This window comes from Paenibacillus sp. JJ-223 (genome assembly GCF_927798175.1).
Taxonomy (GTDB): Bacteria; Bacillota; Bacilli; order Paenibacillales; family Paenibacillaceae; genus Paenibacillus; species Paenibacillus hubeiensis.
Genome location: NZ_CAKMMP010000003.1, coordinates 173,015 through 230,685, shown reverse-complemented (window position 1 = coordinate 230,685; position 57,671 = coordinate 173,015). Strand labels below are relative to the sequence as shown.

The window sequence follows — 57,671 nt, the reverse complement described above, 5'->3', positions numbered from 1 at the left end:
TCGCTTCGGCAATATATGCCTTCAAGATCAGCTGCATGTCTTCGATCTTCTCCGCCTCGGTAAATCGGATCTGGCGCGCGGACTGTACGTTTTCCGTTTGCTGTACCAAAATCCCGTGCGGGTCCTTCAGCAATGCTCCTTTGTGGAATAAAAGGGCGCAATAATTTTTGAAGCCATGAATCAACACGATGTTTTTGCCTTCAAACGTGTAGCACGGGTGCATCCATTTGAACTCCTCGGTCAAACCGCAGTCCAGAATGATTTCCCTCAGCAGATTGAACTCTTCCTTCCACTGTTTGAGTTTATTGAAGTATGGATCGATCTTTGTATTTCGTTCGCCTTGCATGATTGATAGCAACCCCTTTCAATTATAAATTGTTTCAATGACGATTCGGCTTTAATCGTTTGATTATAAACCGTTTTCAATTTTATCGGTACCATTTGGCGTGAAATTGATTATAGACCACCGGAGGGCACTCTTTCAATCCTGAATGTATCGTGCCTGGAGTCGGCAGCGTAATCCTTGCCGTGGAGGAACAAAAAAGCCGCTAAAATAGCGGCTGTTCAAATATGATGTTCACTTTTCCAACAACGGCGCAGGCCATTAATGGATGTCTTTCTTTTTGAAATTGCCGCCCTTCACTTCTGCTACATCGTATACGACAACAAAAGCACCGGGATCAATCTCGTGGATGATCTCTTTGATTTTGCTCTCTTCCATTCGGTTGATGACGCAAGTGATTTCTTTGAACTGTTCATTGGTGTAGCCGCCGTAAGCATCGGTGTATGTTGCTCCCCGTCCTAACCGGTCACGGATGGTCTCCACCATGATTTCGGGTTGGTTCGTAATGATTTTGAACGTTTTGGAGCCGCTCAAACCTTCTTCAACGATATGTATGACTTTGGAAGCAATGAAATAAGCAAGTCCGGAGAGAATGGCTCCCTGAAGACCGAATACGCTCGAAACGACAATAAAGACAAACATGTTCAAAAACAAAATCAGATCACTGGTTCCGAAAGGCAGTTTGCGCGAAAGCAATACGGCCAGCATGTCGATTCCGTCCAACGCCCCGCCATTACGCAGTGCAAGACCCATACCGAAACCGATGATAATCCCGCCGACCACGGTGATCAACAGCGTATCACCTTCAATAATGGTTGGAACATGGTGCATTAAACTGGTGCCGACGGCCAGAGAGGCAATGCCGATCACCGAATATATGGCAAAGCTTTTGCCGATTTGTTTGTATCCGAGCCAAACGAAAGGAATGTTAATGATGCCGATTAACAGCCCCAGCGGCAGCCCGAACAGCTTGGAACCAACGATGCTGAGACCCGTCACCCCTCCGTCGGATACATTGTTGGGTATCAATACGGCTTCCAGGCCGTATGCGGTAATAAAAGCCCCGATCATAATCAGCAATACTTTGGAAACGATTCTTACTTTGTTCGATTTCTGCACTCTGCCTTTGCTTTGAATCACTCAATTTCCCCCTTGGACAATGATGAATAAAATTAGTCTATAATAATTTTCACTATTTTGGCAAACCATTCGACTCTTTTCGATATTGCGCTGCAACCGTCCGGGGACGGGCCAGCGAATCATTTTTTTATTTCATTGATGGATCACGAGACGCTGCGTTTTTTTCTCCTTTTTAAGACCACAATGATATAAAGCAGTACCGGAAAGACGATTTGAAAGAGGGGAGAAATATAATTTACCGTAAACCCGCGCCCCACCTCGATGTGTTGAGTATACGTGGGCGACAAGAAAGACACGCCGTACAGAGCCAGTCCAACCGGCAGAACCCAGCGCCTGTAAGTCACGCGTGTTATTCGTTCAAGCCCGATGACCGCACCGTGGAAAAACGCCGCCAGCTTGATACCCAGCCCTAAAAAAAGAAGCAGCGTAAACAAGGCGTCCATGCGCTCAAACACCTCGCTTATGTCAATCAGCTGGACGGTCTGCAGAAGCGGAAGCGTGCTGAATGCTGCAATTTGCGGACCCATGACGAAAATGACAAGCTGATTGATAAACGTTAACGCAAGAGCGGTTATGGTATAGGCGATGATGACCACCTTGTTCAAGTTTCCGCCTTGACGCACATAGGGGTAAAAAACCAGGAACAACACAACTTGCCCAAAAGGAAAAGAAACGATTTCCGGAAATGCGGCGCTGAAGATGCTTCCCCATCCCTGGTCCAGAACCGGCAAGCTAAGCTCCAAGTGGAACAGACCCGTAGCAGGTATTAGAATGCTGATCAACACATAACCCAGCAGCATGGCGGGGAACAAGATCATGCACATAAGAAACAACACGCGATATCCGTATCGCACGGTGTTGGACACCACCACGATCGTGATTATGCTGATGAGCCACATGGGCGTTTTGTTTAGCAGCGTCAACTCGGTGACCTCGCTAAGATCGCGCCAATTCCGGGATGCTTCGTAAGCGAAATAGCCGATGAACAACACGTTTAAACACGTTCCCAACCCTTTCCCCATGTAGCGCCGAAACATCATAAACAAATCCAAATCAGGCGCTTCGCGGTGGATTCCCAGGTACAGAAGCAATAGCAGCAAGCCGGCAAAGGCCCCGGCCAGCATGGCCATCCATGCATCCTGCTTGGCTTCTCCGCCGATAAGAAACAAGGTGGTGCTCCCTACTTCAAACAGGGAAAGGCATACTGCCAGTTCGGATACCCGCAGCGTCTTGGCCAAAGCCATGTTGTACATCCCCTTTTGGTTTTAGTGCTCCTCTTGCTCTTTCGATTTGAGCAACTTGCTGAACGAATCCTGCAGAAGTCCGACCCGTTTGAGGCTGACGCCTACGTCCACCTCTACGTCCATTTGAGCCAACTCTTGGGGCCAGTTTTCCTGAATCGCTTTCCAGTCCTTCGGATGTCTTTGATGAATTTTGTTTGCGAGGCCCAGCAAATCGACGCGAAGCCGCTGATTCGCGGTCCACCCCTGTACAACCTGTGCTTTAATGACTTGTTCGGCTTGTCGCTGCAAGATGCGAATATCGCTGGCGCTTGTGATCTCCTTTTGGGAGGTGCTCTCGCTTAATTCGGCGTTGACCTTTACATCGACATGAACAATATAATGTAAACCGGACTTCAGGGGTTTCACGTTAACAACTGCTTTTCGGACAAGAAAAGAGTTGATCTCTCCGTTATCACCCGAAAACGTCAGGTTGGCGATTTTGATCCGATTCGTCAGCCAAGAGATGCCCAAGCTTTCGCTCTCGCTTAGTTCTCCGATTTTTTTGTCTTTGGAGAATACGCTTAATCCCGCTAATCTCAATTTGACTGGCGGAGAAGTTTGTTTGAAGATATCGGTGGATTCCAATTCGCTGCGCTCACCCTTAACCGTTATTGTAGGTATTCCGACTGCCCCACTGTCCGAGGTCATTTTCAGTGCGATTTCGTGAAGAGTCATCACGGGGTAAAAAGAGCCCATTTCCGTATTTCGATTCAGAATTCCCGATAACGCCCGACCAGGTTGTTTCTCTGGAGGAACTTGAAATTTTAAATACTCTTTGGCTTGCCCGTCCGCAACGAGCACTTTAACCGATTCCCGCGCATCTATACTGCGATAGTACTCATCCATGACTTCCGCAATGCCGTGACGTGCAGCTTCTTCACCGATCAGAAGGACATGGGTATGGGCAAAATATAATTTTTTGGAATTTTCCAAGCTGCTTTTGGAGACGGCTTCGTTTATGGTTTTGCCTTCCGATGTGAAGGTATTTACGGATGTTTGGGACCCCCCTGATGAAGATTTCCCTGCACTCGCGGGGGGAACGATCGTTTGATAGGTCACCAGCCATTTCCCATTCTGCCTGTCAATCCCTGTTGCCGTCGTAATGCCCAAATCGTTCATTTCCGTGAGATTGCCGCACCCGGCCACAACCATGGACAAAGCAAGCATCAGGACGCTGAACCAGCGTTTAATCATAGCTTTTTGCTCCTTTATTCGTCCGTTTCGGAATCAGGGATACTGTTTATGGCATTGTTTGATCCCGAAGGAAATTGATGAGCCGCTTGCCTTGTTTTGTTTGCGCCTGCCTTTTCATCCGGCCTTGTTTTCATGGCCCACCAAGGAACCCGCAGCAATTGGTCTTTCATATTGGACTTGTAGAACGGACTGTATGGCATTAAATAATCAATGCCGAATGACCTCAGCGAAACCAAATGAGCCAATAAAGGCACGGCCCCGGCCAATATTCCGAATATGCCCAGCGTGCCCGCCAGCAGCATGAACGGGAACCGCAGCAAACGAACGGCTGTCGCCATGCTGAAGTATGGAATGACAAAATTGGCGATCGCGGTAAAAGACACGACGATCACCATGGCTCCCGAAACTAATCCTGCTTCGACCGCAGCCTGTCCGATCACTAATGCGCCAACGATGGATATTGCCGGTCCGATGGCCCGAGGCATTCGAACTCCCGCTTCGCGAATGACTTCGAACGTAATTTCCATGAGCAGTGCTTCGAGCAAAGCTGGAAATGGAACACCTTCCCGTTGGGCTGCAAGGGTGACCAATAAGGTCGTAGGTATCATTTCTTGCTGAAAGGTCGTTAATGCGATGAACGTGGATGGCAGCAAAAGCGAAATGAAAAAACACAATATACGGATGACTCTGAGAAATGTAGAAATATCATACCGCTGGTAGTAATCCTCGGTCGTTTGAAAGAAATTAAAAAAGCTTACGGGAGCAACAAGCGCAAACGGGGTTCCATCCACGAGAATGGCGATTTGACCATCTAAAAGACTGCCTGCGACCGTATCCGGCCGCTCTGTGTTAAGCATCGTCGGGAAAGGCGTCAAGGGCGCATCCTGAATAAATTCTTCAATATATCCACTCTCAAGAATGCTGTCGGTGCAAATGGCATTAAGCCTCCTTGTCGCTTCTTCCACGACTTCAGGCTTCGCGATGTTTTGAATATAAACCAGCGCAACCGACGTTTGAGAAACCGAACCGATATGGTGCATTTGAAACTTCAGATCCGCTGTCCGGAGTTTTCTCCGGATCAGGGTCATATTGGTGCTCAATTCTTCCGTGAAACCTTCTTTCGGACCCCTGACCACCGTCTGCGAGGTAGGCTCTTCCACCGACCTCCTTGCTCCTCCGCTCACGGGAACGGACAACACATGCTGTACGCCGTCCATACAAATAATGACATGGCCAGTTAGCATCGCCTCATAAACCTTGGAATACGTATGCAAATTTTGAATTTTTCCAGAAGGTAGAAGTCTCCTAACCGATGCATCGATAGATTGTTCTTCGGCCGAGGAAATGGAGTCGACCATTCGAAGAACGGAATCCATCATTTCAATGATCAAGGCGGGGTCTGTCAATCCTTCAAGGTAACAGATCGCCAAAACGGAATCATCTGGAGATGATGCGGAAAATTCTCGAACAACCAAATCGGGACTTTGATCAAACGCCTTTTGAATCGCCTCCACTTTATCTCGAAACGATATTCCCATGCTCTCGGAAGGATGATTTTGTACTGCCTGTGGAGCATTCTCTTGTGGCTTTGCAAATGCCTTTTTCATCCAACGGGTCAGCACAATTCCACCTCCTTTATTTTCCGGTTAATATGTCTACCTATTTCTGAAAATATGCATAACGGCCTGGAATGACAGAGTGTTTTCCACCTTCAAGATCTGTGCCCCTGCCCCCCAACTTTTACTGAATATTTTCCAATTGCCTATTCCATACTACAATTGTTATTCAAATGACCATTGGAGGGATCCGACATGAACCAATTTTCACAGTCTCAGCAAATTACTCAGCTTGCACAACAGCTCACGCAGCAAACGCAGCAAGCATCAATGCAGTATCAACAGCTTTTGAGACAAGAGCAAAGCAACGCGCAGCAGCTTGAACAACTCGCTCAGCGCGAACAGCAGGCGGCACATATCATTCAAACCGCGCTGCAAGGCCATCAAACAGCGATCCAACAGCTGCAACAAATCGCTAACCTTGCACAACAACTGGCCAATACGACTTCTCAACATGTCAATTCATTTGAGCAGCCGTATAATACCAACCACGGCATCGGAATGCCTTCCCAGTCATTCGGGAGCTTCCCGAACCAGCAGCGACAATAAGTTTGCCAAAGAGCCTCGCCTACAAGGTTCGTTTTTGATGCCCATGAATACGAAACAGCAAAAAGGCTAACCGATGAGTCGGGAAACTCATTGGTTAGCCTTTTTTACGCAAAGCTTGATATAGCCATCACTTGAGAAGTGTTATTCTTTGCTTCGATAATGCAACGGGGCATTGCCCGTGACCGACCGGAACACCCTTCCGAAGTGTGTAACGCTCCCGAAGCCAACCTTCCTTGCAATCAGGTTCACTTTCATGGACGTAGTCTCAAGCAGCTTCTTTGCTTCTTTGATCCGCACGCTGTTCACGTATTCGACAAACGCAAACCCCGTCGCTTCTTTGAAGGATCGGCTTAAATAATAAGGACTGATATAGAACCTGTCTGCCAGCAAGTGAAGCGATAGTTCTTCCATGTAATGCTCGTTAATATGGCGGACAATCTCCGACACTCGTTCGTGCATGGGGCTCGGTGAGGCCATCGGCTCCGCATCGTGCTGCATGAAATGCCTGCAGCATGTAACGAGGAGCTGCTGCGCAAGTGTCTGGGCAAACAACTCAAAGCCCTCTTTGCGTTCCTGCATTTCCTGGATCATCGCACCGACAAGCGTTTCAATGGGTTGCCTGCTGCGCAAGGAATGTTTCAAGACCAGATAATCCCGTTCGAGTAAAGGCCGAAACACGTCCTGATGGGAACCGTCCGGCGAGAAAAGCCGTTCATGCATATTGATGATGAGCCGTTCATGCTTCGGCCGTTCCGCATTGGTGGTACGGTGCAAAATGTTGGGCGCGATCACAACGAGATCGCCTTCGTTAATCGTAATCGTCCGATCTTGAATAAAAAACGCCCGATGGCCGGACATCAAATAATAAATTTCGTAGGTGCTGTGAAAATGGCTTTCCGGCATATGGTGGCTTAACGCTTTGCGGTGAGATACCAGGAAAGTGCCAGCATTGTTCTCAAAATAAAGATTCCCCAACCTCGATCTCCCTCCCATCCCTGTAGTTCATTATACCGCAAGAAATAAGAAGAAATGGAGTTTTTCCGCAAAACATGTACATATCCCGATGCTAAAATGAGAGTACAAATAACCCAAGGAGGAAGGATACGCATGCAAACTGCTTCATCTCTAACCACCCCGATCCAATGGGCACTTAAAGCTTGTGAAGCCTTAATGAACAAATTCGAGCCGGAGAACCTTCCGCCGGACCGTTTCCATTACCATCAAGGCGTCTTCCTGTCCGGCATGGAAAAGTGCTGGCGGCAGACCGGAGAACAGAAATTATATGACTATATGAAGGGTTGGGTCGACAGTCAGGTCCTTGAGGACGGAAGCATCAAAAAATTCAAGCCTGATGAACTGGACGACATCCAGCCCGGCGTGCTTCTTTTCACCCTTTACGAACAAACCGGAGACGAGCGGTACAAAAAAGCGCTGCATACGCTCGTGCCTTTGCTGAAGTCTTGGCCAACGAACGAATCCGGCGGATTCTGGCACAAAGAGCATTACCCGAACCAAATGTGGCTCGACGGCTTGTACATGGCCGGACCGATTGCGGTGCAATTTGCCCACACGTTTGGTGAAAGCGAATACATCGACATGATGACCTTTCAAGCGCTGCTCATGGAGAAACATACGAAAGACCCGGTTACCGGTTTGCTGTATCATGGCTGGGACGAAACGAAGGAAGCCAAATGGGCCGATCCGGTCACTGGCCTTGCGCCGGAATTCTGGGGCCGCGCCATCGGCTGGTATCCGGTCGCGCTGCTCGAAATGTTCGAATACATGCCCGAGGATCATCCCGACAAGGAAAAGCTTGTAGCGATTGTACAGGATCTATTGATCGCGCTGACGAACTATCAGGACCCTGCCACCGGATTGTGGTATCAAGTGGTGGATAAAGGCGACCGCGCAGACAATTGGCACGAAAACTCCTGCACCGCACTGTATGTGCACGCCATCGCCAAAGCCGTTCGGTTCGGATATTTGGACCCGCAATACTTGAAGTATGCCTGGAAGGGCTACCAAGGCGTTATTGATACGTTGAAATTTGACGACGACGGCAACGTTGTCATCGGCAACATATGCATCGGTACAGGGATTGGCGACTATGACCATTACATTGCTCGTCCTACGAGCGAAAACGACCTTCATGGAGCAGGCGCATTCATCTTGATGTGTGCGGAAATGAACTTGGCTGCCAAAGCGGCCGACTAAGAAAAGAGCCCGAAGACGAACCGTTCTTACGTCTTCGGGCTTCTTTTTATGTTTATATTTTTCACCGTTTGGCTGGATCGTCGTTTTCGATGGTTTTCAATAAGGTGGTTCACTCAACGGATCTTGGACTTTTCTTGGTCGTGGAACTACTTTGTTTGCGTTTATCGATATGCGTTTAATAGTGTATCAACACAACCGAATTGCCAAACCATAGCAGCTTGATTGCTGAACAGAGTATTTTCATTGAATAGGTGGGAGGGAACCAAAATGGGACATTACGTACAGACTGAGGACAACGTCAACATTTATGTTGAAGATATCGGTGAAGGCGTTCCGGTCATCTTTCTGCACGGCTGGCCGGCCAATCATCTGATGTTCGAGTATCAATACACGCTGCTCGCAGAGCAAGGTTACCGCTGCATCGGCGTTGATCTCCGCGGTTTTGGCAAATCCGATGCGCCGTGGGAACATTATTCGTATGACCGCATGGCGGATGACCTCCGCAGCATCATTGATGAGCTTCGCCTCGAAAACGCGGCTTTGGTCGGTTTTTCCATGGGCGGAGCGATCGCGGTTCGATATATGGCTCGCCATCAGGGTTATGGCATTCATCGGTTGTTGCTGGCCGGTGCCGCGACGCCGGTGTTTACACGGCGTCCCGGGATCGATTATGGCATGGAGCCGGACGATGTCACTTCGCAGCTTATCGATGCTGCTTACGAGAACAGGCCGGCGATGCTCAATAAATTAGGTTTGAAATTCACCCGGACCAAAACGCAGCCTGGCATGATGGTATGGCTCGAGTCTCTCTGTTATCAAGCATCCCATCATGGAACGATCAAAGCCGCCGCTTCGCTAAGGGACGAGGATCTCCGAAACGATCTGACGGCCATCAACGTACCGACCGTTGTGTTCCACGGGCGGAAAGACAAAATCGTGCAGCCGGAATTGGGTGAACTGACAGCACAGAGCATACCGAATGCCCGCTTGGTGATGTTTGAACATAGCGGCCATGCCATGTTATTCGATGAACCGGAGAAATTCAATCGGGAATTGTTGACTTTCCTTGACGGTTCGGCAACAGACGGTCAACTGCTGCAAGCAGCAGAAGCACAGCGAAACTTGTAATTCGGCTTATTCGTCCGATGAATAGCAAAAGTCGCCTCTGGCGACTTTTTTGATTTCTATTTAAACACGACCAATTGCACGGGCCCAAGAAGGCCGCTCGGTTCCTGCTGCGCAAACGACGATAAATTGTCCCGCTGCTCTTTCACGAGCGTATTCGTCACTTCAACGATTAGACAATTGTTCCCCTTTATGAGGAATCTGCTAACGTCTAGTTGATACGGAGGGCAGATTCGGACCCCTACATGCTCCCCATTCACCCATACTTCGGCCGTTTCGTACACCTCGCCTAAGTTCAGCAGAACCCGATCTGAGGTTTCACCCCATTCAACATCCGTTTCATAGCGGAACGTTCCCGAAAATCGCGGCAAAACGTCCGGACCGCTCATGCTGCATAAGTCTTTTAACGATCCCCATGCTTCGAAATGCGGATACTTTTCCGCTCGGGACGTAGACACCGTCCATACCCTGTTAAGCTCAACAGCGATAGTAGATTCGGTTGCAGGGCAAGGCATCGCCTCAACGCTCCCTTCAACGATATCCCCGTTTAACCAAACGACGGATTCATAGGGGGAAAGCGCGATCTCAGCCATGCTGCCGCCGTCCATATCCTGACTGGCATCTACCCTTGTTAGCCGATTAAGAAACCCGTCATAAGCATATAACTTTCCCGACACCGGCAAATGAATCTTCGTTTGAACAGGTTGATGCGGGGATTCGTTAAAAAACATGAACACATGCAAATCGTCATGCACATAATGGTAATTCCGAAGGTATGGCAAGTCTCCCTCTGCCCGAATGTCGAAAAGTCCTTCTTTGATGAGCGAAGCTGCCAGCCCTTTCAGGCTTGAGACGTTTACGCTCGGATCGCTGGCGAGCTGTGACAGTTCAGCCAACACTTGAACTCCCTCGCTCGATCGTCGAGGCAGCCCGTCGATAAAATGGACCGGCAACCCTTGCTCGGCCATTTGCGCCAAACGCTGAATCATTGCAACCGGAAGCGCTTCTGCATATGGTATGATCAGGCACCCGTAATCCTCCTGATGGATGTGCAGTTTTCCGCTGGTAACGCTGGCTCCTTCCAATAGAACGTCAACGGGAACGACATCGCAATCGATTTGATGCTGCATCAGCTCCTTGACCGGCTTATGAAAATACATCGATTCCCCGGACCATTCCGCTTCGGCATGATACAGTACGGCCGCAGTGGCCACATGCCTGCCTCCCGAGATCAGATGGCTGATGCGGTTGATATATTGATTCAGCACTTTATAGTAGCGATATTGCGGATTTTTCCCGCTGGCATACATATGCGGCGGATGATCCGGGTCCGGGAATGCTTTCTGGGTAAACGCATGCGGAACAAAGTGGTTAACCCCCCTCACAAGCATATGGTCGGTAAGCCATTTCATCAATTTCAAACCTTCCGTCCAGCCGTATGCCCCATATAGTTCACACATCGTCCGGCCTTTTTTTTTCGGGTCCATATGACTGAGTGACACACCGAGCTTGCCGAGACCATAGTGGAAAAACTCGCTGTCCGTCTCTCCTGCCTTCCATCGGAATGGCAGTTCGTCGAAACCGGGAACGATCTGCCATAACACAACGTCAAGGCCTGACATATCCTGTCCCCACATCGAGCGAAAAAAGTGTCCGGCACCTGCTGCCAATCGCGCATGAATGTTGTTGTCCTCCAGCACGTGTCCGATGTATTCCACGCCCCGCTCACGGCACCAATCTCCGATCTGGCTGCAGAAATGGTCCGCGTACAGCTGACTGACCGCATTCATATAGGCATACCTTACCTTGCTGGACGCTTCTCCGGCATCATGCCACAACAAATGCAGCTGCTGCTGGTAATCGGGACCCAACGACCGCTTGAGCAAACCGGGCATGTCGCGGCTCCAGGGCAGCGGCACTCCCGGTTTCCCCGGCTTCGAGTCGAAATCGAACGTTTCCGGATCGTTATAAAATCCGGGCTCGTCGGAAAAAAAGCCCGCCAGCGTTTGTCCGAAATCTTCACGATATCGTTCGAAGAACGCCTCATACACCGTGTCGATCAAAATACGGGTCGAATCCCGGTCCAGCGGATTCAAGTAATGCTTTTGTTTTTTGCTGCCGCCATCCGGATTCACCGAAATGACAAACACGCGCCAGAATCCTGCAGGAATGTCCCAGTACAAAATTCCATCCTGAACGAATTCGGTAAGATCAACCGCAGCACCGCATAGCCCCCCGTTTATGGAGTCCCTTTGCACGGCCACGGCGGATATCAATTCATGCTTTCCGTTCGCCAATATCGGTTCCAGCAGCAGCGAAGCCCCTGTTGCCGGTCCCAACGTGTCGATGTGCCTCTCCGCCAGAAACTTGCGATGCAGTTCCGCGGGAGCCTGTTTGACCCTCCCTCCTGCGTGTCCCGTAGGAAAGTGATCGTCGTCAAGAATCCATACCTTCATGCCTCGATTTCGGGCTTCGTCCATAATGACATTCATATCCTCCCACCATTTCGGTCCTAGAAAATCCGGATGGGGTCGGGATTCGACGCATACCGCTCCGATCCCGGCTTCATGCACGCGAGCGATCTCTTGCCGTATCGTCTGTTCATCCTCTCCGTGCTGCCATAGAAAAGGAAGAATATAATTGCTTTCCCGACCATCAAGCACATCTTGTAATCGATGGTTCATCGCTTTTCCCCCTGTTCGAAGGTCACTTTTTCACTTTGGCATGCCATTCCCTGGCCCGTTTCGTCACTTCTTCCCCACCTGACTGATACCACTTTTCGACAAACTCATCGAACTTGCTGATCGGGTACTGTCCCAAAATGATTTTGGTAGCGTATTCCACATACAATGTGCGGTTGTTGATGTCAGGGAAACCGTCGTAAATGCTGGCCGGCATGCCGTCTCCCGCAATGACTTTGGCATACTTTTGCGCTTCCTTCATATTTCGTGTGACTTGATCAATGGCCCATTTGCTTTCCTCGGAGGCCGTGCTGTTGAGCAATTCCATCGTAAAATCAAGCGTTGCTAACGATGATGAAGTATTCAAAATCATATTTTCCTGGCTGCTCTTGTCGTCGGGGAGTCTGACGGCTTTGCCGTCCTTCATTTCGTAATGCATACCTTCCACGCCGAGGAACAAGTCCTTCCAAATTTCTTTGTTATACATGTTGTTGAGCAGCTTCAACGTCGCCATAAGTTTGTCCTCGTCCTTGTTGTTCTTCACGACCCACTGCGGCGGCGCAAACCTTTTCATCGTGTAGAACCCTTCATAACCCTCGACTTTCGGTACAGGCAGCACGGTAAAGTCGGCCTTCACGCCCGTATTCTTGTTCAGATTCTCCAAAACCAAATTTCCGCTCTCGACCCAATGAAAATAGTTCCCTGCCTTGTCCGATTGAATCTTGCCGTCCCACTTGTCTTTGGTGTTCAACAACGATTCTTTGTCGATCAGCCCTTCTTGATAGAGCTTGGCGATAAATTCCAAGGCGGCTTTCATATTCGGAGTCACTGCGGCATACGTTAATTCGCCGTCATAGATATCCCACTCCGGATAACCTTCGAACATCGCTACGCCATACATGGCAAACAAATGGTCCATCCAGCGCGCCTGTTCGCGGCCACCGGTCGGAAGTTCATCCTTTTGACCGTTGCCGTTCGGGTCCATATCCCGAAATGCTTTCAGCACATTGACGTATTCGTCTTGAGTCGTCGGCATGGACAGCCCGAGCTTGTCGAGCCAATCCTGGCGGATCAGGCCGGCATAACGTCCGTATTCCACGACACCAGGAATATAATAAATTTTGCCCTGGCCGGTCGGATCGTTTGCTTTCACCACATCCCACATTTCCTGGGGAATAGCTTCCCACACGTTAGGCGCATGCTTTGGCAAAAGTTCCGTCAAATCGGCAATCGCGCCGTTTTTGGCCAAGCTGTCCTCAATGCCTTGCTGCGGGATAAAAAGATCGGGCATTTCGTTCGCGGCGATCTTCAGGTTCAGCTGATTCAGGTAATTGGTGCCGCCGTTCCACTCTACGTACGGATTAATTACGCCAACGCCAAGTTTTTCTTTGTAAAACTCGTAGAGCTTGCTGCCTTTGGTCACCGCTTTGTACCCGATGTTCGTTCCCCATACCTCCAAGTCGATCACGCCATCCCCGCTGCCGGAAGCTGGAGCCTCGGAAGAAGTACTGCTCCCACTGCAAGCCGTAACCGTAGAGATCGCAAGCACGCTTGCCGCAAGCACCATACAGAACTTTTTAAGATTCATGCTGTATTCCCCCTATTCATAGATTTATAGTTTAGGTGTAGCCAACCGCAGACTTTGCTTCAGCCTTTCACGGAGCCGATCATGGCGCCTTTGACAAAGTATTTTTGCAGGAAAGGATAGACCACAATGATCGGGAGAATCGCAAAGATGACGGTAGTCGCTCTTAGGGTCCGTTCATTGTAGTTCAGGTCCACCGTGGAGGCGGCTCCGGCCATAATGACGCTGTCATCCGTAATGAATTGCCGAATCTTGATCTGAAGCGGAAACCAGTTGGCGTCTTGCAGAAAAAACAATGGATGCTGGAACTGATTCCATAACACCACGCCATAGAACAGGGCAAGCGTTGCAAGTACGGCTTTGGATAACGGGAGCACGAATTGGAACAGCATGCGGAAATATCCGCAGCCTTCCAAGAAGGCCGCTTCCTCCAACTCTTTGGAAAATTGCTTGAAGAACGTTCTCATGATGATTAGATTGAACGGGTTCAGGATGTGAGGCAAGATCAGCACCAATGGATTATCGTACAGGCCGATGCTGCGAACCGTCAGGAAATAAGGCACGATCGGCGCTTTGAAGATCATCGCAATGACCACGGCCACCATCAGGAATGAACCCCAGCGGAACTCCGACTTGGAGAGCGGGTATGCAAACAAAGCAGTCATGATCAATGCCAGCACGGTTCCGATTAACGTTGAGCCGAGCGTAATGAAGAAAGATTTCCACAGATCGGGACGGTCGAAAATGTACTTCCACGAATCCAGCGTAAACTGCTTGGGCCACAAGGTGACCAGATTCATGTCCACAACGCTTTTCGAGCTGAATGAGGTCGCGATCACGGATAGAAGCGGGATGATGGCCACAATGGAAAATAGAATGAGAAAGACGGTAATCGACGTGGTGAACACTTTTTCGCTTCTCGATTCGAGCATGTTACCAGAGCCCCCCGTCCGATACTTTTTTCGACAGCCTGTTGAAGACGTATACCATCATGAATCCAATGACTGACTGAAACAGGCCGACCGCCGTCGCAAAACTGTACTGAGCCTGCTGAATGCCCGTTCGGAATACGTACGTGTCCAGAATATCTCCCACGTTATAGGTCATCGGCGTGAGCAGGTTATACACCTGATCGAAGCCAAGGTCCAGGAAATTCCCGATTTCGAGCAAAAACAGCACCGTCACGGTTGGCAAAAGGAGCGGGAACGTAATGTGGCGAATCTGTTTGAACTTGGATGCCCCGTCGATCATCGCCGATTCATACAGCTGCGGATCGATCGCACTGATGGCCGCCATATACACCACGGTCCCCCACCCGGCATCCCTCCATATCGAAGACAGGGCATAAATCGGCCGAAAATAGGCGCTCTCCTGCATGGCCAAAACCGCTTCTCCCCCAAACCAGCCGATGACCGTATTGAATAATCCGCTTAACGAAAAGAAATCGAACAGAATGCCCCCCACGATAACCCATGATAAAAAGTGCGGGATGTACAGCGCGGTCTGGATTCCTTTCTTCAATGCTGATTTTCGGATTTCATTGATCATCAACGCGAGGATCACCGGGACCGGAAACACGATGACCAGCTTAAGCAGCCCCAGCATCAGTGTGTTGCCGAATACACGAGCGAAGTCAGGATGGTGAAGCAGCGTGTTAAAATGCTTGAGTCCTACCCAAGGGCTATCCACAAATCCTTGGAAAACCGAGTAGTCTTTGAAGGCAATGACCGCGCCGCCCAAGGGAATGAATTTGAAAACGATAAGAAAAACGATTCCCGGAATGGCCATCACATACAAGGGCCAATAGACTTTCATACGATGGAACGCAATAGACTTCAAGTCCTTCCTCCTCCCTGGCATCTCTTAGATGAATTCGCTTACATGCTAACTATACAATTCGAATGAACCTCTCTCAATTGGGCATTTTTAAGTTTAAACACGCTATTTTTAAGGTGAAAAAACCACCCCTTTCGAGGTGGCAAGTGAACATTCGCTTAATTCGTCGGCAAGTTTTTGCGATATTCCCGCGGTTTGCAGCCGGTCAGCTTTTCGAACATCCGGGCAAAGTGCTGCGCATCGGAATAACCTACCTTATGGCAAATTTCGTATATCTTCAAATCGGTATTCTCCAGCAGCTCCCTGGCTTTGTCGATCCGGATGCGGGTCAAAAAATTCAGGTAAGTCTCCCCTGTCTTTTGTTTAAAAAACTGGCTCAGGTAATACGGATTCATATAAAAACGTGCGGCCAATTCCGCAAGGCCAAGCGGTTGATTGTAGTGCTCCGCGATATATTCCTGCATCTCCGTAATCATGTCTTTCTTTTTGGGCACATGGTGTTCCAGCTTGAACCCGATGATGCCGCGAAAGGTTTGAATCATCCACGTTTCCAGCTCTGCCAGCGTTCGAAACCGCGAAATGCCCTCCAACGAAAGAATATGGCGTCCCAAAGACTCATTCTGCTGCAGCTGCTGGAAAGACATCTTGCGAGTGCTTGCCACAAGGATGTGCAGACACTTTAACTGTAAATCCTGCAGTCCCATGTTGGCCCCTGCCTCCATCCATCGAAAAATCTCGCGGATCACGCCTGTGCATTCCGCCTCCTCCATGTTATCGAGCGCACTTTCCAGTTTATTGATAAAATGCTCGGGTACCGGCTGGCTGCTTTCGCCCGAGTTAACGATCTCCGTGAACGGAATGACGGCGCTCCCGCCTTTGATGACTTTATAACTCAGTGCCATCCGGGCTTCCTCAAACGATTGACCGATGCCTTCTGCACGTTCCTGCACGGAACCGATGCCAATAGCGATGGATAAGTTCAAATTCCGATGCACATCCTCTCTCAGATTGCGCGTCGAACGCACCAGTTCACCATAGCCAATCACTCCGCCATGCGCAATCAACACAGCAATTTGGGGACCCGAATATCGGAACCGGTAGACGCCCTCGTACCTCTTTAAAGCCAGATCAATGCGCTGATACAACGGTTCCAAACCCGACTCTTTCAGAACATCGACAGGCCCGTGGAATTCGATCATCATCGACGTGAAAACCTTGTTGTCTCTAGGGATTTGGGCGATCTGAAGCAGTTCCTGTACAAGTTCCGCATGACCGCCGCCAAGTTCAAGGATGTTCCGCAAAGCTTCTTCCTGATTCCGGCCGAGAACCTCTTGTTTCAGCTGTTTCATTTCCTGCTGGGAGTCATTGTCCGCACGGATTTCTTCGATGGCCTGGCGAACGCAATCGCGCAGCTCCTCTTCCTCAACCGGTTTGTTCATATAGAACCTTACGCCGAGCCGCATGCCTGTCCTTGCATATTCAAAGTCGGCATATCCGCTGAGCAAAATAAACTTTGCCGTGCAGCTGCTTTGCTTCAGGGCTTGGATCATCTCCAGGCCGCCCGCCTGCGGCATGCGTATGTCTGTTATGACGATATCCGGCTTCCTTTTCTGAATGATATCCATGCCTTCCAACCCGTTATAGGCAGTCCCCACAATTTCGCATTCCGGAATGTATCGATGGATCATTTTTTTAAGACCTTCCACAATGCCTTTTTCGTCGTCCACCACGATAATTTTCATCCAAGCACACCACCTTCGGTCATTTCAAACCAACTTACGAATTATGTTTGGGGATCAGAATCTCGACGGTTGTTCCATGCATGCTTTCCGACATCATCGTTAATTCGTACGCATCGCCATAATTGAGCTTGATTCGCTCCGAAATGTTTTGCAATCCCAGCCCTTTTTCTGCAGATTCCTCCTCCTGCTCCAACTTGGATTTGTTCGTACCGGCTTCCTTCAACGACTGTTGAATCTCCATCCATTTGTCCGAAGTGATGCCGCTCCCGTTGTCCGAAATCCGGAACAGGAGGTCCCCATCTTTCGTCCAGCTTCCCGTAATGGTGATCGTCAATTTGCGGCTGTAGTCGATAAATCCGTGGTTGATGCTATTTTCAACGATGGGCTGAAAAATCAATGGAATGATGCTGCACTCCAACATTTCGTCCGGGATATCAATCACCCATTCGAACGTATGATCGAAACGCATGTTCTGAAGCTGCAAATAATTGATCGTATAATCCAGTTCATTTTTCACGGAATGGCGTTTTCCTTCTTTGCCCAAGGTCAAACGAAACATGCGAGCCAAAATTTTAATCATTCCGGCAGTTTCTTCGTCATCGTTCACCAGCGCTTTCATGCGGATGGATTCCAGGGTGTTGTACAGCATGTGGGGATTGATCTGATTTTGAAGTGCGGTGAGCTTCGCTTGACGCTGCTTGATTTCGGCCATGTACACGTCTTCGATCAATGCCTTGATCGTGCGGATCATTTTGTTGTAGCTGTGCACCAGGCCGCCGATTTCGTCGTTGGTATGCTCTTTTTCGATCGGATGATAATTTCCCATTTCCGCTTGTTTCATACTTCTGCGCAGACGAATGATCGGCCGGGTAATTCTATGGCTTAACCAAAATGAGATGAGGACAACAATCAGGCAGCTGACCAGAATCACGATGGTGCTCATGCCTTTGATCTGATTGATCTTTTGCAGCAGCTTTGACCGTGGAATATCGGTTTGGATGTTTAGTTCCCCCCCGGCAGTGCTGCCGGATAAGCGGATCTGGTCTTTGCTGCCGCTTTCGCCAATAAGCTCCGATTTCAATCCGATCCATTCTTCCCACGGAATTTGGCCGCTGGCCGCGTCGGAATGGTACACGATTTCTCCTTGCCGGTTGTAAATGACGACATTGATGCCATATTTGTCCCTGGTCGTGATAAATTCGTGATCGAGCTGCAGTAATGCAAAGGGATCGAGGTCGATCAGCAGCAAGCCTGCATACGCACCATTAGAGTTATATAACACTCTTCCCAACGTCACGACGGCTCCCGCTCCTTGATCTTCATAATAGGAACGGTCATGCAAACCGGTAATGAAGAAGGTTTCGTTTAAACTCTGGATTCCTTGGTACCACGCTTGGGAAAGCACCCTCTTTTCGTTCACCCTGCTTGTTGTCGTTGTGTACTGATACACGTGGTGATCCCGGCTGATCAGCATCACCGTGCCAATCTCAGATTTGAGCATCGCGACCCGCATCAGCAGTTGCTGTACGGCGACCCTTTGATTGACCACCTCGTCCATGGGCATGTTCCGCTCTTCTCCGAGGTTGTAAATCAGCTGGTTGTCGACCAGCACCGACTTCGTGACTTTATCATATTCCTTGATGAATTCGTTCAACGAAGACTTGATTTGTGACGTGTACAGCGAAGCGAACTCTTCCGAAGAATCTTCGAGCGTGGCAGCAGAATAACGGAAAATGAATACGCTTACAATTAATAACGGAACAATGCATGCCAGCAAATAACTGATCAGCAATTTGTTTTGAAACCGCAAGTTTCCAATCCATGACCCCGACCTTTTGATCCGGTGATTGCGCTCCATCCGCAGACCTTCCTTTGTTTAAATTGTGGAGTTTCTGAACCATCCTCTTCAATGTCGTTACTTTACCGTTTACTGCTATATCTTGTAAAGCTTTTTATCATGCCATAGGTTAGCGATGGGAGAATGGGGTGAGAAAAGCGTCTGTTAAAACACGTAAAAATAGGGCACGCCAATGCGTACCCCATTACACTATTACTCTACTACCCTATTGATCCGACGAGGAACTAAACGAGGTTTTTGGTCATAATCAAATCCGTTTGTTCTTCATCTCCCATGTAGAAAGCGTGCGCCCCCGTTTGAATAAACCCCATTTTTTCATAAAAAGCGATCGCGTTTTCGTTTTTCTCCCATACGCCCAGCCAAATTTTCTTTTTATCCTGTTTCCTGGCGATCTCGATCGCTTGGTTCAGCAGGTATTTGCCAAGCCCATGTTTTTGAAAATCGCGCTTAATATAGATTCTTTCGACCTCAAGCGAATCGTTACCCATATTTTCGGTTTGCGCGTCACTTGTATTCATCTTCATATATCCCGCAAGCTGCTCATTGAAATAGATGAAATAAAAGTCCGACGAGTCGTTGGCCATCTCCTTCTCCAACTGCTTCAGATTAAACGCTTTATCCAGATAAGCTTTCATGTTTTCAGGGGAATTCTGATCTTTAAATGTCTCGTTGAACGTTTGAATGCTCAGTTCCTGAAGCAATTGTACATCGTTGAGGTTGGCTTTTGTCCACTGTATCGCCATGGTATCGGTTCACTCCTAGATCATTCAAAGTCTTTGGTGTTTTTCCGTTCTATATTTTTGTTGCAAATGCAACGAGCAATGGAATATATTTAATGTATATTATTTTTGTTGAGTTTGCAACAAAATTTTAGAGTGATGGGGTCGAGTCAATATGAAGTTTGTATTTTACGTCATCGGTATTTTCGTGTTAACGCTGGGCATCGCTCTCACCATCCAATCGGATCTTGGAACGTCGCCTTTTGATGCCCTTTTGGTCGGACTTTCCGAAAATGTTGGACTTACGGTAGGCAGTTGGGAGATCATCGTTGCTTTGATGTTAATAGGCTGCAATGCACTGTTAAGCCAACGAAGACCGGAAATATTAGGATTGCTGACAGCCATGATCACAGGCTTCGGGATCGATCTGTGGCTTTTTCTGCTGCACGGCTGGCCGGGGTCTGAGTTGTGGCCGGGTCAATGGGTTTGTTTTGCATTCGGCCTCATCGTTATCGGGCTGGGCACGGCTACGTATTTATACACCAACTTTGCGCCGATTCCGGTAGACCGGTTAACGTTGATTATTCGGGATTTGATGAAAACCAACCTGTTTTTCGCGAGAACTTTGGTATACCTGGCCTTTTTGCTGGTTGCAATCCTTTTAAAAGGGCCGATCGGAATCGGAACGATATTAACGGTATGTTTCGGAGGATTGATTCTGAACTTTTTTATGCCCATCATTCGCAAAGGTTTGGGTGGCATATGTTCTCGATCGGTCACGCCGACCTTCCGGGAATCCGATGATAAATGCGAACGCTCCGCTTCTCCAGATTCTTTCTGACCTCTCCGTTATCGTGTAAATGTTTAGTTCAACCTATATAGCAAGTTTGCTTGTGGTAGTAAAAATTGGCCCAGTTATTTATCTCATTATTGGTACTGTGAATCAGTCCATTTTGTTTATACAATTTGTCAAGATTCAAGATATAAGGAGTGTGGCTCGATGTTCCATGGATTATCCGCTTTTCCGCTTACCCCGTTAAACGAGGCAGGCATTCATGACAACGAATTTGCGGGATTGGTTCAGCGATTGGTTGCCGCTGGCGTCGATTCGATCGGCGCGCTTGGTTCGACGGGAAACTATGCCTATTTGAACCGGGAAGAACGTTTGCGGGTCCTTAAACTTGCCGTCAAGACGGCTGAAGGCATTCCCGTAATGACAAGCATAAGCGCGCTTCGGACGCTTGACGTGCTTCGCTTGGCGGAGGACGCACAAGAAGCAGGAGCAAAGGGAGTGCTGCTGGCGCCCGTCTCTTATCAAGCGCTTACGGATGAAGAGGTTTATTTGTTGTATGAACAGGTCACGAATGCGTTATCCATTCCCTTGTGCGTTTACGATAATCCGTCAACGACGCATTTTCACTTTAGCGACGAACTCCACGGAAGAATTTCCAGGTTGCCGTTTGTTCGTTCGATCAAAATTCCCGGCGTCCCCTCTGAGCCTGAAAAGGCCAAGGCGCGCATTGATCAATTGAGGTCCATCATCCCTTCCCATGTTTCGATCGGCGTAAGTGGCGATCCGTTTGCTGCCACCGGCTTGAATGCAGGATGCGACGCATGGTACTCGGTTCTCGGAGGTTTGTTTCCAAAAACATGCCTCAGCATCACTCGATTGGCCCTGAGCAGCCGTGCGGACGAAGCCAAGCTCAGCTCAGCGCGGCTTGAACCGATTTGGGCGCTATTTCGTCAATACGGCAGTCTTCGCGTCGCTGCGGCATCGGCAGAAATTCTCGGCTTGATCTCAAGCCCTAGTCTCCCGCTTCCGCTGCAACCATTGAATTCTTCAGCACGGGAGAGATTAAAGTCGACTCTTAAAGACCTTCAATCCTATGAAGAAGCACATGAGTGAGTCGGATCGAAAAAGCGGTATTTGACCAATGAGAAGATTGGAATCACAGCGTTAAAGCGAAACATGCAGAAGACCCGAATTCGTTGGAATTCGGGTCTTCTTTCGCCTTCATTTGACTGCACGGATCGCCGTTGCGATTATATTTTCGCCATTATACCATGTCCTTCTTGCGAATGGGCATACATCAGTCTGGATACAACGATTCTTAACCACGAAAAATGGGTTATACCGTTCTGCCGGTTCGCTTCCACAGCGTCCTGCCTTTTCCTCTCCGGGCCATCAGATTGGCCGAAAGCAGCATGCCCACGATGACGATCACGCCGCCGACGATTTGTGAAATCAGCAGCTGCTGGCCAAGAATCACGGAAAGAATCGCGGTAAAGATGGGCATCAAATTCATCGTAATGCTGGCTTTGCCCGGTCCAAGTTCCTTAACGCCTTGGTTCCAGAACAGAAATGATCCAATGGAAGGGAACAAGCCCAAATAGATGACGCCTGTGATGCCCGAAGACGTGATGTGCTCCGTAGGCAATGGTTGTAGAAACAGAAGCGGCACCATGCATATGACGCCTATAAACGCCGTAAACGCCACAAATGTGATCGGCGGAAGATGCTGGGCCCGTTTGCCGATCAGCGAATACATGGCCCACAGAAATACGGCAGCAAACATGATGCCGTCTCCCTGGTTGTAATGCGTGTTGAATACACCCAGCAAATGTCCTTTGGTCAACACCGTCAGCACGCCCAAAAAAGACAATACCAACCCCACTCCCTGCCACCCGGTAATGTTCTCTTTGAGAAATAACAGCGAAAGGATAATCATGACGGCCGGAGTCAAACTGTTGATCAAACTTCCGTTCGTCGACGAAGTGTACCGGAGTGCTGTATAGGTGAGAAGGGTATAGAGCACAACGCCCACCACTGAAAGGAATAGCAGCACTCCCCAGTTGTTCTTCCATACTTTCACCCAATTCGGCTTCTCCGCCAGCTGCGCCAGCGGAATCAACACCAAAGCCGCGATGCCCCACCGCAAAAAGGACGCCCAGACCGGCGGGAAATCAGACGTTACCGCTTTGCCGAAAATCAGGTTTCCGGCCCAAAACAGATTCGCCAGTATTAAAAATAGCCAAGCTTTTGCTTTCATTTGATCCTGCTCCCATCCATGTAATATTACAGATCCCGGCACTACAGTGCCGGGTTTAGCCACTGGCAATGCTGTGTTTTGCTTCTTCCCTCTTGCTTGATAAACATGATACAATACGCTGTAGCATAAATAAAATGAATATAAATCATGAAGGGGATACCATTTTTGATATGAACAGATCATTGCTGCAGCTCATCGTCTCCATTTCGGAGACACGCAGTTTCACGATTGCCGGCGAGAAAATGAATATGACCCAACCTGCCGTCAGCCGTGCGGTCACTACGCTGGAACGCGAGCTTGGCGTCACGCTGTTGATTCGGGATCGGCGAAACGGCGTTGCGCTCACGCCGGTCGGCGAACGGATCGTCCGCATTTTTCGGGAAATTCTTCAAGGTTACGATAAAGTCGATCAGGAAATATCCAGCGAAAAAGGGGTGGAGACCGGCTCAGTGCGCATCGGCGCTTTCCCCGTAGCCTCGTCCTACTTTGTCCCGAAGCTGATCAGCCGGATCAAAAAGCTTTATCCAAAGCTGGAGTTCAGCATCGTGGAAGGTACCATTACCGAAGTTCAGTCCTGGTTGGACAATCGGCAAATCGATGTCGGTCTGTTGATTCCTTCGGATCAAACCTCCCATTCTTTTCCGCTTTACAGAGAAGGTATCTATGCCGTGATGAGAGACGACCATCCACTGGCGAAGAAGGACGTAATTACTCCCCAAGATTTACGGGGGGAACCCATGCTGCTATGGAAAGCAGGATATGAACCGCCTGTCCTTAATTGGTTTGAAAGCGCTGGAGAAACGCCCCGAGTGGAATACATCCTCTATAATTACAGAACCTCGCTGCAAATGATCCTGGCAGGCGAAGGTCTGGCGGTCATGTCGGAGCTTTCCCTTCTGGACCTGCCGCAGGGCATTGCGGTCAAACGGCTCTCTCCCTCGGCCTATCGGGACATTCATATGGCCACCGGTCCCGTTGAGGATTGTACCATTGCCGTAAAGACGTTTATCGACGTTGCGCGAAAATCATTCCCTTTTCAAGCGGAACACGCGCCCTTGATTGATGTATGAACGCTCTGAACATTCTGAGCGTGGAAAAAGGCAACAAAAAGAAGCATGCATCGAAAAGGATGCATGCTTTTTCTTATACCAACATTTTCAAGGTGAAGGCACTGCCCTTCCAAACGCTATGCGTTAACTTCTCCGCTCACGGACCCGCTTCCGTTCTTCACCGTTTGCACTTCATACATGTTCACCGTCGTACTGATCAGATACGCCGGTTTTTCCTGATTTCTTTTTTCCCGGTGTCCCTTGATGTGTGCATCGCTCTTCTCCCAATTTTTCCAGGCCTCCTCCGATTCCCAGCGGATGATGATCAGGACTTCTTCTTGTTCTTTGCTCTTCTTGTTGACCATCACGCTGAAATCAATCAGGCCTGGCATGTCCACAACAGGGGTTGGACCGCTGAACCGTTCTACGACTTGGTTACTGTACCCTTTCTCGACAAGGATGCTTCGGGTTTGGATTAACATTCGATATTCCTCCTGGATGCCATGGCTTGCCCGTGCTTTCGTTCGAGGTTTGCCGGCACAATGATATAGTCTCTGTTAACTATATTAACCCAATTGAAAATGATTATCAATGAGAGAGCGGATTGTTGTCCACAGCGTTGTCTCACACCCGTTCACTGCAAGCGCTGTACCACCTTTCGATCTTTGTTATCTTACGGCTTATATAAAAGGTTTTCGAAAACAAGAAAATGATCGAAACATATATTTAAATTATTGTCATTTATGTAATATAATTCTTTTTAGGTTTCTATTAACGCTGCAGCCGCTCCACTTATGCTAACGAACCTTTTACGAAAAGAGGAATTACACAACGATGCCGAAACCTAGCATGGAGAATCCGCTGGATGCCGATATGCCGCTTATGATTACAGGGCAAATCCAGTTGACCGTAAATGAATTCATGCACTGGAGCGACCGATCGCGGGATTACACCATAGTGAAATGCATCGAGGGAACCGGGCGAATCGCAGCCAGCGACGACGAATTTCTGATCCGCGAAGGAACCGCTCTTATTATGTTTCCGGAGGTTGCCTACCGTTACCGCAATCTTAGCGAATCGCTATTGTTCGATGGTTTGACGTTCAATGGCTATTTATTGCCCCGTTTCCTGCAATCCTTGAAAATCGGGAAACTGCGTGCCTTCAAGCCGGACGGTTTGCTTCAAATCCTGCTGCATGAAATAACGCTGGCGCAGGAGTCCAGGCACAAGAACCAGATCTGGCACGTTTCCGCACTGCTGTACATGCTGCTGGTCAGGTTGAACATCGAGGGCGACCATTTGGGCACGTTTGAACGTTCCGAAGCCCGATTAAAGCTGGCTGAACTCATTGCTTTTATCGAGCAGAACTATCACCAGGATCTCTCGTTGTCAACCTTGGCCCAGCAGATGAACATCACCGAGCAGCATTTGAACCGGATTTTCAAAAAAGAGTTTCATATGACGCCGCTAGATTACCTGCTTCGATACCGTTTGCTGAAAGCCAAGGAAATGCTTATCCATGATCATGCCGCCCCGGCCCACGAAATTGCCAAAGCGGTCGGTTTCAACAGCGCGAGTTACTTCGGGGCCGTATTCAAAAAACATGAAGGCATCTCCCCGATCGAATTGCGCAAGCAATACCTCGGTTAGAGTTTTTCCAATTGGAACTCGATCAGCGACGACAGCCTCAGGTCATGAAGTTGAAATTGCAAATTGCGCGTTACTTCATTCGGCACGATGACGCAGCGAATGCCTGCTGCTTTGGCGGCTTTCAGCCCGTTAGGCGAATCTTCGAACACAACCGCTTCGGACGCCTCGATGCCGAGGCTCTTCAGGGCCAGCAGGTACAGCTCCGGGTCCGGTTTGACCCGTTTAACGTCCTCGGCCGTGTGAATGACCGCAAATTGGTCGAAAATGCCGAGGGTTTGCAAATAACCATGCACCCAGTCCCGGGTGGAACTGGAGGCTACGGCTAGACGAATCCCTTGCTCTCTGGCCGATTTGAGCAATTCTAGAACGCCCGGGAGAATGGCTGCCTGCCCCAAATAGGCGGCGTATTTCTGCTCCGAGAGTCGCTTGATGTGATCGTGGTCGATCGATCTTTGCAGCGTTTCCTCCAGATAAAGATAAGGATGGAAGTCTTCAAAATCGGTGCCCACGTTACGGGACCACAATTCCAGGCCCAGCTCAAGCCCATGCTCTTGATAAATATCGCGAAAGGCATAGTACCAAGGGGTTTCGGTATCCACAATAAGTCCATCAAAATCCAATATGAACGCTTTGACCATGAAGCGATTCTCCCTCCTCTGATCGGCAGGGGGGCGGCTCAGAAACGTGCAGCCAAATCCGGACGAGTAACCTGCAAGCTTAGAAAATGGCAGGTACAGCCTGTTCCCGTAGGCGACTGAGCAACGACCCCGCCCCGGAGTTCCCCTTTCACCGGCATGCCGAAATATCGAATAAGTTTCCACTCTTCTCCATCAGGCGAATAAAAAAACGAGATGCAGTGCTCTACTTTGCGAATGCGCAAAAAGGGATGGGATACGGTCACTTCAACCGAGTTGCAGTCGTCGGACAAACCGTCTCTTGTAACGACCGACACGATGGTTGGCACGCTGCCGTCGAATTCGAAACAAAGCTTGCACCAGTTCCGTTCATCGGCCATGAGCATCAGGCAGCCGGAATCGTATTGGTGTTTCATGTCTACGGTCAATTGCGCGGTCATCTCGAAGTCGCCCGGCAGGGGCATGCCCAGGAAAGGCGCGGATGCCCGGACGTTTATGCCAGCGGGGTCTTGAAAGAAATCCGTATCCGGCTGGGCTTCCACGGTCAGGCTTCCTTGATCCGTATAAGACCAGGCCATCGGCTCATTGATCCAGCTCAATTGTTCCCGCGTATTGCTGTCGAATGCGTTTATCATGTTTTTGCCTCCCAAGTTCGTTTTCCGTATTATATAGGTTGAACAAATAATCTTTACACGGAGTCACTACGTGGTCAGAACATCTTCCGATCGCTGTTATCCCCAGATTTTTTGATCCCCTTATTAAGGGGAAAATCCGGTGATAAGCCTATGCTTACGATGCAGCTTTCTTTCAGAAAGCTTTTAGAACGCTCCGCTTCTCCAGATTCTTTCTGACCTCTCCGTTATCGTGTAAATGTCCAGTCCAGTTCAACCTATATAGTTATTCTTTTTATATACAGAAAACCCCTTCTTCTACATTTTCTTGTAAGTCTCAATCGCTTGAGCAGGTTGGTTCTTGGGATCAGGCAGGAACAGCATGATAACCATCAGTATGACATATAACGCAAGAATGACACCGAACAACAGAACGGGATTGTGGTGATAAAGCAAACCGGTCAAATACCCCGATGGAATGGCCGTCAAAGTCATGACCGTTTGCACGGCTGAATACATGTCGGCTTTTTCATGGGTGCCCAGACGGTTCATGAGCAGCGAATCCCGATAAGTTTGCAGAATGAAATTGCCTGCTGCGAGCACGATTAGCGTCATGAACAGCATCGACACATTTCCGACGGGAATGAGCAGAAAAAGCACCGAACCGACCGTACTCAACATAATGGAGAAGCTCACGTACTTTTCCTCCGACCGGCGTTTCAGGCGCGGGAAGATCACCAGATAGAGGAGCATGACCGTAAGGGCGGTCACCACCGGGATAAACGAGATGACGCGATCGTCAAACTTCAACTGCTCCTTGAAAAAAACGACCTGGAAAAAATTCAGCTGCAAAATCAGATTGGAGATGACCGTGATCAATATGATCGGCAGCAGACTGCGCTTGTAGAACGATTTGCCGAACAATCGCAAACTGGAAGCAAGCCCCCCAAGCACCCGGGTTTGGCTGTGCAATCCCATGAGTTCCTTCCCCACCTCGGTTTCATCCGTGTAGCGGTTGCGAATGAAAAACATCGCTGTCATAAGGATGCCTCCGATAAAATAAATGCTCGCCAGGGTCGGCACGATGCCAACATCCGCAATGACGATCCCCGCAATCGGGGTCAGTACGCCAGCCGCCGTAATGATCATGTTCAGGATGCCGAAAACCTTGGACCGTTTGTGCTCCTCCACATCCTCGATGATGAGGCAATTGAAGGAAACCGTCACGAATTTGGACGTTGCGTTGAGCAGGTAAGCGATCAGGAACAACCAGAAGTTTTGCGAAAACGCCCAAATGAACATCGGAACGCTCCAGGCAAGCAGGTCGAAAATCAATGTTGTCCGTTTGCGTCCCAGCTTGTTCGTTACGGAACCGGCAAACAATTGAAAAATGAAAGCAAAATAAAGATTTACCGAATTGATCAAGCCGATCTCGATATCCGAAAGGCCAACTTCCTTCATGTACAAAGGCGCGTAAAAAAGAACAATCGTTCCGGGTATGGCCCACACCGGTTCGAGCAATATGGAGTACCGTGGATTTCTCGGCAAATCTTGCAGCAGCTTCAACCTTTATCCCCCTCTTTCTGCGGTTGTTAGCCGCTGCGATCACCATTCGTCGCAGCGGCGCAACCGCGAACGCTTATGTCCTTGTGTGTCAGTTATCTATATGATCAGCGCGGTTTTAACCGAATTCATCGGCAGCGGTTCTCCTGTCCGCAGATGGTACCCCATTGTACCGTTAAAGGCTTGCTCGTAATCGCTCAGCAATTCCGTGGACGTAACCATTCGTTCCAGTTCCGGAATGCTCTGCGCAAACTTCAGGGCGGTGCTGATCATGGAGTGGGAAGCGACCGCACCGATGACGCTGAGACCTTCATTGATGACGTCGGTCGGTTTGAACGTCACCTGGTAGCTGTCGTCATACCCCATCGGAATGATTTTCCCGCCTTTGGCGACCAGCTCGAATCCGACGTGAAGCTGGTTCCCCACAGCATCCACCACGATATCGAACTTGTGGTTGTTGTTGATTTCGTATACCTTGTCCAATGTCAGCTCCTGCGGGTGGAACACATGGTCGGCAATGGTAGAAGCGAATTGAATGCGATACGGATCGACCTCCGTGCCGACCGTCAGCCTGGCCAATCGTTTGCTGACGAGCTGGCACAGGGAACCGATGGCGCCGGAACCGAGGACCAGAACCGAATCGCTCGGTTTGACCCCTGCTTTCATGAACGTTTGCAGAACGCAGCCGAGCGGCTCGACCATCATCGCGGTTTCCCAGCTCATGGAGTCCGGGATCGGATAAATATACTTCTCGTCGCCGACATAATATTCTGCAAACGTACCATGAATGGTCATGCCCACCTGGTGGTCTTCAAAGTTTTCGCAATAGATGAACTGGCCTTCGCGGCAATACGAGCAAATTCCGCAAGACTGGGTAGGGTCGATCAACACCCGATCCCCGACGCGAAGGCTTCGAACCTCCGTTCCGACCTCAACCACCGTGCCAACGCCCTCGTGTCCGATCACCGTTCCCCGGTTGGCAGGAATTTTATCTTTCACGATGTTCAGATCCGTGCCGCAAATGCCCGAACCGTAAATTTTGACTTTGACCTGGTTTGCCTTTTCGATGCGCGGCTCTTCAATGTCCAGCAGGGCTACCTCTTTGCGGTCTTGATATACGAGTGCTTTCAAATGTTGTTCCTCCTTCGTCGATTTCCCGATCCGGGTTACGCTTTGATTTTTTTGGTTATGGTTACGCGAGAAAGGTATTGCTGTCTTTGAACCTCTTTCCAATCCGACAACGTTTGCAGGAGAGCTTCCTCTACCCAAAGCATTTCTTCCCGGGTATGCATGTCCGAGAACAAGAAATAACCTTTGGTGAAAATGCCGAAGTGGGCCATTTTTTTCACCATAAATTCACGGAACGGGTCTGCCTGGAAATTGTCTTCCGAAATGGATTGGATGTAGAAACTCGCATAGGTTCCTTTCAGTACCAACTGATCGGTTAATCCGAGCAAAACCAGTTCGGACTCGATCCGGTCCATGATCCGAGCAGCGGGCTCTCTCCAGCTCGGCCACGTCTTTGCATTTTCCATCAACTTTTCGCAGGCGATCGCTGCCGCGAGCGCGGTCGTTTCGCTGGAATGGGCGTTGCTGAATTTGACCTGTCCCGACAACGACATCAGATGCTCTGGTCCAAGCACGGCACCAAGGGGCAAACCGTTCGCCATGCCTTTGGAAATGCAGAGCAGGTCAGGCCAGATGCCGTACTCCCCCGCTGTGGCCTGCTTGCCCATGCGAATGCCGGAGGTGACTTCGTCAAAGATGACGATGATGTCCTGCGATCGGCAGAGCAACACGACCCGCTCCAGGGCATCGCGTTTCCATTCGTTAGGGCACAGCACAATACAGGCAATGTCTTCGGCCGAAGATGCAATCAGAGGTTCGATGCGTTCAGGCGAGGGTTTATCCACCCAGATGGTCGTGCGTTCGATATCCACCGGAATGCCGCGGCCTTTGGTTTCGCGGCCATAGTAGCCGTAAGCAGACCAATCATGCCACCCATGGTACGCCGTCGCGATCACTTTGCTTTTGCCGCTCCCTGCGCGAGCAAGCCTCACTGCCCCACTGACGGCATCGGCACCGCTTTTGGTAAATCGGAGCGAGGCATATCGGCCTTCGAACCGCTTCAAAATCAATTCGGCGCATTGCAGCTCGATCTCGGCCGGAATGGAGTAACTGGTTCCTTTTTTCAACTGATGGATGACGGCCAGCTGAATCTCATGCCGGGCATGTCCCCAGGAGGCAGTTCCCATGGCCATTTCGCAATCCAGCCACTCGTTCCCGTCAATGTCCGTAAAGCGGGAATGGCGAGCTTCCGCGCAGCAGACGGGGGTGTGACCGGGAAACAATCGTTCCGGCGCCTTGGCAAGCGTGCTGCATCCGCTCGGGATGACTTTTTCGACCTGTTCCAACCACTCCAGATTCCGGTTAAACCTGACGGCACGCTCCAGCGCGCTCTCTTTTGTATTCACAGACAGTACCTCCCTGTTTGCTTGGTTTTTTCGATTAGCGTACTTTCGTTCCAGGCCAGCACCCGTCGTAGATGCGATCCATCGTAATGACATTTCCATACAAGTCGATGATCAGGTCTTTGGCCCTTTGGGCATGCCTCATCTCGATCCAATACCGGTTTTCCAGCAGCCGGGCGAAATTGTCCACCAAAAACAGCAGCCGGTTCTCGGTATGGATCAGTTCCTTGCCGAGTACCTGCGGCAGCCAGATGGCTCCATTCGAATGGAAACGGTTGGAATAGTCCCGAACTTCGGCAACAGGCGCAATGTCCGCTTCTTCCAGCTTCGTCCAGAACGTTTCCGCATCGCTGCGCACCTCGGCGAGATCAATGCCTACGATCGGCAGATGTCGGTCTTCGCCTTGGCCTTCAAGCTGTGACTTCAAGTGACCGAATACGAACGGCCAGATATCGGCTTCGATTTCGTTGCCCCATTTCTTCCAAAACCGCGCCAGATTGTTTTTGCGGTTGAAATTTCGGTGGATTCCGCTGCTTCTTTCCCAGTGGTAAGCAAGGATGTCGGGATTGATGACCGTATCGTAACCTGCGGCGCGTGCCCGCATTTGATAATCGAAGTCTTCGTATCCATTAAAGAACTTTTCGTCGAGCAAGCCGATCGTCTCGTACACTTCTCTCTTCATGCCAAACATGGCGAAGACGACGAGTTGAACCGAAAAGGTCTCTTTCGGGATATCTTCGGGAGACGCGTTCAGGAAGAGATGACGGCCGATCGTGTCCGCAAAAGCGATGCCGCAGTGCTGTACGCCGCCGGTTTGCGGATATAACAGCACGCCGCCGGTCATGCCGATCGTAATATCCCTGTCGAGCGTCTCTTTCATCATCCATTGCCAGTTGGGCTGAAGAATCGTGTCGGAGTCCAGGAAGAAAATATAGTCGCCTTTGGCGATGCGCAGCGCGCTATTGATGGATACGGCACATCCGAGCGGAAAATCATGCTGCAAAATTTCGATGGTTACGCCTTCTCTGACTTCCTGCTTTAATTTTTCCAAATGCTGCAGGACGGCCGCACCCGAGCCATCGTTAATGAAGATGATTTCGCTGGACGGGCTAACCGTCCGAAGCAGCGAATCGGTGAAGAGGTTCAGAATGTTATAGTCCTGGTTAACTGGCACGATAATGGTATAAAGCATGGAATCCCTCCTGTAGGATAATGTGGAACGACTGACTCTAACCGATTCAAACCTGCGGGAAATGACTAAACAACCCACCTCCTGTCCGAATCCCCTGTCTTAACTTGGCAAAGATTTGAATCTAATAGAAATTTATATCAATTTTTGGGATTTTTAAATCTTAAATTCTGAACTCTATCAAAATCTGAATCTCTCACTGAAACACCTTTGTTGCAGCCAGATCGCCTGGTCTTCATGTCGTCTCAGCGGTTATCGTGTTAAATTTGCGATATGGTTGATTTGGCGAGTTAACAAATGAAGACCAACAAAAAAAGCAGACCTATTTGGCCTGCCCCCATGGCATTCTCTTTACTATATTTCGCCGCTGCATGCCCGAAACGATTCCCCCGGCAGTCCAATGCCGCGCCAACCGCTTACATCGCATTGACCGTACTCATTGTCTCCCACAGCGACCATGATGCCGTTCTGTTGAAGGCCAAGGGTATGCGTGCAGCCTGCCGCTACCGCCACGATATCCCTCCAGCTGTCTACATCGCATTGGCTGTACTTGTTCCAACCCGCTGCCTTTACAGTGCCGTCGGCTCCAAGACCGATCGTATGATTACTGCCCGCCGCTATGGCGACGATCCCGTTCCAATGGCTTACGTCACATTGGCCTTCGTGATTACGCCCTGCAGCAACTACGGTGCCGTCCGACTTTAGCCCGACGGTATGGAGGTAACCTGCCGCCACCGCTACGATATTGTCCCAGTCGTTTACATTGCATTGGCCATACCGATTATTGCCCGCAGCCAATACAATACCGTCCGATTGAAGCCCGACAGTATGCCAGTCACCCGCGGAGATCGCTATAATATCGCGCCAATGGCTAACATTGCATTGGCCTTCATGATTTCGACCCGCAGCAACCACCTTCCCATCGGCTCCAAGCCCAATCGTGTACCGCCAACCCGCTGCTACAGCTGCAATATCTTGCCAATCGTTTACATCGCATTGATGATGCTTGTTCCAACCTGCGGCAACCACCGTGCCGTTCGATATAAGGCCAATCGTATGGGCATTTCCCGTATTGGTCGCCATATGAACGTTACCGGCGGCAACCGCCACCACATCACGCCAGTCCCCGACATCACATTGGCCGTGTTTGTTATCGCCTACAGCCATCACGGTGCCGTCCGCTGCAATGCCAACGGAATGACGGCGCCCTGCCGCAATCGTATTTTTTGGCCACGGTTTTACTTTTAAAGCAGCTTCCATCGGTGAATAATAATCCATGCTTCGCCTCCTTCAACAACTGGATTTTTGAATACGGCTTCTTTTCGGAAACTGACCTTATCCGTCCCCCGTTTAAAAAGGGGCTGCTCCGTCATAATAACACCAACTTGCGACCGCATCGCTTGACCTTAGTATTATACCAAGGTTTATCGTGGTGAATATCCAAAGATGATGATTACATTCAGGGGTGGTTGTATGATGCTGCAAAAACAGTTCGATCAAGTATACGACATTATGAAACAATCTTTTCCGGAGGCTGAGTATCGTGAATATTCGCAGCAATTGAAGCTGTTGTCCAATTCGAGATATCTGCTTCTTACCGAGAAGAATGAACAGAACGAAGTCATTGCCTTCCTCGCAGGCTGGGAATTCGAGACGTTTCGGTACGTTGAAAATATCGCCGTTTCCCCGGGCATTCGCGGTGGAGGCATCGGCAAGCGGCTGATGGAACGTTTCATGAAGAGGTCTGCTCTGCCGATCGTATTGGAGGTGGAATTGCCCGAGGATTCGCTGAAGCGAAGAAGGATCGGATTTTACGAGCGTTTGGGATTCCATTTAGAGGAGGCTGCCTATGTTCAACCGCCGCTGCGCCCAGGACAGCAGCCTTTGTCCCTCCGGATCATGAGTTATCCGGAGCATTTGACCCCTTCACAGTTTGAAGAAGTGAGGGATGTGCTCTATCGGGAAGTGTACGGCGTATCTCCGGCAAGCACGGTCGCCCGGAATCGCTGATGTTATCCGGTTGGCAAGACAACGCGCCGTATTTTTCCCAGCTGTTCAAGAAACATAAGGGGATCGTCCCCAAGTCGTATAGATTGGCAATCAAACAAACGTATCAATAAAGAGATTGAAATACATCATGAAGAACAAGGCTCTGCTAGAGGTACTTAACCCCGCAGAGCCTTTATCGATTATTGTGAATGCCTAATTGAACTTTCGAATTGAACTTTCGCTTACTTATCAGGGAAACAAATTTGTTCCAGTTTCTTTCCATTCCATCAGGTATTCCTCATGACCGGTTTGCTCATCCAGAAGCTCTTCCACGACATGAAAGCCGTTTTTCTCGTAAAAACGTACGGCCGAGGCATTTTCTTTGTACACTTTTAGCGAGATTTTTGATTTTTTGCTTTTGACAAAACGAAGCAGCTCTTTGCCGTATCCCTTATTCTGACGCGATGGATCGACAAAAAGCGCTGCCAAATAGTCATCTACCATCGAAACGAATCCGGCGATTTCTTCTTGATCGTAGATGACATAGGTTTCCGACATCGGAATATACTTGTCTCTCATTTCGGTTTTGTTGGAAAGCCAATAAGCCTCTTCGATAAAATCATGGGCTTGAACCGAGCCTTTGTACCAAATTTCAGTTAAAATATCGACATCGCTCTGCTTATGTAATGTTATTTTCACTATGATCTCACCTCTATATTTTTTTCCCAATCACTTATGTATCCTAACATAACCTTCAGCTCCCAAGCAAAATGGAGTCTCCTCATACAAAATTAGCCGCCCCCCTCGTTCCACCGCTCCCGACTGCGAAGCTTCCTCCCTTCCTCCTTACGCTTCCTCACCGAATCACGCAATCGATCGATCAGGAATACAATGTTATTCAGGACAACGGGTTCATCCTTCTCCCATTTTCACACATATTTGATTCCATGCACCCTCATCGCTATTTTGAAAGAGTTCACCTTATATTCATTGACAAATCTATATATTGATATAGAATTAGAAAAGCAATCTACATATAGCGTATTTATAGATAGCTTTTACGTTTAAGGAGGTTAATGATATTGCTGATCGTGTATGATTCCATCACTGGCAATGTGAAGAGATTCATCTCCAAGCTTCACATGCCGGCCATCCAGATCAATAGTCAAATGACGATCGACGAACCGTACGTACTCGTGACATATACAACAGGTTTTGGACAGATACCTGACAAGGTGTCTTCTTTTTTGCAAAAAAACTCCAAACATTTGATTGGCGTTGCCGCGAGCGGCAACCGCAACTGGGGCGAACGTTTCGCCAAAAGCGCGGATTTGATTTCCGCATCCTATAACGTGCCTGTAATCAGCAAATTCGAGCTGTCCGGCACCAAAAAAGACGTAGAGCATTTTGAACAGGAGGTAAGCCGCCTTGAAACATATTGAATTGAACAACATGCTGCTGCAGCGCGACTCCGATGGCTTTTTCCAGTTACATAAGGATCAGGAAGCTGTAGCCGAGTTCATGAAAGAGATCGAAGAAAAGAGCATGCGTTTTGCCACCATCGACGATCAAGTCAGCTATATGATTGAGAATGATTATTACGAGGACTTCTATGCTTCCTACACTGCCGATGAAGTGAGACGAATCTTTGAAATCACGCGCAGTTACCAGCATCGCTTCCCTTCCTACATGGCAGCTTCGAAATTTTATACCGATTACGCGCTGAGAAGCTATGATCGCAAAACGGTGCTGGAGCAATATCCGGATCGCGTGGCAGCCGTAGCGCTGCATTTGGGTCGCGGAAACTTCGACACAGCTTCTTTGTTGTCCCGTTCCATGATGGAACAGCGCCTGCAGCCTGCCACTCCGACATTTTTGAACGCGGGCAAAAGCCGACGCGGGGAGCTGGTATCCTGCTTCCTGCTCGAAATGGACGATTCCTTGAACTCGATCAACTATGTGCTGAATACATGCATGCAGTTGTCCAAAATCGGCGGCGGCGTTGCCGTGAATTTGTCCAAGCTGCGCGCCCGGGGCGAAGCCATCAAAGGCGTGGAAGGTGCTGCCAAAGGCATCACGCCCGTGCTCAAGCTGATGGAAGACGGCTTCTCCTACGCGGACCAGATGGGTCAACGCAAAGGCTCCGGTGCGGCTTATTACAATATTTTCGGTTGGGACGTCATGGAACTGCTCGATAGCAAAAAAATTAATGCCGATGAGAAAATTCGCCTGAAAACCCTCTCCATCGGGTTGATCGTTCCGAATCGTTTTTATAAGCTGGCCCAGGATAATGAGCCTCTTTACCTCTTTGCACCATATAGCGTATACCAAAATTACGGAATTCACCTGGATGATATGGATCTGGACGAGATGTACGACACCTTGGTCGCCGACGAACGCGTGAAAAAGAAAAAATCGTTGATGGCGCGGGATATGCTCACCAAAATCGCCATGGTTCAACTGGAATCCGGCTATCCATACATCATTAACAAAACGAATGCCAATCAGGCACACCCCTTGAAAAACGTGGGACAAATCAAAATGTCGAACCTGTGCACGGAGATCTTCCAGCTCCAGGAAACCTCTGAAATTACGGACTACGGCCAGCCCGATATCATTCGCAGAGACATCAGCTGCAATCTGGCATCCCTCAATATCGTGAATGTCATGGAAAGCGGCAAAATCAAAGAATCCGTTCACGAGGGCATGATCGCGCTGACTTCCGTCAGCGACATGACCCATGTCGCCAATGCTCCCGGCGTAGCCAAGGCCAATTCGGAAATGCATTCGGTCGGCCTCGGCGCCATGAATTTGCACGGGTATTTGGCCAAAAACAAAATTGCTTACGAAAGTTTGGAAGCCAAGGATTTTGCACGCACGTTCTTCATGACGATGAATTTTCACTCCTTGGAAAAAAGCATGGAAATTGCGAAAGAAAAGGGCCAACGTTTCCACGGATTTGAAGCATCCGATTATGCGACAGGAGTTTATTTCGATCGGTACCTGTCTACGGACTACTCGCCTAGCACGCCAAAAGTGCAGGAGCTGTTCAAGGGGATATTCGTTCCGACAACGGATGATTGGAATTGGCTGAAGTCCAAAGTGCAGGAACACGGCCTATATCATGCCTACAGAATGGCCATCGCGCCGACGGCAAGCATTTCTTACATTCAAAACGCGACCTCCAGCGTCATGCCGATCGTGGAACAGATCGAAACGCGAACCTATGCGAATTCGACGACGTACTACCCGATGCCTTACCTGCAGAAGGATAATGTGTTCTATTACAAATCGGCGTATCAAATGGACCAGTTCAAAGTGATTGATCTGATTGCGGAAATTCAGCCTCATGTGGACCAAGGGATCTCGACGATTCTCCACGTCAACAGCGACGTGTCTACCCGGGACCTGGCCCGCTGTTACCTGTATGCCGCTCATAAAGGGTTAAAATCCCTGTATTATACACGCACGAACAAGCTGACGATGGAAGAGTGCATCGCTTGTTCCATTTAAACTAATTTACCTGCGGGTATGACGATTGGAGTTTGATATAAGATGCAGCCTATTCAAGCCGTGAACTGGAATCGCCCGGATGATGATTTCACGCTGATGTTCTGGAATCAAAATATTATGCAATTTTGGATCGATGATGAAATCCCTCTATCCGATGACAAGATGACATGGGTAACGCTCAGCGATGAGGAAAAAGAAGCTTACATGAAAGTCCTTGGGGGATTAACCCTCCTGGACACCATTCAGGGCGGCGTGGGCATGCCGCAAATCATGGAACATGTCGATGGACTCCAACGCAAGGCCGTGCTTGGTTTTATGGCGATGATGGAGCAAATTCACGCCAAGTCGTACAGCAGCATTTTCACGACGCTGGCAACGACCGAGGAGATCGACGGAATTTTCCGGTGGGTCGAACAAAATCCGTATTTGCAAAAGAAAGCTTCGATCATCCGCCAGTACTACACCAGCATTGAAACGCCCAAAGACTTATACATGGCCATGGCCGCTTCCGTGCTTCTGGAAAGTTATTTGTTTTATAGCGGGTTCTTCTATCCGCTCTATTTGGCCGGGCAGGGCAAACTGACGTGCAGCGGTGAAATCATCGACCTGATCCTGCGGGATGAAAGCATTCATGGCGTATACGTGGGCGTGCTGGCCCAAGAAATATACGCCGGTTTGGACGAAGCGGAGCAGAACGAGCTTTATCAGCACCTGGTCGATTTAATTCAGACCCTACATCAGAATGAATTGCGTTACACCGAAGAATTGTATACGCCGATTCATTTAACCGATGACGTGGAAGCTTTCCTTCGTTACAATGCCAACAAAGCGATGATGAACCTGGGCTTTGAGCCATTGTTCGAAGACGCGGAAGTAAACCCGATCGTATTGAACGGAATCAGCACACACACCAAGCAGCATGATTTCTTCTCCAAAAAAGGCAACGGATACGTTCGTGCGTTGAATGTAGAACCGCTGACGGATGACGATTTCCGCTTCGAGTGAACCGTATAGAGCTCTTCATGATCAACAAATCGATAAAGAATGGCGTTTAACCGGATTGGATCAGCCGGGTGTCCGCCATATCAACGAAAAAGCACCCGCAATGGGGTGCTTTTCTTTGAGTTCAATCTTAAATATGCAAAGCTGACAGGAGCTTATAGATCATGGCTGCCGCTTCGGCACGGCTTGTCATGTTTGCTGCACGCACGGTATGGTCGGCGTAACCTTCCACGATGCCTGCTTGAACCGCTGCATCCATAGCCTCCTGCGCCCAAGCTGGCGTTTGCGAAGCATCCGCGAATGCCTTGCCATTTTGGCCGCTGGTGTCAACTTGAACCTCGCTGCTGAGCTTCAGCGCGTTTGCGAGCAATACGGCCATTTCAGCTCGGGTAATCGTACGATCCGGCTTAAACGTGTTATCGCCGTATCCCTTTACAATGCCAGCCTCTACGGCAGCGGCAATATCCTCGCGAGCCCAGGACGGTAGCGTTGTTTGATCTGCAAAGTCCACAGCCGACGCAGCAGGTTTCAATGCCAGCGCTTTGCTGAGCAATGTCACAAACTCCGCGCGCGTGACGTTCCAGGACGGTTGGAAGCTGCCGTCGCCATAACCTTGAATGACGTTCATCCCCATCAAGCGATCCACGTAGTCAGCCGCCCAATGTCCATTCAGATCAACAAGAGATTTCGGTGCATAACCGGCCACGATAAACGTGCCCAAATGATTCACATCTGCCGTGATGCTGCCTGCGGCGTGAGAGACTCCGCCGACGAATACCCAACTTTTGCGGTTTTCATGGTAATAATAGATCGCTGGGCGTTCACCGTCGGATAGTTTGGAAGAATCGTAATTTAATGTCAAGGAAGCGTCCTTATTCAGAATACGTCCTTCGTTTCTAGTAATCCGGATTCCCTCTCCCAGAACGTTAAGCGATGAAGCACCAGGCAATCCGTCTTGAGGAACCAGGGAAAGTTGCAGTGTCTCCTTTCCTGGAAATGTTCCAACGGGTGCGTCAAACTGAGCTTTGTTATCAATGCCTGTGCGCACGGCCTGGTCCGGTCCAGTCTCTATCTTGACCTCGGTCACAGGAGCTGGTTCCGCTCCCGGATTGGCAGGATTTGTAGAGTTTGTAGGATTGGCAGGTTCAGCCGGTACAGCTGGCGAGCTGCCACCTGTGCTGCTGCCAGGGTTACCGCCTCCGCTGCTGCCGCCAGAGCCGCCGCTTCCTCCGGAACCTCCGCCGCTCGAACGAGGCTGCACAGTCACCGTGCGCGTTACCTCTTGTGCCTCATTTCCGGCAAAATCCTTCGCATGATAACGAATGGTATATATTCCGGGTATTTGCGTATTCACTGTACCTTCTATTTTCACGGAACCGTCGATGCCCACATTGTCCGCTGCCTGTGCACCAGGCTCGTTATACGTATCTCCTACATTCAGGGTCATTTGGCTGCTGCCCTGTAACATAATCACCGGAATCTCCCGATCAATTTTGACGATAAGCGGAAGTGTGTACTGCTGTTCCAGATTATCGGTAGCTCTGAACAAGAGTGAATGTTCACCAGGTTCGGTGACTTCAACCGGCGTATTTTCCTCATAGGATTCATAGCTTTCTCCCCCATCCCGGGACAACTCTATGGTCGCTGAAGCTGCCGGAGCATATACCGCGCTGGTGACGCTCAACGTGACAGACTGGTTGGTCCATGTGTCCGTGCGATACGGCTGCGCATCCGCCGTGGTCATCGTTCCTTTCAACACCAATGCCTGATTGTTCCGTCCTTCGACGATGATCTTGAACACCTTCGTATCCGTCACGCCGCCGCGGCTTACGGTTGCCGTCAGCTCCAGCTGCTCATTGTTATCCGGCTGGGTTAACAGCTTGCCTTCATCGTTTATCAGCTCCGGTCTGGAACTGGACCAACGGATCGCTGCGCCATGTTCGCCACTGACAGGAAGCGTAAGGTCGGTTGTGACCGCGTTCAGATCACCCAGATCGATGCCCTGAATGGTATCGTTAACGGCCTGCTCATCACTGTATGGCGCTGCGCTTACGAAAATCGGATTGGAATAGAACCACAGATCGCGATAATTGTTATCGTTGATTTCATTGAATCGGGCTGCAGCATCCGCCGTGGTTACTTTGGGGTCCAGCTGCGGTTCCCCGTTTACCGTTTCTCCCTGCACGTTCATGCCCAGGTTCGTTCCGCGCAAACGGAAATATTGATCCTTATCCGTTGCCTTGATCTTATAGGTGATGACATTGTATCCCTCCGCGTCCGTCGTCCAATCATCCGAGGTGAACGTTGCCAACACGCGGGTAGAATCATTGGTATCCTTACTGTACTCCGGTGTCCCTTTTCGGGCTTTGCCGGTCACATCGCCGGCGATCAGGTCAACGTGGTCCACGACAGGGGCTTGCCCTACCTTGATGCCGCTGTTGATCGGATTTTCATAATTGTTGGTCGACGGGCTTTTGAAGCGGATTTTGATTTCCATGTCGTCCCCTTGGGTCACTTGCAAATCCTCGCCCATTTCGGATCGGGAATCGTTGCTTGAAATCGTGAAATCCAAGGCATTGATCAAGTCTCCAAATACGGAAAATGATTTGCCCGAGCGCAGTCCGTCAAGCACCGCTTGCATGCCCGAACCCTCTACCCAAGCATAGGTTTTGGCATACTCGCCCGGGAAATAACCGCTGGAATTCGGGTCAATCGTTTTGAAATGATAGTCCGAGTTGCCATAATTCCAGAAATGGCGTCCCTCTCCAAGCAATGCATCCCATAGACCGCCCACTTTGGCAACCATGTAATCGACACCGCCATATGTGCGGTACTTGTAGCCGTCATCGGCGGCTGGATTCGATGTATTGTAAGAGGTGTTATACCCGCCGCGATCCGGTTCCATCTGGTTGCCTAGCATACCTTCAATACCGAAGACCACTTCGGGGGCCAGATCGTTGAAATCGCGGAAATCGGCGATCGTATATTTGTTTTTGCCGCGCGAAGGATGATTAATCATGGCATAACTGGTCATCGGATAATGAGTGGAGAGCCATTCAATGGCGGTAAGCGCATCCTGATGCGTCGAATAGGCACGCGCTCCTTCCGCATTCCATTTGGCTACATCCTCGGCGTCGAACATATTGGCATCACGATTCGTGAACCGATATTCAAATTCCTTGGCCGCTTCAAGTGCCTCGGTGGAATTGGGTTCATTCGTCAGAATGCCCACGCCGACATGTTCGTGTGTGGGCATGTCCCACTCAAAACCGGAGAATATCGTTTTGCCAGCGTAGTTCCCCTCTTCCTGCAGCTTTTTAATCTGCGGAACTTGATATTCATTCATGCCGAGCGACATGGGGATAGGCCCGTTCTTAATGACATTACCGTCAGCATCACGCTTGGACGTCCGCAAATGATCCGTAATCGCAATCCAGTCCAGCCCATACTTGTTCAGACCGTTGTCCAGCACATTTTTGAGCGAATTCTGTGCATCATCCGACTCAAACGTATGCACATGCAGATCTCCCGTCTGCCACGATCCTGTGACATTCGTTGTCGATACGGGGTTATTTCCCGTTACCGGATCGCCATGTGCCGTCCCTGCAGGCATGATTGTTCCCGCTACCAAGCCTGTCGTCAGCGGAACCAGCGCAAGCATGGCCAGCATTTTCTTTCCTTTACTCCCGAACAACATTGTCCACCATCCCTCTGTGTGTATGTAACGAAGTTAATATAAGGGACGTTGCGGACAAGATCAACGGAATGAAAGCGTATATCAAAATTTTGACATAGAGTTACATTGCTTAACATTGAACCAACACTTTCTCATATGCTCATATATACGCTTTTACGCTTTTTTGCTTCAATAATAACTCGCCACAGGGTCCGCAACCCCCTTCCCCCTAAGACCGTAGGAAGTCACACAATGTTCACGACTCAGGAATATTCCACCACCCTTGTGGATCACAGGAAAAGCAAGTCCTGGGCATTCAACGATCGTTGCGTAAAATGATGTGTTCTGTAAAATGAACAGATAACTTCAACAAGATGACTTTGACCAAACAAGCCGCTGCATACGATTGCCAATAATCCCAAGGATGCGCGTCCTGCCTGTATTCCCCGCTGCTGTGGGAAGATCCGCCCCTTCATTCTAATGTAAACGGAAGGCAAACGGATTGTTGCCGCATCATTAAATTGGAGGTATGGGCCGCTGAAAGGTTTGGCTACATTGTCCTCCTTTCAGCGTTATTTCTTATAAATATGAAAAGAGAGCCGCAAATTGCGCGACTCTCTTCGGTATTATTTTTTTATCGGCCCTGCCGGTTGACCGTTTTAAGATCAGTCGTCGTCTCCTGTTCAACAAACGTACCCCACGTTCTCCTCCTCAATAGAGGTAGCCTAATAAGTCCAGATCTGCCTCTTCCCAATCGATCTTGCCTACTTTTTTGATCATCAGTTCGTCCATGGCTTCATGGCCTAAGCCAATGGAAGTTTGAAATCCATCATCGATTTTCAACCATTTGCATTTGTTCTTCACCGGTTTGTAGCCATTTTTCAAATATAAAGTCATGTTATCCGCAAACAAAAGGATAAAGTCAATATTTCGACCCGCACAAAATTGATCCAATTCCGCCAGCAAGGACGAGCCTATTCCTTGGGAACGGGCGCTTTGTGAGACACATAAATCAATGACGCCGAGTACCCTGATCGGTTTCTTGTTTAAATTCATGACTCTGTAATCCAATCCAACATGTCCGACGAGTCGATCTTCCTGGTTGTAAACCAGAAATCGCAAATGCGGCAATTGCTTGAAATAAATCCGGTGCTCAGGGTACACATCCGGAAAACTGGCGATCAATAAATCTTGTATTTCTGATTGCAATTCATGGCTTATATCGTATTCGTATACTTTTTCTATTCGCAAAGTAAAAGTAATCTCCAATTTTCATATTTATTTGGTCGCTGTGCCCACGCGTTACAAGCCCAAAACATTAAACTGGCTCGCGCACGACATCTTTCTGATACGCCAGCACTTCCTCCCATTCACCGCTGAAAATCGGGATTCTATAATAACCAACCCGTTCATAAAGCGCTGCCGCTTCCGGTTGCTTCGGTCCTGTTTGCAGCTTCAGGTTGCTATAGCCGAATTCCCGCGCCAACCGCTCCGCTTCGGCCAATATCGCCTGCGCCACGCCTTTGCGCCGGAAATCCGAGCGGGTATACATCCGTTTCACTTCCACCGAATCTTCATCAAGCGGCCTGATTGCCCCGCAACCGACGGGATATCCGTCAAGACGGGCCACGATAAAGGCCGAGCGTGGTCCCTCCACGTCGCTCGGCGAGAAACCAGCCGTACCGTCGCCGCCATATAATGCACCCAATTCGATGCTTAACTCCCGAATCAATTGTTCCGAATCCTTGCTGCGCACATCTTCAGCGGCAGCTTGCACTATATGCGTCATGTATGATACCCCCTTCATTCACATTGAAATTATTGGCTTAATATCGATGTATATAAGCTATCACCAATACCGTACGAGCGTCAATTGCCGCATATATTGAAATTTTCAATAAGAACGCAATTCATACAAATTCGCAGGCAGTGCTTGCACAAACGGCGACCATTCACCGGTCGTATACAGATGAAGACGATGCATGGCCCGCGTACACGCGGTATAAAGAAGCTTTCGCTCGTTTTCCTGCGCGTATGTTTCGGGTGAAGCATCGTAGATCAGGACGGCATCGAACTCGACACCTTTGGCGAGATATACGGGAATCACCATGACTCCTTTATGAAATCCCAAGGTATCCTTTGTGATCAAGCGAAGCTTCTCACCTCCATGAACACGCAGCGATTCGTAAACCTCCCGGCTTTCGGATGCACTCTTCGTAATGACGGCGATCGAATCGAACCCTTCGGCCATAAGTCCATCGATGTCTGCCCAGATTTGCGAATAGCGCTGATCCGCACCTTCCGTTTGCACCAGGATCGGTTTATGGCCTCCGCGTTGAAATGGCATAATCCCCTCTCCGTCCGCAAGCATCGATCTTGTGAATTCGACGATTTCCCGGGTTGAACGATAACTGCGCACAAGACGAATAAGTCTGGTTTCGTTTTCCCCAAAAAGACGAAGCAGCGGCGAATCATCTGCGTCCAGACTTGTCGCCTGCAAGAAGATCGCTTGCCCGAAGTCGCCCAGCACCGTCATCCTGGCACGCGGGAAAAGCTTTTTCAAATATTCATATTGCAGGGGTGAATAATCCTGGCCCTCATCAACAAAGACATGCCGAATATCCGTGTTCGTTCGGACTCCTTCGATCATTTCCTTGACATACAGATACGGCGTCGCGTCTTCATGAAACAATTCGTTCCTCATCAGCTTTTCCTTGGTCTGTTTGCATATTTCCAACCAAAGCGGAGGCGTTGCAGCGCCATTCGTTCTCTCCCGATAAACGGACTCGTCAGCAAACAATTGGGCATATATGCGTTGAACATTCACAAACTTAAATTTCCTTACGCTTCTTCTCAGCGGTGCAAAGCGTTCTTTCACGACCTTGCGGCGCAGCAACTGTTCCTCTTTTACGGCATAGTCGAAATCGCCCTCATCGCCCCGGCGCTGCTTGGTTATTTTCTCACGAACGACGGCATAGTGCTCCGTTAGATCCAACAATTCCTTTTCTTTGTGCAATGAGCGGTAAGCTTCCGCATATTGGTCGTTATCGAGGTAACTCAATTCCTCCTCTACCCAAGGCGCATCCCGTTCCGCACGCTCAAGCGATGCGAGCTCTTTCAGCAGCCATTCCTGCAAAAGAGCGATGCGGTTAACCACGGACAAGGAACGGTCATAACCGTAAAATGTCGTCTTCATTTGCTCTGCCGTAATCAGCTCACGGTCCCGGAACCGGATGCTGTTGAACTGCATGCCTTCTTGCCCCAGCCACACTCCATAGTTTTGCAGGGCTTGCATGAAAACCTCGGAAGCTTTGTATTCGATGCCTTGAATGCGGGCCTCATATCCTGCCGAACCTCGCGCAGTCAGCACATATTCAATCTGATCAAAAACATCCTCCAGACGGAGTGCGGAACCCAGCCAATAGTCCAGATACTCTTGAAACGTCGTCTGCTGCATGTTCTCCTCGCCAAGCTCCGGAAGGACGGTGGAGATATAGCTGTTAAACATCGGATTCGGCGAGAAAAGAACGATTTGATCCGCCCTGATGGTCTGACGATGTTTATAGAGCAGGTACGCCACCCGCTGCAGTGCCGCAGAAGTTTTGCCGCTGCCGGCTGCACCTTGAACGATGAGCATCCGGTGATGGTCGTCGCGGATGATGGCATTTTGTTCTTTTTGGATCGTTGCCACGATGCTCTTCATTTGCGAGTCCGCGCCTTTGCCGAGCACCTGCTGCAATAACTCGTCCCCGATCGTCTCGGTAGCGTCAAACATGTTGCGAATTTTCCCGTTCTGTATCTGAAACTGCCGCTTGAGCTCCATCGTGCCTTCGATCTTTCCGACCGGCGTGACATAGGAGGCTGGCCCTGGAGAATAGTCGTAGTACAAACTCGCGATGGGCGTACGCCAGTCATAGATCAAAAAATTCAACCCGTCTTCGTCAAGGAAGGAAGAAACCCCGATATAAACCTGTTCACTGGAGTTAAGCCCCTTCTCGTGAAAGTCGATCCGTCCAAAATACGGGGACGTTAACAAACGCTTCATATTGTTCCATTGCTGGACCAACCGCTTATGACTGCGTTCCCTTTCTGCCAGCACTGCGGATTGCTGTTTAATCGTATAGAAGGTTTCCTCGAAGTCTTCATCCGTAGCCGTATTGATCGTGACTTCTTCCCAGAAGCGTTTGCGGATGTCGCTGGCCTGATCTCCCAGCCCTGCAACCTCGGGCTCCAGTTCATCCATTCTCGCTTGCAGTTTAATTTTGACCTGTTCCAGCCGTTCCTGTTCTTGATGCCATTCATTGTTCTTGATCACGTTTAGGACACGCTCCTCTTCCAAGTTGTTGGGCGAAAAAGAGCATTGACAATCCCAAATCCAGAGTGTATAATTAAATTAGGGATAAAATTAGTAACACAATTTATTTGTTTTGTCAATGACGCTATTGAGTATATCATGGCGTTTGTTTTAGTTCAATTCTTTTTTGATATTACTGAACATACCTTGTTATTGAAAAAGGAAAAGATGCTCCTCCTGTTGAGAGGAACATCTTTTTTTTGTCCTTGATGTTCTCTTGAAAGCGATACTTCGACCTTCGTTGAATCTGGTCCTACCCTGGCTGTGATCCATGGCCGAGCTTATTGGCTGCATTAGACGGTTAACGTTGACTTTTCGGACATAGGAGCGTTATTCTTTCAGAAGATACAAATTGTATCGAACCCCAACTTCTTCTGTTCACTTAACTTGGCTTCTCGAGGATTCGCAGCTTATGCCAATAAGGAGGCTCATACATAATGAGTTTAACGATGTCTCGTGGACAAGCATATATTCACAGATTAAATGACGATCGGAATGTGTGGTTGGACGGTGAACGTGTCAGCATTCCCCATCACCCGGCTTTTCAGGGAACGCTGCAAACGATAGAACGATTGTTCAATCTGGCGGATGAACCCGAAACGAGGGATACAGTCGCTTTTTGGGACGAGCAGACGGCAGGATATGTTCACCGCGCTTTTCAACTCCCCCTCTCCCCTAACGATATCCAACGCAGAGCGGGTGCCTTTCGGCTTTGGGCTGACCGGACCCATGGCGTCATGAGCCGGTTATCGGACTACGCCCGCTCCCGTCTGACTGGCTGGTATGCGACTCGCCATGACATGGCAATATACGATCCTTATTATGCAGACAAATTAGCAGCCTACTATCAGGAAGCTAAACGAAAAGACGCGTTCCTAACCATTGTGCAGCGCGATCCGCAGATCAACCGAGCCTTGCCTGTCGGCCAAGATGAGGACGCCATGCTGCGCGTTGTTAAAACAAATGCCGAAGGCATATTCCTTCGTGGCGCCAAAATGGTAGCCACTGCGGCCCCTTATGCAGATGATATCGTCGTTTATCCGGTGCAGCGAATTCCGGCAGATCGTCCGGAGCTGGCCCATATGGTCATCGTGCCTGTCTCAAGTCCGGGCTTGCACCTGGTATGCCGGGAATCTTTTGCTGCGAAGACCCCCGACCCAAGTCATCCGCTCAGTGCACATTATGATGAAATGGACGCGATCCTCTTTTTCGACGACGTACTGGTCCCTTGGGAGCGTGTGCTCATACATAACAATCCGGAAGCATTGTGGCAGATCCGCAGCAATGCCGCATCGTCCAGCTTGGCTTACCACCAGAGCATCATTCGTCTGCATGCAAAACTGGAATTCATAACGGCCGTAACCTCGGCGGTTGCCAACGAAATCGGCGTGGATTCCTTCCTGAACGTTCAGGAACAGCTTGGGGAGATGATCAGTCAGATGCAAACTATCGAGGGACTGATCATCGCTTCTGAAGCCCAGGCCAAATCGGACGCGCATGGCAACTGGCTTCCTTCATTCCAATTCATCGAAACCGCCCGCAATTTGGGAAGCCGGTATTATCCGCGTGCCGTGGAAATTTTGAAAACCATCGCTGCAGGCGGGCTGATCCAGATTCCCTCCGGAAACTTCGATCGTAATGAACCGCTGAGACCTTTGCTGGACAAATACCTTGGCGGAACGACAATGCAAGCTTTAGAAAAAATCCGCCTGTTCCAGCTTGCTTGGGATATAACGGGCAGTCCGCTTGGAGCGAGGCATGATCTTTATGAACGGTTCTATGCGGGAGATCCGACCCGCAACCGGGCAAATCAATATGTGCAATACGACAAGGAAACGTTAAAAAAGAAGCTTGAACCATGGCTGAATATCCCTCTGTAACCGTGCTCTGGCCTGCCGCATTTTTTTCATAGAACAAAGCTCCTGTCCGTCACTCCGGGCAAGAGCTTTTCTTTATTGGAACTTAAAACAAACCAACGCTGCCAGATGTCTGCTCTTCAGAACGCGGCCGACGGATTGTTGCGAATGGTTTGCGGGGTAGCCCCATAAACTTGTTTAAACTTTTTATAAAAAAAACTCATGCTCTCATAGCCGACCTGTTTGAAAATCGTCTCAAACGGCAATTGGGTGTTCACGACCAAGGAATAAGCCGCGTTCAACCTGATGTTGGCAATCAGCTGCGTATACGTCAAACCGGTTACCTTTTTCAACTTGTTGCTCAAATAGGTACTGTTATAGCTAAAATGGTCGGACAATTGCTGCAGGCTCAAATTCCTGTAATGTTCCTCCATATAATTCAAAATGGCCGTGATGTTGTTCTCCTGCTCGTTCAGGCGAATGTTGTGCTCGCTTTCCAATACGCGGACCAGTTCCCCAAACACGATCTGCATGTACGCCTTCACCAATTCCATCGAATCGTCCTGCTCGGAATAGTACTCTATCAACATTCTTCGCAAAATATATTGCAGGTTGTCGTGATCCTGGGATTTGAAAATAATGAAGTGATCATGGTGCTGATGCTGAAGCACCGAGTTGGCCAGAAATTCGCCAATCAAGCTTTTTTTCTTCGACAACCGCTGCAGGAACAGCGAAGAGATCGTCTCCCTTTGCAGCAAAATATTAATAAGGATATCGTTCTCCCCGAGCGGGGCGATGCTATGAGGCACATCCTTGTCCAGCACGCACATCTGACCTTCGCCCAGCTGAATTTCTTTACCGGCGATAATCTGATGGCACGTTCCCGAATACACATAGTTCAACTCAATGAATTCGTGCATGTGTTCCAGCATCGGAGCGAAGCGGTTGTGCTTTTTAATATAAATATCGCGTTTGCCAAAGAAAAACGATGCGGGCATGCGATACATCTTCCGCTGCATGTCGAAATACCGTTCGTCTTCGGATTCTGCGGAAAGATCGTTGATGACCTCATTGTTCCGCTGCTGCAACCGTTCGATGTCCGTTTTGGTTCGCAGCAAGCGATCCAGCTCTTGAAGATCCACGAGCGACACCCCCTCTTTGCTTGATCATGGAGAAACGGGCAGCGGACTGCCCGTGGATGGATACTACTTTCAGAGAAAAACCGTTAACCTCCCAGCACGGACGCCTGATTTCGACTTGCCTTTCCTTTAACGGCAATCCCCAGACAGATCACCGCAGCAATCGTGAACACAACCGCAGATACGAGGAATGCGAATGATGCAGTGCCATTGCCAAACATCGTGCCGACTGCGTTGATGACGTAAGGTGAAGCGAACGCTCCCAAATTGGAGCCTACCATCGCAATCGATATGGAAATCGTTTCGCTGCCTTTGGGCACGATTTTGGTCAGCGTCGTAAAAATATAAGGGATGAACAATGCAAAGCTAAACCCAATGATCAGCATGGCGATCGTTACCATGGTAACACTCTGCGAAAACCACAGCAGCACAAAACCTGCTGCCGTCAACAAGCTTGAAATAAATGGGGCGTAATTTCTGAACCATGTATATATTTTGCCAAACAAGAACCCGGCGACCATGGACGACAAGGAAAACAATGTGAACGCGGTCCCCAAAAATCCGGCATTCGACATGCTTTTCTCGCTAATCATAATGCCCGTTTTGGTGTACACGATCATGATAAACGTCATAAACAGGAACAATGCAGCACTCAATCCAAGCACAGGCATCGATACTCCACGACTTTTGGTGCCCGTTTCTTCGGGAGTCTGTGAAACAGGCTCGGCGCGCTTTGGTTCAGGTACGACAAGGAAAAACAACAATGCTATAGGAAGCGTAATGGCGTAACACAAGAAAGCAAACTGCCAGTCGATCAAGGCAAGCTGTCCGGCTACAAAGGTAGCGAGGCTGCTTCCCAGCCCTTGAACGGCGCTTTGGAATCCCACCAGCTGGGCCCGTTCGTCTCCTTCGAAAAAGTCGCTGATCAAGCTGACGGCAAGCGAGTTGAATATGCCAAGCCCGGCGCCGAGTACCAGTCGTAACGCGAGAATCCAAGTGATATTTGTTGTGAACATCGGCAGGATTCCCCCGGCCAGCACCAGCAGGAGCCCAAGCATCACCGTATTTTTTTTGCCCAACCTAGAAGAAATCGGGCCGCTCAGCAGCACAAACAGCATCATGGAGAAGGAAGGAATCGTGACTACGCTTTCGATCAGGGAGCTGGATACGTCCGATAACTGGTCCAGCATCATCGGAATGATGGCCGAAATAGCACTCGCTGACGTCAAGACCAAGGATATGGACAGCAGGGCTGTTTTGAATAATATGCGATTTTTCGTCTTCATGACAAGTCTCTCCTCTAGTTTAGGCGATTTATCTTCTGGATGCTTGCACGGGGACAAGAGCTGGCTCGTATTTATACTGGAACGTATATTGTCCTGAACCTGCTGTAAATGTCAATCCGTTCTCTCCATTGTTGCAGAACACCTCCGCGTTCCCCTCTATCCCCATTTTCCCGGCCAATTCCGGCGGAATGTTAACTGGCGGATTCGCAATCGAAGGATACTGCGCGGCAATGGTCCGCTGCAATACATCCGGTTCCTTTACGCCTGGCAGCGTAATTACGGCTGTTGTATTGTGCGGGATATTCACTTCAAGCAGCATTTTCCCTTCCACGATTTGCCATTGAACCTCAAGGGCTCCATATGGCGTTTCCAGTTTGCCGCGTGCCGACGTCAGATTAACCGGGGGTTTGGGGGCGATTCGCGATTTTTTGTAACCCGCCTCCATCAGATCGATTCCCGCAATGCTGCGATACATGAAATCGCCGATCGAACCATATGAATAGTGGTTAAACGAATTCATCGCCGTACTCCAGAACGATCCGTCCTCTCTGATGCTGTCCCAATGCTCCCACATGGTCGTTGCTCCCCGTTCAACTTGATAGAGCCATGAAGGGTAATCGTTTTGGAACAATAATGTATAGGCTACATCCGCATAGCCATTGTCGGATAAAACCAGGCAAAGATATGGAGTGCCGACAAAACCGGTATCCAGATGCATGTTTTTCTGTTCAATGAGCCGAACGAGTTCTTGGATGACTTGCTTTTTATGCTCTTCTGGCACCAAATCAAAGTGCAGGGCGATGACCTGAGCGGTCTGTGTATTAGAGATGAGCTGGCCTGCCTCGTTGAAGTATCGGGCGGCAAATGCCGCTTTGATGCCTTCGTGCAAAGACTGGTAGGTTTTATAGTCGGTATAACGGTTGAGCAGTTTGGCCGTTTGCGCGACGATCTGCGTTGAATACGCAAAGTAGGCCGTGGCGACCAACGTTCCGTCCGTTGCCCCGAAATAACTTCCTTCCTCGCTGTCCAATGCCAGCCAGTCTCCGAGCTGCAGTCCGGTATCCCATAGACATTCTTCGTTTCCTTGTGCTCGTACGTAGTCGACCCAAGCCTTCATGCTCTCGTATTGCTGAGCCAAAATTTGCTTGTCGCCATAACACTGATAGATCGTCCACGGGCAAATGACGGCTGCATCTCCCCAAGCCGCTGTCGTTCTACCCATGTTATCTGCAAACGTCCCTTTAAGTACGTCCGGAACGACAAAAGGAACCGCCCCGTCTTCCATCTGGTTGTAAGCCAAATCTTTCAGCCATTTGCGGAAAAAAGAAGCCGCATTCATATTGAAACTGGCCGTTCTCGCAAAAATCTGCGCATCACCGGTCCAGCCTAACCGTTCATCACGCTGCGGGCAATCGGTCGGCACATCCAGAAAGTTCCCCTTCTGTCCCCAAACGATGTTATGCTGCAGCTGATTGAGCTTGGGATCGGACGTTTCGAACGTACCGATCGGCTCCATGCCCGAATGCAGTACAACGCCGGTGAAATCTTCAATCGTGATCCCGTCCGGAAAACCTTCAAGCTTCACGTACTGAAAGCCCTGGAACGTAAAATGCGGCCGATACGTTTCCGTGCCATTTCCGCTGCAGATGTACGTAATCTGCTGTGCCGCATCCCGAATATTATCCCGGTAAAAGTTTCCTTCCTGATCCAATACCTCGCCGTGAACCAGATTCAAGATCGTGCCCCTCGGCGCTTTGACCTTGAATTCCAGCCATCCCACCATGTTTTGCCCCAAGTTCAGCACAAGCTCCCCTTTGGGCGTTCGAATGAGTTCAACCGGTCGGAGACGATTCATGATCCGCACGGGTTCGTTCTCCTGGGCAACCAGATGGCTCAAAGGAAACGGCATGACTTTCATCATTTTGCGTTCGTTCACGGTTGGATTTCCGTCTTTCGGCAACGCAAGCCTTGCATCATAAATTTCGCCGTTATAGATGTCCGACATCAGAATGGCGGAGCCCGTTTCTTCCCAAGTGGCATCGGAGCAGATCAGCTCGGTGCGGCCGTCTTCATAGCTAATTTTCATTTGCAGCAGCAAGGCATTGGTATCCCCATACGTGTCCTTGCGCTTTTGCCATCCTAGATAACCGCTGTACCAGCCTTCACCCACCGTTGCTGTAATGGAATTATGCTGCTGGCCAATAAGATCGGTGACGTCATAGGTCTGTACCTGTATGCGATCGTTATAATCCGTCCATCCCGGGGTGAAGTAGGCCTCGCCTACTCTTTGCCCATTCAACTGTAATTCATACAATCCGAGACAGGTCGCATAAATAACGGCTTTGCTAACCTTGCCCTCTACCGAGAAAGTTTTGGTGGTCGCAAATGGTGCCCGCGCCTGAAAGCCTTCGTGGATGCTTCGCTTCTGGACAGTGATCCATTGCGCTTTCCAATCCTGTTCATGCAGCAGCCCCATTTCCCAAAATGCCGGCTCGCTCCACGCGGACTCTTGCGGCTCCGCATCCCCTGCCCCTTGGGCCCATACTTTGACCCGATAATAATATCGTTGGCCCGATTCCAACGGCGGCCCTTCGTATGGAACAAGAACGGATTGCTCCGAGTAAGCGAAATGGTTCCAGATCAGCGAATCGAATGCCGCATTCAAAGCGACCTGCAGTTGGACCCGTTTCTGCGTGACATGCATGCTGTCGGATTCGATGTGCCAGCTTAACCGCGGCTTCGGGCACCCCAGCCCAATCGGATTGTTGAAATGTTCGCATCGAAGCGTTTTCACTTTCAGCATCATATGATGACCTCCCCTTGATCCTCTTGCGTAACTACTATAATTAAAACGCTTCCAAGGAAGGAGCGTCAATGTTGGATCCTTTCATGTTGAGTGCTTGATTTACAGGTGTTGATGGTTGGGCAGGCAGTTTACTCAAGTTAATCTAAGCAAGAAACAACAGAAAAAGCCGCTCCAAGGCGGCTTATGAACGGCTTAAAGAACGGTTGTATTCCTTCTGATCGTGAACATCATTCCAACCATGAATCAAAACGCATGACGGGTTGCAGGCTCATATCGTTATTCGACCCGTTCCAGTCTATCGTTGAAATGAGTTCTTCCACCCGCTTCAGCCTGAAACGTCGTTTTAAACCCTTGCGTACACACGGTAAACGTTCCTGTCGATAATGTGCGAATGGTTGCCGACGCTAGCTTGCCGCTCTCCCAAGTCATATCCACCTCGGCATTGCCTTTGACCCGAAGACCGGATACGGTTCCCGTGCTCCATGCTTGCGGCAGCGCAGGCAACAAACGGATCTCTCCTTGATCGCCCTGCAGCAGCATTTCCGCAATGGCAGCGGTACCTCCCATATTCCCGTCAATGACAAATATGTTGCTCTCCGCCCCCGCGATCCCCGACTTCGAATAGGTTAGCAGGTTATCAAAGCAAAGTCCGCTTATTAAATGGCGGATATGTCTGTATGCCGTCTCACCGTCATGCAGCCTGGCAAAGCACAGACCGAACAAGGCGGCCGTAAATTCGACATCCTCCAATTCTTCCTGGGACATCCGGTTCTCCAGCGTCACACGCGCTGCCTTGCTCAGCTCCGGTGTCCGCTCAGGCGTGATTCGGTTCCGCGGATACAAGGCAACCATGTGCGACAAATGCCGATGCTCCGGCTGTGCTTCTTCATAATCCTCCAACCACTCCTGAAGCTGACCTTTCCGGCCGATTTGCAGCGGCGGCAAGATGGCGGTGGCTTCCTCCAGCCTGGTTCTAAGCCCTTCATCCCGATTCAGCAGCTTCGCCGCTGTCAGGCAAAACTCGAATAACTCGCGCACCAGCATTTGATCCATCGTTGGACCCATGGACAACTGGTGAACGGTACATCCGGCATTATCGGCATAGAAATGATTTTCCGGGGAGTTCGACGGGCCTGTTACCAGCCAGCCATATTTCGGATGGACTGTCATATAATCCAGGAAAAAAACGGCCGCTTCCTTTAGCACCGGATAGGCCGTGCTTTCCAGAAATTCGCGATCCTGATGGTACTCATAGTGCTCGATCAAGTGGGATGCGAGCCACAATCCCCCCGTAACATTCAGCCCCCATGACGTTTCCCAGCCGGGAAGCGTGAAGCCCCACACATTGGAGAAAACATGGGCCACCCAGCCGTCGCTGCCGTATAATTGTCGAGCCGTCGATCGGCCTGCCTCCGCCAAGTCTTCGATATAATTGAACAAAGGAAGGAGGCTTTCCCCCAGATTCGCGATCTCCGTCGGGTAATAATTCATCTGGGTATTGATATCCAGATGATAATCGCAGCTCCAACCCATGCGGCATGCCTCGCCGTCATTCCAAGCCCCTTGGAGATGCATCGGCAGCGGGGAATCACTGCGTGAGCCCGCAATGGTCAAATAACGGCCGTATTGCAGGAACAATGCAAACAGCTGCGGGTCGTCATCCCCGTCCTGCGCCAGTGACCGGATGCGTAGGTCGGTAGGCAGGTCGGCATGCACCGGGCCGTCCAGCTGAATGCGCACCTTGCCGAATGGCTCGGCGTAATCGTCGATATGGTCCTGTCGCAAACGCGCATATCCTTTCCTCAGCGCCTGATCCAGCGTGAAACGGCTCTCCTTTTTCCAATCGTAACCTATACGGCGGTAGTCTGTGCTGACCGTAAAATAGATGATTGCCTCATCTGCACCCATCACCGTCATTCGCCCATTTTGCTCACTCACCGTGCCGCCTGAAACAACTACCTTTACGCAGCCTTCGGCCCATACGCCGCAAGTCCCGTCGCTATGCACGGTTTCTGTTGCCTGTCCGTTGAAACCCAGCGTACTGTCATCAATGGCGATCGCCTGAAACGACTCCGTACTTCCTTCCAGCCAAAGGGTAAACGATACGTTTCCCGAGACGTTGCTCCACACTCTTGAGGCGACAAGGTCATCCGCATGTGTGGCAAAAACCTCGCGATACAACGTAGTGCCCTTACTCACCCACTCTGCCTTTGCTATCGCTTCGCCTAGATCGAGTTCCCGCCTGAAGCTTGCATATTCATAGCTGTCCACGTCGGTATCGCTGAATTCGATCACCACTTCGCACAATCCAAGATTTGTGCCGTAATTCCGCTTTGGCGGCTGCAGATGCTGCTTGGCCAAACGATCGCCTTCATCGATATTGCCGGAGAAAAAATGATGCCTCATCTCATCCAGCGCTGCTCTGCCTCCCGTTGAAGCAAACGCGGGGTCCTCGTCCGCTTGGCCGGACCAGTACGTAAGCTCGCTCATGCTCCACACCTCGCGATGCACATCGGCCATAACCACCGCACCGATTCTTCCATTGCCCAACGGCAGACCTTGAGCCCACGTAACCGCAGGGGTAGAGTACCATAATTTGAAATCGTCCATTTCGTCCTCCCATCAGAGAAATCGCTTCGTAAGCCCCTCGTCCAGTGCTATGAATGTGCCGAACCGAACAAACGGCCTCCTGTTCATAGACAAAGCACACTCAGGTGCCCTTTTTGCGGCAGCACCCAAGTGTACCGGCTTTATCCCAAATTACTTGGAAGCCTCATACGCCTTTTGCAAAATCTCGAGATAACGGTCCAGCTTCAGATCCTGCAATCCTTTGACGTATGCGTCCCAGTCTTTGTCCAGATCCTTGTTGCCCGTAATGAACTGGAGCGTATTTTGTTCGATGTAATTTTTGATGTTGGTTTGCAGCAAGCTGGCCTCATCGATCTCAGCCGGATCGATCCAGACCGACCAGATCGGGAACAGCTCTTTCGGTTCATGTCCTTCATACAGCAGCGTTGCATCGTAAAGTCTGCGTTCGTAACCGTCGGATGCGTAAATATCGGTTCCTTGCACAAACGTGTCGCGATATTCTTTCGGCATGTAGAAGTGAGCCATGCCGCTCCAGCCTGCATTCCGCGGTGCCTCTCCCTCGGCCATCGGGATCAGTTTGACGACCGCCTTGGAATCCTTGCCAAGTGCGACGTCTCCCTCTCCGGGATCGGTCCAGTCGATCCCTTTCAAGCCGCTAGCCCCGTTCGTCTGGCCTTCGGGAGTGAACATATAGTCCACCATTTTGATCAAGGCGATCTGCGCTTCTTCGCTGGCTTTGTTCGTGATGACGAATTTGGCTCCAGGCTGCACGCCTCCTCCGTCATGCGTCGCATAGGACACGCCATGAGGACCTGTAATCGGTGGCACAGCATTGTAATGAGCCGATCGCGTGTTGCCCGGATCGATGTTCACGAAGATCGCCGGATGCATGCCCGCGCCTGCGCCCAAAATTTCGGCATCCGCGTTTTCCCCGATTTTTTTGAACGCTTCGGCATTCTGCGTAAAGGCACCCGGATCGATCAATCCTTCATCGAACAAAGACTTGATGTACGTCAATCCTTCTTTCCACTCGGGCGTGATCGCCGCGGATTGCACCTTGCCTCCGGACATTTGCAGGTAATTCCGGTCATCGTCGTATACAAAGGCGTTCATGAGAAACGGAACGACGCGTACGCCGAATTCCTCGATCGAACCGCTGAGCGGCACTTCATCCGCTTTGCCGTTGCCGTTCGGGTCCTGCGTTTTGAATGCTTTCAATACGTTTTTGAATTCTTCCGTCGTCTTGGGCATCTCCAGGTTCAGCTTCTTCAACCACTCGGTATTGATCCACATCTTGCTTGAATACGAGCAGTGGAAACACTCGGTATAGGCAACCAGACCATAAATATTGCCATCCG

The 57,671-nt window shown here is 49.8% G+C and carries 44 protein-coding genes (2 of these 44 running past the window's edge); 12 read left to right on the top strand and 32 right to left on the bottom strand.

The genetic code is table 11. From position 1 onward, the window contains the following. The 5 genes from L6H98_RS07360 to L6H98_RS07340 all read right to left on the bottom strand — a co-directional run. Nucleotides 1-346: the 5' portion of a YdeI family protein gene (locus L6H98_RS07360; RefSeq protein WP_236414002.1), read on the bottom strand. 248 nt of this gene lie to the left of the window's left edge; the window shows 346 of its 594 coding nt (coding positions 1-346); it begins with the start codon at nucleotides 344-346; the stop codon falls past the left edge of the window. 258 nt (nucleotides 347-604) lie between these two features. After that, the gene (locus L6H98_RS07355; RefSeq protein ID WP_236414000.1) at nucleotides 605-1,483 is read right to left on the bottom strand and encodes a YitT family protein; all 879 of its coding nucleotides are present in this window, start codon (nucleotides 1,481-1,483) and stop codon (nucleotides 605-607) included. A gap of 143 nt (nucleotides 1,484-1,626) precedes the next feature. Continuing rightward, nucleotides 1,627-2,727, bottom strand: coding sequence for an endospore germination permease (locus L6H98_RS07350; protein ID WP_236413998.1), 1,101 nt, complete (start codon nucleotides 2,725-2,727; stop codon nucleotides 1,627-1,629). Between the two features lie 21 nt (nucleotides 2,728-2,748). Beyond that, nucleotides 2,749-3,960, bottom strand: coding sequence for a Ger(x)C family spore germination protein (locus tag L6H98_RS07345; protein WP_236413997.1), 1,212 nt, complete (start codon nucleotides 3,958-3,960; stop codon nucleotides 2,749-2,751). A gap of 14 nt (nucleotides 3,961-3,974) precedes the next feature. Continuing rightward, nucleotides 3,975-5,582 carry a spore germination protein gene (locus L6H98_RS07340; RefSeq protein WP_236413996.1) on the bottom strand — a complete coding sequence of 536 codons (1,608 nt, stop codon included), beginning with the start codon at nucleotides 5,580-5,582 and terminating at the stop codon, nucleotides 3,975-3,977. 189 nt (nucleotides 5,583-5,771) lie between these two features. Here L6H98_RS07340 and L6H98_RS07335 point away from each other — a divergent pair, with 189 nt between their 5' ends. Then, nucleotides 5,772-6,125 carry an AMP-dependent synthetase and ligase gene (locus L6H98_RS07335; protein WP_236413995.1) on the top strand — a complete coding sequence of 118 codons (354 nt, stop codon included), beginning with the start codon at nucleotides 5,772-5,774 and terminating at the stop codon, nucleotides 6,123-6,125. Between the two features lie 141 nt (nucleotides 6,126-6,266). Here the strand turns inward: L6H98_RS07335 and L6H98_RS07330 are convergent, their stop codons facing one another. Next, nucleotides 6,267-7,100: an AraC family transcriptional regulator gene (locus L6H98_RS07330; protein WP_236413994.1), complete on the bottom strand. Its 834-nt coding sequence runs from the start codon at nucleotides 7,098-7,100 to the stop codon at nucleotides 6,267-6,269. Nucleotides 7,101-7,232: 132 nt separating this feature from the next. On the opposite strand from L6H98_RS07330, the gene L6H98_RS07325 reads away from it, so the two are divergent. Next, nucleotides 7,233-8,339, top strand: a complete 1,107-nt coding sequence (locus L6H98_RS07325; protein WP_236413991.1) for a glycoside hydrolase family 88 protein — start codon at nucleotides 7,233-7,235, stop codon at nucleotides 8,337-8,339. A gap of 267 nt (nucleotides 8,340-8,606) precedes the next feature. After that, the gene (locus L6H98_RS07320; protein WP_236413989.1) at nucleotides 8,607-9,467 is read left to right on the top strand and encodes an alpha/beta hydrolase; all 861 of its coding nucleotides are present in this window, start codon (nucleotides 8,607-8,609) and stop codon (nucleotides 9,465-9,467) included. 56 nt (nucleotides 9,468-9,523) lie between these two features. Here L6H98_RS07320 and L6H98_RS07315 read toward each other — a convergent pair whose 3' ends face one another. The 7 genes from L6H98_RS07315 to L6H98_RS07285 all read right to left on the bottom strand — a co-directional run bounded on the left by L6H98_RS07315 (nucleotide 9,524) and on the right by L6H98_RS07285 (nucleotide 19,909). Next, nucleotides 9,524-12,148: a glycosylhydrolase-like jelly roll fold domain-containing protein gene (locus L6H98_RS07315; protein ID WP_236413987.1), complete on the bottom strand. Its 2,625-nt coding sequence runs from the start codon at nucleotides 12,146-12,148 to the stop codon at nucleotides 9,524-9,526. Between the two features lie 22 nt (nucleotides 12,149-12,170). Beyond that, nucleotides 12,171-13,733 carry an ABC transporter substrate-binding protein gene (locus tag L6H98_RS07310; protein WP_236413985.1) on the bottom strand — a complete coding sequence of 521 codons (1,563 nt, stop codon included), beginning with the start codon at nucleotides 13,731-13,733 and terminating at the stop codon, nucleotides 12,171-12,173. Nucleotides 13,734-13,792: 59 nt separating this feature from the next. Next, nucleotides 13,793-14,662, bottom strand: a complete 870-nt coding sequence (locus tag L6H98_RS07305) for a carbohydrate ABC transporter permease (protein WP_236413983.1) — start codon at nucleotides 14,660-14,662, stop codon at nucleotides 13,793-13,795. A gap of 1 nt (nucleotide 14,663) precedes the next feature. After that, on the bottom strand, nucleotides 14,664-15,569 hold the full coding sequence (locus tag L6H98_RS07300; RefSeq protein WP_236413981.1) for an ABC transporter permease subunit: 906 nt from the start codon (nucleotides 15,567-15,569) through the stop codon (nucleotides 14,664-14,666). A 155-nt stretch (nucleotides 15,570-15,724) separates the two neighbouring features. Further along, complete coding sequence (locus tag L6H98_RS07295; RefSeq protein WP_236413979.1) at nucleotides 15,725-17,308, bottom strand: helix-turn-helix domain-containing protein; 1,584 nt, start codon at nucleotides 17,306-17,308, stop codon at nucleotides 15,725-15,727. A gap of 34 nt (nucleotides 17,309-17,342) precedes the next feature. Continuing rightward, nucleotides 17,343-19,166, bottom strand: a complete 1,824-nt coding sequence (locus tag L6H98_RS07290; protein WP_236413977.1) for a sensor histidine kinase — start codon at nucleotides 19,164-19,166, stop codon at nucleotides 17,343-17,345. A 224-nt stretch (nucleotides 19,167-19,390) separates the two neighbouring features. Then, complete coding sequence (locus L6H98_RS07285; RefSeq protein ID WP_236413975.1) at nucleotides 19,391-19,909, bottom strand: GNAT family N-acetyltransferase; 519 nt, start codon at nucleotides 19,907-19,909, stop codon at nucleotides 19,391-19,393. Nucleotides 19,910-20,060: 151 nt separating this feature from the next. On the opposite strand from L6H98_RS07285, the gene L6H98_RS07280 reads away from it, so the two are divergent. Both L6H98_RS07280 and L6H98_RS07275 read left to right on the top strand, forming a co-directional pair. Then, nucleotides 20,061-20,726, top strand: coding sequence for a YitT family protein (locus tag L6H98_RS07280; protein WP_236413973.1), 666 nt, complete (start codon nucleotides 20,061-20,063; stop codon nucleotides 20,724-20,726). Between the two features lie 159 nt (nucleotides 20,727-20,885). Further along, the gene (locus L6H98_RS07275; protein WP_236413971.1) at nucleotides 20,886-21,791 is read left to right on the top strand and encodes a dihydrodipicolinate synthase family protein; all 906 of its coding nucleotides are present in this window, start codon (nucleotides 20,886-20,888) and stop codon (nucleotides 21,789-21,791) included. Nucleotides 21,792-22,014: 223 nt separating this feature from the next. On the opposite strand, the gene L6H98_RS07270 is transcribed toward L6H98_RS07275, so the two are convergent. Continuing rightward, a complete protein-coding gene (locus L6H98_RS07270; RefSeq protein ID WP_236413970.1) occupies nucleotides 22,015-22,935 on the bottom strand; it encodes a DMT family transporter in 921 nt (306 codons plus the stop codon). A gap of 170 nt (nucleotides 22,936-23,105) precedes the next feature. Here L6H98_RS07270 and L6H98_RS07265 point away from each other — a divergent pair, with 170 nt between their 5' ends. Beyond that, nucleotides 23,106-24,005: a LysR family transcriptional regulator gene (locus tag L6H98_RS07265; protein ID WP_236413969.1), complete on the top strand. Its 900-nt coding sequence runs from the start codon at nucleotides 23,106-23,108 to the stop codon at nucleotides 24,003-24,005. Between the two features lie 116 nt (nucleotides 24,006-24,121). Here the strand turns inward: L6H98_RS07265 and L6H98_RS07260 are convergent, their stop codons facing one another. After that, complete coding sequence (locus L6H98_RS07260) at nucleotides 24,122-24,466, bottom strand: antibiotic biosynthesis monooxygenase (RefSeq protein WP_236413968.1); 345 nt, start codon at nucleotides 24,464-24,466, stop codon at nucleotides 24,122-24,124. 352 nt (nucleotides 24,467-24,818) lie between these two features. On the opposite strand from L6H98_RS07260, the gene L6H98_RS07255 reads away from it, so the two are divergent. Continuing rightward, the gene (locus L6H98_RS07255; protein ID WP_236413967.1) at nucleotides 24,819-25,634 is read left to right on the top strand and encodes an AraC family transcriptional regulator; all 816 of its coding nucleotides are present in this window, start codon (nucleotides 24,819-24,821) and stop codon (nucleotides 25,632-25,634) included. Here L6H98_RS07255 and L6H98_RS07250 read toward each other — a convergent pair. The 7 genes from L6H98_RS07250 to L6H98_RS07220 all read right to left on the bottom strand — a co-directional run bounded on the left by L6H98_RS07250 (nucleotide 25,631) and on the right by L6H98_RS07220 (nucleotide 33,381). Continuing rightward, nucleotides 25,631-26,272 carry an HAD family hydrolase gene (locus L6H98_RS07250; RefSeq protein ID WP_236413966.1) on the bottom strand — a complete coding sequence of 214 codons (642 nt, stop codon included), beginning with the start codon at nucleotides 26,270-26,272 and terminating at the stop codon, nucleotides 25,631-25,633. The two genes, L6H98_RS07255 and L6H98_RS07250, sit on opposite strands and share 4 nt — an antisense overlap. A 38-nt stretch (nucleotides 26,273-26,310) precedes the next feature. Then, the gene (locus tag L6H98_RS07245) at nucleotides 26,311-26,904 is read right to left on the bottom strand and encodes a DUF1349 domain-containing protein (protein WP_236413965.1); all 594 of its coding nucleotides are present in this window, start codon (nucleotides 26,902-26,904) and stop codon (nucleotides 26,311-26,313) included. Nucleotides 26,905-27,198: 294 nt separating this feature from the next. Next, complete coding sequence (locus tag L6H98_RS07240; RefSeq protein WP_236413963.1) at nucleotides 27,199-28,446, bottom strand: MFS transporter; 1,248 nt, start codon at nucleotides 28,444-28,446, stop codon at nucleotides 27,199-27,201. 96 nt (nucleotides 28,447-28,542) lie between these two features. Further along, on the bottom strand, nucleotides 28,543-29,574 hold the full coding sequence (locus L6H98_RS07235; RefSeq protein WP_236413962.1) for an alcohol dehydrogenase catalytic domain-containing protein: 1,032 nt from the start codon (nucleotides 29,572-29,574) through the stop codon (nucleotides 28,543-28,545). 35 nt (nucleotides 29,575-29,609) lie between these two features. Beyond that, the gene (locus tag L6H98_RS07230; RefSeq protein WP_236413961.1) at nucleotides 29,610-30,917 is read right to left on the bottom strand and encodes an aminotransferase class III-fold pyridoxal phosphate-dependent enzyme; all 1,308 of its coding nucleotides are present in this window, start codon (nucleotides 30,915-30,917) and stop codon (nucleotides 29,610-29,612) included. 34 nt (nucleotides 30,918-30,951) lie between these two features. After that, entirely contained in the window at nucleotides 30,952-32,106 is a 1,155-nt protein-coding gene (locus L6H98_RS07225) for a glycosyltransferase (RefSeq protein WP_236413960.1), read from the bottom strand. Between the two features lie 351 nt (nucleotides 32,107-32,457). Then, nucleotides 32,458-33,381 carry a chromosome condensation regulator gene (locus tag L6H98_RS07220; RefSeq protein ID WP_236413959.1) on the bottom strand — a complete coding sequence of 308 codons (924 nt, stop codon included), beginning with the start codon at nucleotides 33,379-33,381 and terminating at the stop codon, nucleotides 32,458-32,460. A gap of 195 nt (nucleotides 33,382-33,576) precedes the next feature. Between L6H98_RS07220 and L6H98_RS07215 the strand changes: the two genes are divergently transcribed. Then, nucleotides 33,577-34,113, top strand: a complete 537-nt coding sequence (locus L6H98_RS07215) for a GNAT family N-acetyltransferase (RefSeq protein WP_236413958.1) — start codon at nucleotides 33,577-33,579, stop codon at nucleotides 34,111-34,113. A gap of 228 nt (nucleotides 34,114-34,341) precedes the next feature. On the opposite strand, the gene L6H98_RS07210 is transcribed toward L6H98_RS07215, so the two are convergent. Beyond that, the gene (locus L6H98_RS07210; protein ID WP_236413956.1) at nucleotides 34,342-34,791 is read right to left on the bottom strand and encodes an N-acetyltransferase; all 450 of its coding nucleotides are present in this window, start codon (nucleotides 34,789-34,791) and stop codon (nucleotides 34,342-34,344) included. A 383-nt stretch (nucleotides 34,792-35,174) separates the two neighbouring features. Here L6H98_RS07210 and nrdI point away from each other — a divergent pair, with 383 nt between their 5' ends. The 3 genes from nrdI to nrdF are packed head-to-tail and all read left to right on the top strand — an operon-like array spanning nucleotide 35,175 to nucleotide 38,610. Continuing rightward, the gene (gene nrdI, locus L6H98_RS07205) at nucleotides 35,175-35,534 is read left to right on the top strand and encodes a class Ib ribonucleoside-diphosphate reductase assembly flavoprotein NrdI (RefSeq protein WP_236413955.1); all 360 of its coding nucleotides are present in this window, start codon (nucleotides 35,175-35,177) and stop codon (nucleotides 35,532-35,534) included. Then, complete coding sequence (nrdE, locus tag L6H98_RS07200; protein WP_236413954.1) at nucleotides 35,521-37,605, top strand: class 1b ribonucleoside-diphosphate reductase subunit alpha; 2,085 nt, start codon at nucleotides 35,521-35,523, stop codon at nucleotides 37,603-37,605. Before nrdI ends, nrdE begins: the two co-directional genes overlap by 14 nt. Before the next feature lie 42 nt (nucleotides 37,606-37,647). Next, the gene (nrdF, locus tag L6H98_RS07195; protein ID WP_236413953.1) at nucleotides 37,648-38,610 is read left to right on the top strand and encodes a class 1b ribonucleoside-diphosphate reductase subunit beta; all 963 of its coding nucleotides are present in this window, start codon (nucleotides 37,648-37,650) and stop codon (nucleotides 38,608-38,610) included. Between the two features lie 127 nt (nucleotides 38,611-38,737). On the opposite strand, the gene L6H98_RS07190 is transcribed toward nrdF, so the two are convergent. The 4 genes from L6H98_RS07190 to helD all read right to left on the bottom strand — a co-directional run bounded on the left by L6H98_RS07190 (nucleotide 38,738) and on the right by helD (nucleotide 46,595). Next, complete coding sequence (locus L6H98_RS07190) at nucleotides 38,738-42,304, bottom strand: S-layer homology domain-containing protein (protein ID WP_236413952.1); 3,567 nt, start codon at nucleotides 42,302-42,304, stop codon at nucleotides 38,738-38,740. Nucleotides 42,305-42,994: 690 nt separating this feature from the next. Further along, on the bottom strand, nucleotides 42,995-43,534 hold the full coding sequence (locus tag L6H98_RS07185) for a GNAT family N-acetyltransferase (RefSeq protein WP_236413951.1): 540 nt from the start codon (nucleotides 43,532-43,534) through the stop codon (nucleotides 42,995-42,997). Nucleotides 43,535-43,601: 67 nt separating this feature from the next. After that, nucleotides 43,602-44,072, bottom strand: a complete 471-nt coding sequence (locus L6H98_RS07180; RefSeq protein WP_236413950.1) for a GNAT family N-acetyltransferase — start codon at nucleotides 44,070-44,072, stop codon at nucleotides 43,602-43,604. Nucleotides 44,073-44,177: 105 nt separating this feature from the next. Beyond that, a complete protein-coding gene (gene helD, locus L6H98_RS07175) occupies nucleotides 44,178-46,595 on the bottom strand; it encodes an RNA polymerase recycling motor HelD (protein WP_236414351.1) in 2,418 nt (805 codons plus the stop codon). A 479-nt stretch (nucleotides 46,596-47,074) separates the two neighbouring features. Here helD and L6H98_RS07170 point away from each other — a divergent pair, with 479 nt between their 5' ends. Next, entirely contained in the window at nucleotides 47,075-48,517 is a 1,443-nt protein-coding gene (locus L6H98_RS07170) for a 4-hydroxyphenylacetate 3-hydroxylase N-terminal domain-containing protein (protein WP_236413948.1), read from the top strand. Nucleotides 48,518-48,633: 116 nt separating this feature from the next. Here the strand turns inward: L6H98_RS07170 and L6H98_RS07165 are convergent, their stop codons facing one another. From L6H98_RS07165 to L6H98_RS07145, 5 genes are all read right to left on the bottom strand, one after another. Continuing rightward, nucleotides 48,634-49,635: a helix-turn-helix domain-containing protein gene (locus tag L6H98_RS07165; protein ID WP_236413946.1), complete on the bottom strand. Its 1,002-nt coding sequence runs from the start codon at nucleotides 49,633-49,635 to the stop codon at nucleotides 48,634-48,636. An 83-nt stretch (nucleotides 49,636-49,718) separates the two neighbouring features. Then, nucleotides 49,719-50,918 carry an MFS transporter gene (locus L6H98_RS07160; RefSeq protein WP_236413944.1) on the bottom strand — a complete coding sequence of 400 codons (1,200 nt, stop codon included), beginning with the start codon at nucleotides 50,916-50,918 and terminating at the stop codon, nucleotides 49,719-49,721. Between the two features lie 28 nt (nucleotides 50,919-50,946). Further along, entirely contained in the window at nucleotides 50,947-53,721 is a 2,775-nt protein-coding gene (locus tag L6H98_RS07155; RefSeq protein WP_236414350.1) for an alpha-L-rhamnosidase, read from the bottom strand. Between the two features lie 279 nt (nucleotides 53,722-54,000). Then, nucleotides 54,001-56,334 (bottom strand): glycoside hydrolase family 95 protein, encoded by a 2,334-nt coding sequence (locus tag L6H98_RS07150; RefSeq protein WP_236413943.1) that lies wholly within the window; start codon nucleotides 56,332-56,334, stop codon nucleotides 54,001-54,003. Between the two features lie 150 nt (nucleotides 56,335-56,484). Next, nucleotides 56,485-57,671, bottom strand: the 3' portion of a protein-coding gene (locus tag L6H98_RS07145) for an extracellular solute-binding protein (RefSeq protein ID WP_236413942.1). The gene runs 460 nt beyond the window's last position; the window shows 1,187 of its 1,647 coding nt (coding positions 461-1,647); the start codon falls outside the window, past its right edge — the gene reads right to left on this strand; its stop codon occupies nucleotides 56,485-56,487.

Excerpts from the sequence above, each read along its gene's own strand:
- L6H98_RS07150 (WP_236413943.1), bottom strand. The coding sequence starts at position 56,334 with ATGGACGATTTCAAATTATGGTACTCTACCCCTGCGGTTACGTGGGCT.
- L6H98_RS07270 (WP_236413970.1), bottom strand. The coding sequence starts at position 22,935 with ATGAAAGCAAAAGCTTGGCTATTTTTAATACTGGCGAATCTGTTTTGG.
- L6H98_RS07245 (WP_236413965.1), bottom strand. The coding sequence starts at position 26,904 with ATGATAAACGCATTCGACAGCAATACGCGGGAACAATTGAGCTGGATC.
- L6H98_RS07265 (WP_236413969.1), top strand. The coding sequence starts at position 23,106 with ATGAACAGATCATTGCTGCAGCTCATCGTCTCCATTTCGGAGACACGC.
- L6H98_RS07155 (WP_236414350.1), bottom strand. The coding sequence starts at position 53,721 with ATGCTGAAAGTGAAAACGCTTCGATGCGAACATTTCAACAATCCGATT.
- L6H98_RS07310 (WP_236413985.1), bottom strand. The coding sequence starts at position 13,733 with ATGAATCTTAAAAAGTTCTGTATGGTGCTTGCGGCAAGCGTGCTTGCG.
- L6H98_RS07305 (WP_236413983.1), bottom strand. The coding sequence starts at position 14,662 with ATGCTCGAATCGAGAAGCGAAAAAGTGTTCACCACGTCGATTACCGTC.
- nrdF (WP_236413953.1), top strand. The coding sequence starts at position 37,648 with ATGCAGCCTATTCAAGCCGTGAACTGGAATCGCCCGGATGATGATTTC.
- L6H98_RS07255 (WP_236413967.1), top strand. The coding sequence starts at position 24,819 with ATGCCGAAACCTAGCATGGAGAATCCGCTGGATGCCGATATGCCGCTT.
- L6H98_RS07215 (WP_236413958.1), top strand. The coding sequence starts at position 33,577 with ATGATGCTGCAAAAACAGTTCGATCAAGTATACGACATTATGAAACAA.
- L6H98_RS07335 (WP_236413995.1), top strand. The coding sequence starts at position 5,772 with ATGAACCAATTTTCACAGTCTCAGCAAATTACTCAGCTTGCACAACAG.
- L6H98_RS07290 (WP_236413977.1), bottom strand. The coding sequence starts at position 19,166 with ATGGAGCGCAATCACCGGATCAAAAGGTCGGGGTCATGGATTGGAAAC.
- L6H98_RS07350 (WP_236413998.1), bottom strand. The coding sequence starts at position 2,727 with ATGGCTTTGGCCAAGACGCTGCGGGTATCCGAACTGGCAGTATGCCTT.
- L6H98_RS07225 (WP_236413960.1), bottom strand. The coding sequence starts at position 32,106 with ATGCTTTATACCATTATCGTGCCAGTTAACCAGGACTATAACATTCTG.
- L6H98_RS07315 (WP_236413987.1), bottom strand. The coding sequence starts at position 12,148 with ATGAACCATCGATTACAAGATGTGCTTGATGGTCGGGAAAGCAATTAT.
- L6H98_RS07180 (WP_236413950.1), bottom strand. The coding sequence starts at position 44,072 with ATGACGCATATAGTGCAAGCTGCCGCTGAAGATGTGCGCAGCAAGGAT.
- L6H98_RS07345 (WP_236413997.1), bottom strand. The coding sequence starts at position 3,960 with ATGATTAAACGCTGGTTCAGCGTCCTGATGCTTGCTTTGTCCATGGTT.
- L6H98_RS07250 (WP_236413966.1), bottom strand. The coding sequence starts at position 26,272 with ATGGTCAAAGCGTTCATATTGGATTTTGATGGACTTATTGTGGATACC.
- L6H98_RS07320 (WP_236413989.1), top strand. The coding sequence starts at position 8,607 with ATGGGACATTACGTACAGACTGAGGACAACGTCAACATTTATGTTGAA.
- L6H98_RS07220 (WP_236413959.1), bottom strand. The coding sequence starts at position 33,381 with ATGGATTATTATTCACCGATGGAAGCTGCTTTAAAAGTAAAACCGTGG.
- L6H98_RS07295 (WP_236413979.1), bottom strand. The coding sequence starts at position 17,308 with ATGAAAATTATCGTGGTGGACGACGAAAAAGGCATTGTGGAAGGTCTT.
- L6H98_RS07275 (WP_236413971.1), top strand. The coding sequence starts at position 20,886 with ATGTTCCATGGATTATCCGCTTTTCCGCTTACCCCGTTAAACGAGGCA.
- L6H98_RS07190 (WP_236413952.1), bottom strand. The coding sequence starts at position 42,304 with ATGTTGTTCGGGAGTAAAGGAAAGAAAATGCTGGCCATGCTTGCGCTG.
- L6H98_RS07285 (WP_236413975.1), bottom strand. The coding sequence starts at position 19,909 with ATGGCGATACAGTGGACAAAAGCCAACCTCAACGATGTACAATTGCTT.
- L6H98_RS07260 (WP_236413968.1), bottom strand. The coding sequence starts at position 24,466 with ATGTTAATCCAAACCCGAAGCATCCTTGTCGAGAAAGGGTACAGTAAC.
- L6H98_RS07170 (WP_236413948.1), top strand. The coding sequence starts at position 47,075 with ATGAGTTTAACGATGTCTCGTGGACAAGCATATATTCACAGATTAAAT.
- L6H98_RS07280 (WP_236413973.1), top strand. The coding sequence starts at position 20,061 with ATGAAGTTTGTATTTTACGTCATCGGTATTTTCGTGTTAACGCTGGGC.
- L6H98_RS07160 (WP_236413944.1), bottom strand. The coding sequence starts at position 50,918 with ATGAAGACGAAAAATCGCATATTATTCAAAACAGCCCTGCTGTCCATA.
- L6H98_RS07325 (WP_236413991.1), top strand. The coding sequence starts at position 7,233 with ATGCAAACTGCTTCATCTCTAACCACCCCGATCCAATGGGCACTTAAA.